Consider the following 57,671-nt stretch of genomic DNA (forward strand, 5'->3'; position numbering starts at 1 on the left):
CGGATCGCCCGTGAGCGTTTTCGCCGTAGAGCAGGAATAGAGCCGATAATTGGTCACCTGAAACAGGATCATCGCTTGTCCCGAAACTACCTGAAAGGGGTTCTCGGCGACGCGATCAACCTGTTCATGGCTGCCGCGGCATTCAATTTCAGGAAGTGGATTCGGAAGTTCGAACACTTTTTTGCCCTTTTTACGCTTTGGCTGTTTTTCGGCACCACAACCCGTCAGCCTTCTATGATGATCCTGTAACGAAAATATCGGATTTTTCAGGCTCGACTACCTAATCGCGGCTCCGATTCAGATCTTGATAACATCATGAATTCCACATCAAACGTCGAAGAACCTATTTTTTCCTATGAAATCAAAAACGCGAATTACGGCCCAAGCATCGTGGCCGGCAGGCGAAGCCGACTGGTTCACGAACAGTATCCCAAGACATCAAAGCGCTTTGCCGAACAGATCGACTACGTCGCCAGTTCGTTGTCCGATAAAAACATCAAGGAACTGGAGAAACTGGCCACGGCTTTGTTCGTGACCATGGAAAGCACAAGAGGAAATGGGATCGAAAAGCGGGCAGACCGTCTCCAAAAACTCAAACCCCATGTGCCGCGTCAGGAGGCCTTGCAGGCTGTGCAAACCGTGGATTCCATGTGTCAACACAGGCCGGGGAGCATTGTGTTCTATAGTGTGCTTCCGGTTGCTGGAACAGCGGTCTTCAGCTCGGAAGCTTTGCCAGGCCCATTTGGGGGGCAAAATGGGCGTTCTAGGGCAAGATAACAGCCTGTTTTGGAAGATATAGCTCGACAATTCAGCATATTGTCTCGGTCCGACCCCAATCTCAACAATCTCAAGTGCTCGTCAGACTGAGTAATTCTCATGCGTGACAAGACAATCAGTAACATCACTGAATATATAGGTATTTGCAATGACCTCATAAATAGCGGTTTCTTTGCATTCAGGGGCCAGTGCTGTTCATTATGGTCTCTTGAACCTGGAATCATGAGAAAGGTTAGAAGAACTTTTGCGGGAATTGGGGAAGGAGGATTGTTGTTTAGACTTTCCGTTGACCATGCGCTCGAGTTAGTAAGGAAAGCGAAGGTCAGCGGGCACTTTGCGGAGAACGAACCTGATTTAAGCATTCTCGCTTCACTACAGCATTATGGAGCAGCCACACCGCTGCTTGATTTCTCATATGACCCTCTAGTGGCCCTCTACTTTGCGTGTCTACCGCATGATGAAAGCGCCGTGGAGTCGGATGGAAAAGTCTTCTGTATTAACTATCCTCACCAGATGAGATCGCATTCTTCCCCGCTGCGCCCCATAAATGACCCGTCGCGTATAAATTTAGATTCAACCCTTGAAGATGCTAGTCGCTATATTTGGTACTGGAAAACACCTGAATATCTTTGCAGAAGGAGCGAGAGACAACAATCTGTATTCATTTTTGGTTGGGGACTATATTGGAAATACGACACAAATAAACTTATCGACGAACTGAATGTATTGGTTATTTCTGCCGAGACAAAAAAAAGTATTCTAAATGAACTTAATCTGAGTCATGGCATATCCGAACAGACTCTCTTTCCTGACGTATATGGTTTTTCACACTCAAACAGCCACGACAAGATGATCAAACATTACAGTTCAGAAGAATTGTATGACAAAGGCGAGGAACAATGGCGAGATGGCAGCCCCGAGTGGGCAGCAGAGTATTACAAAATGGCTTACACTAAGAATCCCAACTGGATAGAGGCAAGATGCAAATCTGCATTGTCGCTAAATTGTATTGGAGAACAAGACAAGGCTTTGACGCTTATCAATGCATCTATGGACACGCTTGGTAGAAACTGGAAGCTCCTTCTTTGCAGATCGATTATCGATTGTACGGGTGATAAAGACTGGAGGGTTGATATGAGAGAGGCAAAGGCAGTTGCCGACACTGAAAATGAACGTTCCGAATTTGAAGCTTATTTGTATGAATACGGAGCGTTGCTTTGCGTCAAGACTGGCATAACCAGTCGCTGAACCCGATTGGTGCCCTGTCGGGCCGGCTACTCCCAGCAGTCTATTGCCACGAATCTCTGCCTTCATTATGCCAGCGGCAGCAGGAGCATCAAAAATGAACGAGATACATCAAAAGACAAGACCTGACCCTTAGCCTAGACAAAATGAAGAAAGAATACTCTTCGCTGGAATGGTTGGAGGCTCATTCCTGAGTTCTCTCACTCTCCTGGCTCATTCCGACCTGTCCTTGGCCAGGCATCTCAACTCCTAACCGGTGATTTTCTGACCGAATTTTGCCCGGAAATAGTTGAGGATCTTGTCTCGGGCGGCGATGCTTTCCCTTCGGATTTTCATTGGTCAGAATGGGGTCAAATCTGCCCTTGACTCGTTCTGATAGCCAAGTGAATGAATCTACTTAGCTATCGGTTAAATCTCCCTTGGGTCATTTCGCTCGATGTATCTCATCATGGCAAACCGTACATATGGTAGTCAGGTTGTTTTCAGTGTTTTCCCCACCCACGGCATGCGGCTTTTTGTGATGCAACTCCAAATGTCTGGGATCGGAACGATTCCATTCGGCAATTGACCAGTTGCAGACTGCGCATCTGTATGCGTCTCTGCGAAGAACGTTTCTTTTGACCGAGTCGGGGATGCGGCGGTCGTGTTCAGGGCTTTGTCTGTTCGCCTCCAGGAGATAGACGCCGACCTCGAGATCGGGGCGGCCGGTGTTTCTCGTGACTATGGGCCAACCGTATTCCGTGCGAAGCTCCCTTACTCTCCTGGCCCATTCCGACCTGTCCTTGGCAAGATATTTCAGTTCCTCTCCGGTGATTTTTTGTCCGACGTTTGCTCTGAAGTATTTGAGAATCTTGTCTCTGACGGCAATGTTTTCCCTTCGGATTACATTGGCCAGATTCCAGCGATGCGCAGCTTCCCTGTCCTGCTCGACGGACAAGAGGATGTAATCCGAAGGCCCCATGGAAGCCGGGTCGATGTCCGGGAGAGGGAACTCGTTTTCCTCCGCCATTTGTTTTGCCGTTAGACCGCTGATGATGGACCATCCGAACTGTACTTTCAGTTCCCGAACCCTACGGGCATATTCCTGGATGCCTGAGACCACCAGGAGTTCATCTCCGTTGATCACGGTCCTGGGATATTTTTTGAAATAGTAGAGAATACGGCTTTGAGCGCTTCGGGCCGATGTTGAGGTGATCAGCGATTTACCCAATTCCCGCAATTGATGATAGCATGGGACAAGCGAAAGGACTTTCGCCCGCAAGCCGTCGGATTCAAGCTCCCGCTCGAAATCAGATAACAGCTCTTTCAGCTGCTTACAAAGTTCTGCCGAATTCATGTTTTGCATTCAATTTTCCAGAAATTGCCGGAGCTTCGCCTTAAGGGCATCGAGGTCTTTGATTTCGCACGACCACACAACAAGAACGTCCCACCCCTTTTGCTTCAAGCGCTCTGAATTTTCCTGATCTCTTCGAATGTTCTTTCCCAGCTTCACTCGCCAGAATTCCGTATTCGTCGTAGGCCGTTTGGCCCGAGGGCATTTCTGGTGGGAGTGCCAGAAACATCCGTGGACGAAAACCACTTTTTTGTACTTCGGTAACGTAATATCCGGCTTTCCCGGCAAATCCTTTCTGTGCAGTCTGAACCTGTATCCCAATCCATGGAGTAGGGAGCGGACGATCAGCTCAGGTTTAGTGTCTTTGCCGCGTATGCGCGACATGATTCCGCTTCGTTTTTCTTTTGTGAATACGTCCATTGTGTATTGTGTTTGTCGAGAAGAATTCTGACCACGTCCGCCACTCGTGCGGCCAAAAGCGGCGGAACTGCGTTTCCGATTTGCTTGGCGATCTCGATTTTCGATCCAGTGAACCGAAACTCGTCGGGAAAGCTCTGGAACCGGGCGGCTTCTCGATGGGTGATCGGTCTGTGTTGTTCCGGATGTAGGTAACGGCCCTTTTCCGGCTTGAAAAATTCCGTGCGGATCGTGAACGCAGGTCTGTCCCACCAGAGCCTGCCAAACAAATCCGTCCCCCCGCTCTTCTTTCTAATCCAGCACTTCGGGGTCAGTTCAGGTGCGATTCGTTGCAGGTCGAAGCGGTTCATCCCTTCCTGCGGGATGGCCCTGTACCTTTTGCGACTCAGTTCAGTGGGATTTCTCCCGAAATGAAGATCAATAGGTGGAGAAACATTTCTGATCTCCGTGCCCACAGGCGGCGGAAGATCACTTATGGCGTCCCGCACCGTCCGCCACTTGAGCGGTTTGGAGAGATAGTGCTCCCTGTCGAACGGAAGCGAGAGCTGTTTGCCGTTGGGCTTCGAATTGAAGTAGATTTTGCGGGGTGGAAACAGGACTCGAGGGTCGGCGAACTTACAGCCGATAATGAATGCTCTCGTGCGGTTTTGCGGGACCCCGTAATCGGCTGCGGTCAACTTGTCCTGCCAAACCTTGAATCCCAGCGATTCAGCTAGGCCGACGATTTCGCCGTGCTCAAAAGTATTGAGCAGTTGCGGAACGTTTTCCATGACGAAAATTTTTGCTCCGCTCCTCTTTACTACCTCCAGGAAGGGGCGCCACAATTCCTTTCGCGGATCCCCATCTCGATTTTTATTGAGAAGGCTGAATCCCTGGCAAGGCGGCCCGCCGATGACCACATCGGCCTCCGGCACTTCGTATTTCCCGTCCTCCAGGATGGCGACGATATCCCCGGCGACGCAATGCGGGCCGAAGTTTTCGTTGTAGGTGTCCACGCAAAACTGATTGAAGTCGTTCGCCCATACGGACTTGAACGGCTGCCCGAAAGCCTCGGAAAATCCCAGAGACATGCCGCCCGCCCCGGAAAAAAGATCGATAAGTCGATAACGCCTGAGATTATCGAGCAAATCGCCGGTGCATCGAGCGGCATATTGCTCTTCGTCTTCCAGAAGAATGTTTGATTCAAGCTCGATAAAATCGCTTATGGGATACACTGGTGGTTCCTAATGAAAATGCCGGTTCATCATCAACCAATGAGCCAAGCAAAACTATCCTTTAGATTTATAGTGTGGATTCTTGGTGTTTTCGATTCCATACGGCGGAGGAGGATGGAACGTCAAATATGATGATGCCCCAGAAGAGTGATTAGAGGACCTCTCTATTCCCGGGGTCGGACTGAGTCAACCCCTTGATTCAACATAGAAAATGCCTTAATATATTTGATATTTTCTCCTTAGAATATCCATTTTGCCTTTAAAATGCCGTTCTAATATTTCCTTAGCTGAACTGACGCCACCTCTAATGCCAAGAATCAATCGTTATATTCTGGGCATTTGTGAGTTGTTGCAAAAAACTGCCTCGACAGAAGACAGTAGGTAAAACAAGAAAAAAAGCAGGTTGGCAAACCTCATTCGAGGCCGAAAATAATGATCTGGCTGACTCTGGGCCACGTGACAGAGCTTTTCGGTGTGGACAAGTCCGGAATCAGTTGCCTTTGAATATTTTTTTGAAAGCGGCGAATTGTGGCGCGAAACCGTTGCAACTTTTGCAACGGTTCAAATGCAAAAGGGATCAATTATTTTTTGACTTCTCGAAAGTTCTGACGCCGTTTCCAGGTGGGTCAAGAACGATCACCTCGGATTCGAGTACTCTATGTCTACCGGGGAGTTGCCCGCAAATACCGTCCCGACTTCCTGATACGGCTCCGGAACGGCGAGATGCTGGTGCTGGAGACCAAGGGCCTGGAAACGAAGCAGGACCAGGTCAAACGCCGCTATCTCGACGAATGGATCCAGGCCGTTAATGAGCATGGCGGCTTTGGGCGCTGGAGGGCGGCCGTTGTCCGGAAGCCGGGAGAGGTGCATGATATTGTGGAACGTATGGCGAAGCGTGCCGGGGCGGAATAAGAAATGAGCCGTGACCACATGCTTCAGCGTAACGCCGCCCGACTAAAAGCCCAACTTCCCGAGGTGAACAAAGACGATCCACCTATGAAGCAATTGCGGGGAATCAACCTGATTTTTTAAAATCTTCCAGCCCAAGCCTACAATAAACCATGGCTCTAAAGGCAATACTGGAAGTCGCGCCCTCCTCGGGCCAACTCCTGGTCTATCAAACCGAGAACGGACAGGTGCGGTTGGATGTTCGATTGGAAGGAGAAACGGTCTGGCTGACCCAGCAGCACATGGCTAAGCTGTTTCAGACCTCTCAACAGATTATCAGCCAGCACATCCAGAATGTTTTTGAAGAGAAAGAACTCGAGCCAGGGGCAACTCACAAGAAATTCTTGTCGGTTCGCCGGGAAGGGAGCCGCAAGGTTCAACGGAGCCTGGATTATTAAAATCTGGATATGATCATCTCCGTCGGCTACCGGGTGAAAAGCGTCGGCCGCGGGTCCGTGTTCCTGAACACGGATCCAGCCAAGAGGAAAATCAGTCATTCCCTCGTGAACCTGCCACGGATTTCCAGAATATCTTGCTCCTCGGACTGATAAAGGCACTGTTTTTAGTACGAGGCATGGTTATTTTTACCGCGGAAATTGCTGCAGGATCTCGGCAATTGAGGACGAAAAATGTGAGGCCAGGAATGAGCTACGAGGTTCAACGAAATTGAGACGAACATGACCACCTGCGATAAATGCGATACCCGATGTGCCGACGCCGCGAAGGGGGCCAGCCCCCATTACGTGTTCATCGGCACGATGAAGGTCGGCAAGAGTAGCCTGTACGAACGGTTGACGGCATCCGCCTGCGCCGAGGTAGCAATACCCGGCATTGCGGTCTCCATACCCCGTGGACACCTCAAGGGGCGGGACGGGGTGGCTCTGGACACTCCGGGCATCCACTCCCTGTTCTCCACCAACGAGGATGAACGAGCTTCCAGAGACATTCTGCTGTCCCCGGAGATTCCCGGCGAAAACCTGCGCATCGTCCTGGTGGCCGACGCCAAGAACCTCAAGCGGACCATCGCCATCGTCCTGCAGTTCGCGGAATACGGGCTGCCCATGTTGCTGGTGGTGAACATGGTCGACGAGGCCGCGTCCCGGGGCATCGAAATCGACTACCACAAGCTCTCGGAAAAATTGGGCGTCCGCGTGATGACCACCATCGCCCGGGAGGGAATCGGGGTTCGTGAACTGGCCAGGAATCTGGACGACGTCCGGCCAGCGAAGCCCCTGGCGGGGTACTCCCCGCGGGTGGATCAGTTTCTCGCGGAGGTAGACAAATTAATTCCTTCCGGCACGTTTTCCTCCCGTGCCTTGGGAATTCTTCTGCTCACCGAGGACCCGGCCGTGGAGCGCTACATATTGGAGAAATACGGACCGGGAATGCTCGACCAGCTCCGCCGGCTGGCCGTGAAAACCCGCCAGGCGAGACCCATTGCCGTGGACATCGAACTGAGCAACCTCTATCAGTCCGAGGCTGCCAAGATCGCTGAACAGGTCCAGAAAGTCGAACCGCCCACCAAGAGCCCGCTCATCCTCTCCTTCGGCGACTGGTGCACCCAGTTGTCCACGGGCATTCCCATCGCCCTGGGAATTCTCGTGCTCCTGTACTATTTCATCGGCGCCTTTGGAGCCACCTTCCTGGTGGACACGATCCATGACGAACTGTTCGAGGCCCATCTGATCCCGCTGCTCACGGCCCTGATCGAATATATTCCCAGCGCTCTGGTCCGGGACATGCTCATCGACCCGGACTTCGGCATCTTCCCCACCGGGGTCTTTCTGGCCCTGGGGCTGGTCATGCCGGTGATCTTCTGCTTTTACATCGCCTTTGGGGCGCTTCAGGATTCCGGATATCTGGCCCGCCTCTCCCTCCTTCTGGACCGTGTCTTTCGCCTGATCGGCCTGAACGGCAAAGGCGTGATCCCTCTGGTCATGGGCTTTTCCTGCGTGACCATGTCCATCCTGACCACCCGTGTGCTCAGCACGACCAAGGAAAAGAACATCGCCTCGTTTCTGGTCTTTCTCTGTTTGCCCTGCGCCCCGCTGTTGGCGGTGATGATGGTCATCCTGGCCAGGATGCCCGTCTCCGCCTCGATCACGGTCTACGGACTGATCTTTTCCCAACTGCTCCTGGCAGGATGGCTGGCGAACAAGGTCATTCCCGGACAACGCTCCCAACTGATCCTGGAAATCCCGACCATGCGCCTGCCCAAACCCTGGCCGGTCATCAAGATGGCCTCAAGGAAAACCTATTTTTTCATCAAGGAGGCCCTGCCGGTCTTTGTCCTGGCCTCGATGTTCATTTTTCTCTTCCAGCGCGTGGGCGGCCTGAGCGCCCTGGAGGCCGCCCTGGGACCGGTGATCAACACGGTCATGGGCCTGCCGGAACAGAGCATCCAGGTGTTCATCAAGACCATGATCCGCCGGGAAAGCGGCGTGGCCGAACTGGAACATCTCAGCCCCCAGTTCACCAACCTGCAGATCGTGGTCAATCTCGTGCTGATGACCTTCCTGGCCCCATGCATCAACGCGACCATCGTCCTGTTCAAGGAACGCGGCGCACGAGCCGGAGCCTTGATCCTGACCACGGTCACGATCTACGCCATTCTCCTGGCTAGTCTGCTGAACCATATTTCCCGTCTGGCCGGAATCACCTTCACGTAATTCAGCAGGGCATGATGCAAACCAACTTCAAATTGGAGTCAAATCCCTACATCGACATCTCATTAGACGACGATTTTGGTTGCGCCCTGGCCTTTGCATCTGTTGAACGCGAATCGGAAGATCTCTCTGTTTGTCCTGGGACAGCACCTTCAATCCCTCACAAAGGATCATGAATCATGGAACATAAGCATGAAGAAATTCTGGAAGCCGTCCTCTGCGCCAGCGAAAACGGAAAGTATGCGCTGGACGACGTCAGAAAGCACTGCTGCGTGGATTTCTCTGATGAGGATATTGCCGAACTGGAACGCCAGGGCCTGCTGGTCTCCAGCGAGGGGAAAATCCTGTTTTCCCAAGAAGGCAAGGCCCACGCCGAGAAGATCATGCGTCGGCACCGCTTGGCCGAGGTACTGCTCAAGAGCATCCTGAAGCTCAAGAATTCGGAAATGGAAAAAATCGCCTGCGAGGTGGAGCACGCCCTGTTGCCCGAAGTGGAGGAATCCATCTGCACCTTGCTGGGTCACCCGGAGGTCTGTCCGGACGGCAAGCCCATACCCAAAGGCCCATGCTGTCATGCCGGACAGAGAACCATCAGCAACACGGTGGTCGGACTGAACGAACTGCAGCCCGGCGAAAAAGGCGCCATCACCTACATCAAGCCCGGCAGTCACTCCAACCTGCAACAGCTCATCTCCTTGGGCCTGAACCCCGGAGTCGTGGTTACGGTCCACCGCAGAACTCCGGCCTTCTGCATCAAGTACGAACAAACCGAGCTGGCCCTGGACGATGAAATCGCCAAGAACATCTTCGTCTGGAAAGTGCTGGGGGGAGAAAGCAACCGGAGTCCGACAAATTAAAGAAGTCGAGAGCCTCTAAATATTTTCGCCATTCTAGAACAAGATCGTCCGCACCCGTTGCTCCAGAGGGAGCCCAAGGCGTTGGGCCAGTTTCCGTGCGTCATGCCGGGCGGTTTCCAGTCCAAAGTGCATGCCGGGCAGAACCAGTCTTGTCCGGCCGCGCAATTCCAGCACATGGGCCAGGTACACCGGCCGCAGATCGCCCCCCAGGACCGTCGCCACCCCCACGGAAGTGAAACTGCTGAATAGGAATCCCCGGTATCGCTCCCGGAACAGGATCCGGCGGTACTGCTCCACGTAATCGCTTTGCACGTCCACATGCACGGCATGGCGGTAGGTGAAGCAGGCAACGGCGACAAGCAGCAAGACCAGCCCGAAAACCGCGCTGAGCAGCCCTCCGGGACGCAACGCCAGCCAGAGCAGCAACAATGCCAGGGCCATCAACCCCGCTAGACAGCCAAGGGAGCGAATCAATCTGGGGTCCGACTCAATGTCCATCACAACACCCCGCTGGGACCGGTTGTTCCACTCACGACAAACCCCAATTCGCCTGTATCGCACCAGAAAACTTCTGCCGCACCTCAACGTAAACAGTCTCCTGACTTTCTCGCCGGCCTCCGGCTCAGCACGTTGGGACCGTGCCGGCCTAAGATTTGCGCCGAATGCTGAAAGCTTTGTGAGAGATGCAATCCGCCCTGATAATAGCATCTGCTGTTGAACGTAAAGAGGTCATTGGAACACATCACGTTTGCGTTAACCAGACGCTGCAGGTAATGAAACGTGCCGTGCGATGGCGACAAATACCTACTTATCGGTTGGTGGCCTCAAATGGGGCGACGTCGCAAAAACGAAATCGTTTCGGACGTGCTCCACCGCCCATCTTGTCTGATAAAACCATATCCAAGGACCACTCATGCATTCCATTCATCAACTGCTGATCAAGAATCTTTTTCAGGCTCCAATCCAGGATCATCCGGAACAGGAAATCGTCTATGCCGAAACCCTGCGCTTCACCTACGCCCAATTCCGCGAGCGCGTGCGACGCTTGGCGGGAATGCTTCTGGCCAGGGGGGTGAAGCCCGGGGACACCGTGGCCGTTATGGACTACGACAGTCATCGCTACCTGGAGTGCTATTACGCCGTGCCCATGATCGGCGCCGTGCTGCATACCATCAACATCCGCCTCGCCCCGGAACAGATGGTCTACACCATCGGGCATGCCGAGGACGACGTCGTCCTGGTCAACGCCGATTTCCTGCCCCTGCTGGAGCAGATCAAGGGCCGGCTGGACACCGTGCGTGAGTATATCCTGCTCACGGACAACAACGAATCCCCTCAGACCGCCCTGCCCCTGTCCGGGGAATACGAGGCCCTGCTGGCCGCCGCCGAACCGGTGGTCGATTTCCCGGATTTCGACGAAAATACCCGCGCCACCACCTTTTACACCACCGGCACGACGGGTCTGCCCAAGGGTGTCTTCTTCAGCCACCGGCAACTGGTCCTGCACACCCTGGCCGGATTGGCCGCCCTGAGTTCCAACGCCGACCAGGGCCGCTTTCACCGCGAGGACGTGTACATGCCCATTACGCCCATGTTCCACGTTCACGCCTGGGGCATCCCTTATATGGCGACTCTGCTTGGAGTGAAGCAGGTTTATCCGGGAAGGTACGTTCCCGAGGCCCTGGCCCGGCTGATCAGCACGGAAAGGGTCACGTTCAGCCACTGCGTGCCGACTATTTTGCACATGCTGCTTTCAGACCCCAAGTGTGAACAATACGACCTGTCGGGTTGGAAGGTGGTTATCGGCGGAGCGGCCTTGCCGAAATCCGTCTGCAAGGCGGCCTTGGACCGGGGTGTGGACGTTTTCTCGGGCTACGGCATGTCTGAATCCTGTCCCATTCTGGCGTTGACCCATCTGTCCACTGATGAACTGCTTCAGGATCAGGAAAGCCAGGTCGCCCTGCGCACCCGCACCGGCCGTCCGCTGCCCCTGGTGCGGCTGCGACGCGTCGACGACGACGGGCGGGAAGCTCCTGACGACGACAAAACGCCCGGAGCCTTGCAAGTGCGTGCGCCGTGGCTGACCCAGTCCTACCTCAAAGATGAACGTAACTCGGAAAAGCTGTGGGCCGACGGCTGGATGAACACCGGAGACGTGGCCTGTCGCGACGCCTCGGGCAGCCTGCGCATCACGGACCGGACCAAGGACGTGATCAAGGTCGGCGGGGAATGGCTCAGCTCGCTGGAACTGGAGGACATCATCCTGCGCCACCCGGACGTGGCCGAAGCCGCGGTGATCGGCAAGCCGGACCTTCGCTGGGGAGAGACGCCACTGGCCCTGGTCGTGCCCAAGCAGGGGGTCACGCTTCCGGAAAAAGGAATAGCCCATCATGTCAAGTGCTTCGTGGATAAAGGCGTGCTGCCGAAGGAGGCCGTCCTGATCAAGGTTCGCCTGGTGGAATCCATCGTCAAGACCAGCGTGGGCAAGACCAACAAGGTCGCCCTGCGGGAGATGTATTGAAGACGGATTTGAGGTGCGATGCGAGAAAAAGACGGTAATATTAATGTAACTATTCAGCATTTTTCATAACAAACTCGAACTGTTCCGGCTTGTCTCGATTCTTTGGCATCGCCTGTCTGACTGAGCCGGGATTTGATCATCGAACCATTTGCCAAACGCCTGAAGCGCCAGTTGATGTGTATCCGAGCAATGGTTCGATGTTACGAAGCCGGCGAAGGAGTTGCGAGGCCGAAAAATAGAGACAAGCCGGAACGCATCTGAATATTAACATATTATTTTCAAAAGATCCTGGCCTCGAGGACTAAGATCCTTTAAAACGAGGAGGTTATGTTGCACCCATTGTTTTGGCGCGGCATCCGACGACATGCGGCATTCGGAATGATCGTCTTCCTTGCCGTGATGTTTTCCGATCCCGCCGGAGCGCAAGATCCAGCGCTGCCGGCATCGGATTCCGAACTGCCCGTGATTTGGACGGGCGATCTGGAAGGCATGCGCGAACGCCGGCTGATTCGCGTGGGCACCGCCTTTAGTCGGACCCATTATTTTTGGGATGGATTTGTGCAACGCGGCCTGGCGTACGACGCGCTGCTGCAGTTTGAACAGTTTTTGAACAAGGAATTGAAGACGCCAAAAGCCCTTCAGGTGCGCCTGCTGATCGTGCCGCTGCCGCGCAATGAGCTTTTGCCCGCGCTGACCCGAGGCCATCTGGATTTGGTTGTCGCCAATCTGACCATCACCCCTGAACGATCGGAGACCATGATCTTTTCCGACCCCGTCGCGCGCAACGTGAACGAGATCGTGGTCCTTGGCCCCGCTGCGCCCTCATTGGATACGCTTGACGATCTATCGGGAACGACCGCCCATCTGCGGCCTTCCAGCAGCTATTGGGCCAGCGTAGAGAGTTTCAACCACGAATTGAAGGAACTTGGGAAAAAGCCGGTCCGCCTGCGTGCGGTCGATGAACACCTGGAGGATGAGGACCTGCTGGAAATGGTCGCGGCGGGGATTCTGCCCTATGCGATTGTGGATACGCACAAGGCGGCTTTCTGGGCCGACGTGATCGACGGACTTACCGTCCGGGAAGACTTGACGTTCCGTGCAGGAGCCGAGCTCGGATGGGCCATGCGTACGGAAAGCCCGGAACTTGCAGCCCTGGTCAATGCGTTCGTTCCTCAAATCCGAGCAGGAAGTGCCGCCGGCAATATGCTCTTGAGGCGTTACTTGCGGCAAAATCCCTGGGTCAGGAATCCTTCCGCCACGGAGGATCAAAGACGCTTCGAGCATACCAGCCACCTGTTCCAGAAGTACGGAGAGCGTTACGGCTTCGACTGGCTGATGCTCGCCGCGCAGGGCTATCAGGAGTCACGCATCGATCAGAGCGCTCGCAGTCCCGCGGGGGCATTGGGGATCATGCAGCTTTTGCCCACGACCGCCGCGGATCCCGTGGTTGGGATCCCGGATATCAGCAACGCGAAAAACAACATCCACGCGGGCGCCAGGTACCTGCGGCATTTGAAGGATCGATATCTCAACGATCCTGAAATAGACGATTTGAACCGGACTTTGTTGGCATTCGCGGGGTACAACGCGGGGCCGGGGAATCTCGTCAAGATCCGAGGACGCGCCACGGCAATGGGCCTGGACCCGAATCGATGGTTCGGTAATGTCGAATTGGCTGCCGCAAAGGTGATAGGCCGGGAGACCGTGGTCTATGTCGGCAACATCGCCAAGTACCATTACGCATATCGACTGATCACAGAGGCCGCGGAAGAGTACGAGGAGTCGCGCCGGCTGTTCGATCCTTGAGGCAACCGCGCCCGCGGCGACTACTGCGAAAAACAGGGCACGCAGCCGTCGCCGGTGGCCGTGCTCATGATGGCCCGCAGTTTGCCGTAGATGAAGACGTGGCTTTCCTCCAACTCCATCAGCGTGGCCCGGCCGCGTTCGAGTCTGTTTTCGAAGAACAGGGTGACGATGGTCAGCAGTTTGGCATAGAAATCCTGGTAGGACTTCTCCAGATTCGCGGCATCGGGAAATTGAACCGTGATCTGGTCCAGCAGGTCGAAGACCTCCAGGGATGTCCTGGCTGCCTGGACGAGATATTCCGATTCATCGGCCAAAATCCCGCTCTTGATGGCCTGCTGGACCTGGATGACCTTGCGTTCGAATTGCAGCAGCATGGCCAACTGCTCCTGGTTCAGCTTTTCCTGCTCCCCGCTGTCCTGCCGGGTGCAGCCGGACAGGAGCAGGGCCAAAAGGAGCGCTTGCACAAGGATTGTAATCATGCCCGTCCTCGCAGTGAGAAATTTCAGCCTGCTTCCGTTCATTAAAGAAATGATGCCTTGTCGCATATATCCGGCTCCCTAATCGACGAAAAGATATTTGAATTCCCGAACCACCTCGCGTCCGCGTGGGCTGCGGCAGAAATCCAGAAACGGCGTTATCTTCGACTCGTTGTGTTTCAGGTAGACCAGGTTCAATTCCCGAACGATGGGATAACCGCCGGCGAGCACGTTACCCGCAATCGGATCATGGCCGTCCAGGGCGAGAATCTTGATGGGCATGCCCTTGTCCAGCAGATACAGCGATGTGCCCAGGGACATGTAGCCCACTGCCCCGGGAATCCCGCCAACCAGGGTTGCTCCGTCCATGTTGGAGGCGATTTCGTAGGCCTGTGCGGCGACCCGGCCGTTGGGGCCATCCTCCGGATTGTCCCGGTGATACACGCCGCTGTAGGCTTCAAAGAGCTCCAGGGTGCTGCGCCCCATTTCCTTGTTCACCAAAACCACATCGCGATTCCATGACGTCAGGTCATTCCAGTTCATGATCCGGCCCGTGAACAGGTCGACCACGGTCTGCTTGTCCACTTCCTGCAGGGGATTGCGGCTGTTGACGATGATCACCAGAACGTCCATGCCGATGGTCTCGTATTCCAGCCGTTCTTTTTCCTCTTCCGACAAGGCTCGGGAAACCATCCCGATATGGGCCGTACCTTCCAGAGCGGCCATTGCTCCGGTCAGACTTCCACCACCTTCGATCCGAATTGACTGTCCGCTACGTTCACGGAATTCCTCGGCCAACTGCTCCACCATGGGCTGGATCGTAGTCGCTCCGGAAATCCGGAGAACGTCGTTGTTCTGAGCCAAGGCAGGAATGCTGAGAAACACCGCCAGGGCCGTCAATGCCAGCACCTGGAACAGCAGAGCTCGAATACGGGCTTGTCCTCCCGCCATCATTCCTTTCGCATACGGCATTTGTCTCATACGTCCATGACTCCTCGCAGGCACAGGTTCAGTTCGTCTTCGTCAATGGGCCGGGCGACCACGGCCCGCAGGTTCGAGCGCAGGGCCTGTTCCAGTTCGGGGTGATAGGTGCGTTTGGAAATTCCGATGATCGGAGCCTGGGGATGAGTCCTGCCCATCCGGCGCAACAGCGAGTCGTCAACGCCGTCGGTTTCGAGATTGAGCAGAATCAGGCACTTTCCGCTGGACGCCAGCATACGTTCCAAATCCGTGACCTGGATGCAGTGCAGCATCCGCAGGCGGTGAACCGCCAGCAGAGCTTCGACCTGCCGAAGTTCATCCGCATCATCCAGCAGTACAACGGCAGTCTGGTCCATATTCACCCCCAACTTCTCAAATATTTAGTCATGTATTGCCTGATGATTCCAATCACGCTGTATACGCCAGATAAGCCCCGCCCAGAATCAGCAACGCCCCGCAAACTTTTTTCAGCACCGGTGCGCTCAGGGAACGCTCGTTCCAGCGCAGAAAGAACTGAATGAACCGAGGGGACATGCTGGCCAGCATCAGGAACAGGCAATGGCCGACGGCAAAGAGCAGGAGCAACACCAGGCCGTAATACAGGTCAGTGGCCGCCATGGCCATTGTCAAACCAAGAATGGGCGCCATGTACACGAAGGTGCACGGGCCCAGGCCGATGCCCAGGACCAGTCCCAGGGCCAAAGCGCCTCTTTTTCCCGGCGCCTTGGGAAGCAATCTGTTCGGTACGAGGCACCCCATGGGCACTAGCCCAGTCAGATTCAATCCAAAGAGAATGAACACTCCACTCAGAATATAGTAAGGCAAGGGACCAAGGTCCCCAAGCAACCTGCCGGCCGAAGCCGAAATAATTCCAACAATGACAATGCTGCCCAGGATACCCAGTCCAAAGAGCAGGGACAGTGAAATGGCCCGGCCCGAAGTTTCGACCTTTTGGCCGTTGATGTAGCCCACGATCAGAGGGATGCCCGCAAGATGGCAGGGACTAAGCACAATGCTCAATACGCCCCAGAAAAAGGCGGCCAGCAGGGCCGTGGGCGCCGCCCCCCGTACCGCCAGGGTCAGTGAGGATAGCAGGTTCTCGAAAGAGAGCCAGTCCCAGACCGATGCCGATCGCTCCGCGGGCTGAACGACCATTCCCAGTTCACGCCACTGTTCCAGAATATGGTGCTTGGCCAGGAAACCCTCGTTGCGGTGCAGTTCGGTCCCGTCCGCGGCATAGAAGATCTGGGTCGGCACGGTCAGCGCCTGGAAAACGGTCAGGGCTTCCGGAACCTTCTGGGTGTCATAGTAATAGGTTTGGAAAACGTGGCCGTACTCCGTTTGCAGTTCCAGGAGGGACGAAGCCATGCGCTGGCAGGGCGGACAGGATTCGATGCCGGTGTTCACCAGGACCGGCAGATCCTGATTGCCCACGACAATATCGCCGGGCGGCGGTTTGGGCTGTATCGTGATGCGCTGGTAATCGGAGAGGGCGGCATTGGCCACGGTGACGACGGGCCCGGGATGGACCGTCGCCAACGCCAGGAGGCAGATGCTGCCCATCAGAGCCAGTGCGCTCCAAGGGATTCGTCCCGACATTGCTCCTCCTTTGGAGGTTCGCGGTTTATCCGTCAAATGCCGGTCAGCACGCTGTAGTCGGTTCCGCTTGGACCGTATCAGGAATCAGGCGAAACTCGGCCCGCAACACTGCCTTCGTAATCTGCCCGAGATGCTTGTAAAACGGTGATTGGGCGAAGGAGACCACCCGATCGGCAAAAAGCGGTCCCCAGGCTCCCAGGTGAATGGGAAAGAAATCCGTCCGGCGATCCCGCCATTCACGGACAGCCGTGGCATCGTCCCGACAAAAAGCGGCATGTTCCTGAAACAGGAGATAGTACATGAACTCCAGTTCCGCGGTGACATGATCCGGAGGATTGCCGCCGTCCGGAGCGCTGTTCACGCCGGCCGCCAGGTAGCGAGCTGCGGCGTCATCAGAGCTTTCGTGGGAAAGCATCTTGTTCACATGGAAATAAACCGACCCGAAAGGCGGTGCCAGGACTTCAAAGGGGCCAAGAAACAGCTTGGCGTACTCCACCTTGAGCGCATCGCGGCCCTGTTCGTCGTTTGGCAGATTCTTCAGCATAGTCTGGGTCGATGCGTGGACCTCCGGGACCCAGGCCGGAGCATGAGCCGCCAGAGTATCCACGTTATGCGGCAAATGTTCGTCCGGGGGAAAATAGCACGAGGCCAAGGCCTTATAGGTTTCCATCCGGGCGATAATGTTCGAGTCAAGCATGAAGGGTCTCCGTGTCAGCATTTCCACTACAATTTGCTCTCAATTCCCGCGGCCAGGATCAGCATCGAAATCGCTATCGAAATCGTAATCGAAATCGGTCTTTAAAGGCTTGTTATGCATAACGACAACATTTTGATTTGATTTGATTTGATTCGAGTCGATTTCGATAGCGATTTCGATTTCGATTGAGGTTGTCACTCCTTGGAATCCAGCCTGAAAAAACGGTCCGCACCCGGACCCGATGCCCGGGCGCGGACCGTCCCAGGAGGAGCCTAATCGGGGGTAGCTTCAAGTTTCCAGTATTTGACCCCAATGGAATAGATGAGCAAGGCGAGAGACAATGCCAGGACGATAATCCCGATCTCGTAGATGCTCGGAACGTAGGAGACAAATTCCGGCCTGTTTTCAATAAACGCTCCGACAGGCCTGATCTGCGCCGAAAGCAGCATTACCAGACGGCCGGCAAACATGCCCGCGAGAACAAAGATCGAGACCAGTACCCGACCGATCGTCGAATCCCGTACTGCGGGAATGAGCAACATCACCAAAGGAATGATCAATCCCAGCCATAACTCGCCCTTGTACAATGCGGTCCCGGCAATATATCGGAAGCCGTCAAAAGCCTCGTGCAGCGAGGTATAGCCGATGACGGCCCGCAGAATGAAGACGAACAACGAGACGGCCAGCATTATTGCGAAAAACCTGCTGATGTTTTGGAAAATTGGTTCCTGTTCCTTGGGCATTCCCCCGATTAGCTGAAAATGGACCATGGAAGCCAGAAAGAGGACGGCCAGACCGCTGGTGATCGCCGAAGCCATGAAATAGAGAGCGGTAAAGTGGCCAAAAAAAGCCGGTCTGGCATCAGCCGTGCCGAATACGATGCTCAAGGCTGTGTAGGACATGAGCATCAACCCCAATGCCAGCAGTCCGGCTGTTTTGCCGCTGGCGGTATGCCACTGCCCTTTGTGGATTGTGTAGAACTTGAATGCCACAAAGGCGATGTAGATCGCGTAGAGATTGGCCATCCACCAGATCGGCGAGGCCAGATTGGGAGACAGGACTAGATGGATGGTATTCAGCAGCGTGGTCCACGGCCCAAGGTCAAGCGCCTTGCACATCACGCCCACCAGCAGCGTTGCTCCGGCGAGCAGGGCGCTGCGCTTGGCAATGGGATAATACATTTTCATGCCGAACACCGAGGGCAGAGACGACAGGAACGTCAGCCCGGCGGCCGTCAATGCAAAAAACAGATAACCGGACATCGGCAGGACCCAGAAGGTCACATCATTGGCGTTGTACACTCCCAGCCCCTGAGAAACCACCGTCAGGGCGCTGAAGAGTCCAAAGAGCAGGCCGACGCCCAGCAGACCAAACCATAACTTACTCATACTTCACCTCCTGGATTAGGCGAGCGCTTGTTTGACGTCGTCAGCCTGAACCATGCCCTTGCCGGGTTCATACGCGCATGGACAGAATTCCCGAATATAAAATACCTTGGGCCTGGTACCCAGCTCCGCCCGTAATTGCTCAGCCCGAAACATGCCCAGGAGCTGATTGACCTTGCTCCGAGGATCATCCAGGTCGCCGAAAATCCGCGCATTAGCCGGACAGGCTTCCACGCAGTAGGGGAGCTGGCCGTTTACCACCCGATGATGGCAGAAGGTGCATTTTTCCACCACGCCGGTGGGCCGAATCGAGGCATAAGTGGCATCCGGATCCGGGTTCTGAATCGGCCACCCCTTGGCGCCGACGCGTTGTACTGTTTCCGCGGGGGTTGAAGTACCGCCGGGAATTACCGCCGTATTATCACGCCATTCAGCATGCGGCCTGCGCCAGTTGTAGTGGATGACGCCATAAGGGCAGTTGACCATGCAGTACCGGCAACCAATGCATTTGCTGGGATCATGCATGGTAATCCCGCCCTCGGCCTTGTGCAGAGCCCTGGTCGGACAGCCCCGCACGCATGGTGCGTTTTCGCAGTGATTGCAAAGTGTTGGACGATAATGATACCGCACAAAGGGGAAACGACCCAGGGTCTCGGTCCTCTTCCCGGACCAGCGCACCCCCTCGGGCAGGTTGTTCTCATTCATACAGGCGATGATGCATCCTCCGCACCCCGTACACTGCTGCAAGTCTATAACCATAGCATATCGTGCCATTATATATACCTCCTAGGCCTTTTCGACTTTCAATCGGATGTGGCCGTAAAATGCCGTGGAACCGCTCAAACGGTCGTTATCGACCGGAATAATGTCGTTATTGTTTGCTCCCAAGGCCTCTTTGCCGAACACCTTGGCCGCGTAGCGTCCGTAGGCCCAGTGGCCCTGACCAAAGCACTTCGCTACTGTACCCGGCTGGGCGCCTTCCCACAGGGAGGCGGTGCAGACGATGCTGCCGACGGGCGTGGTCAGGCGGATCTTGTCTCCGGTCCTGATGCCCAGACGCTCGCCGTCAATGGGATTCAGTTTGGCTACGTCCTCATAGGACTTGTCACCGGGGTCCAGATCCTTGAGCTGCAGATACCAGGGACAATTGGAACTGCGGCCTTCCCGATTCAGGCGGGCCTTGTAATCAACGAACTTGAACGGATATTCCACCGGATCGCCCCACTCGTAGGGTTCCTCGTAATGTGGAATGAATGCCAAATCACCGCGTGCCAGATAGTTGCAGACCTCCATAACGTGATCCACGGTCGTATTGTGTTTTTCGGCGTGGCTTTCCAATGCATCTTTCAAGGTCTCGCTGTAGAACTCGAACTTGCCGGTCTTGGTGCCCATATTGCTCCAGCGAGCCCGGTAGGAATACGGATCGGAGTTCCAGACCCCGACCTCGACGAACTCCTCCCAACCGGAGAACTTGTCTCCGCCCTTGGACTGGGCCGGATCCCAGAAATGCTGCATACGGTGCTTGATGGCATACAGCTCAAATTCTTTATCGTTGGCGGGCGACTTGCCGGTTTCCGGGTCCACGATGGTCTGATAATAGCGCAACAGGTTGTCGAACCCACGTTGAGCAAGTTTTTCAGCAAGCAGCCAGGGAATCTCCGTCTCCATGCTCTTGGTGTCCCACAGCCGCTCGATGGCAGGCTGCATCAGGCTTACGGAGCGATAACCATTGCTGGAGTTGTCCAGCGTCCCCCAAGACTCGAACATGCAGTGGTTCACCGGCAGGACAATGTCGGCATAGAAACTCATTTCCGAGGCGTGGGTAGTCAGATGGGCAAAAAAATCGATTTTGGACATGGCCTGATCCCAACGACCGGTGCCTGGGCAGGAAAAGTTGAAGTTATTGAAGTAGCCCATGGCAACTTTGATTTCGTTGGGATCCTCATTGATGATGGCGTCGGCAACGTTGTTTGTATTCACACCGCCGCCGGACCTCCCGCTGGCCAGATTGGGCCACTCCAGACGACCACGCTGGTCGATCTTTTCCTTTTTCACGCCGACCTTTGCAATGTCGTCCATATAGTCGTCCAGAGAAGGAAACCCCTGATACGATCGGGAGTTGTAGCGTAGAACGCCGCCGATATTGTCACAGCCGCCCGTAAGTCCATTCAGGGCGTTGGCCGCCAGGACCCCGTAGGTCCCGCGGGGTTGCATGGCCGGACCGCCGCCGACCCATGAAATGCAGTTGGGGGCAGCCGCGGCAAAACCCAAGGCGACGCGCCGGATCTGATCCGCCGGAATGCCGCACAGCGGCTCAGCCCATTCTGGACTGGCGTCCTTCAAATACAGGTTCCACCATTTTGCCAGGCCGTGGGTATGTTCCTCCAGAAAGGTGTATTCATTAATCTCATGACCAGGTATGAACCTGTTCTCGCCGTCGAAAAAGTCACCGACAAACGGTTTGTGCCACATCCCCTCCACCAGGATGGTGTGAGCCATGGCCGAGGCCAGAGCACCGTCGTATCCCGGCTTGACCGGAAGCCATTCGTCACACTTGCTGCCCGTGCCGGAGAGTCGCGGCTCAACTGAAGCGATCCGAGCATTATCTAAAGCCCGCCCCCAGCTGTTCAGGTAAGAGGAGACGCCGCGATTGGCCACTAGAGGGTCAGCGCCCCAAATCAGCACATAGCGGGTGTTGGGAATGTCGTACTGCATGTAGGCCCACTGCCCCTCCTGGAAGTAGCGCATCTTTTCGGCTTCCGCGCAGATGGAGCTATGGGAGATGTTGTTGGGCGAGCCAATGATCTTAGGCAGACGGTCGTACAAAAGATCCCTCAGTTCGGTGTACCGACCGCGCATGAGCATAAACTTGTGGGTTTCATCTTTCTCACGCAGCTCCATGATCCGATCCGCCAGCATGTCCAAAGCCTCGTCCCAGGAGATGGGCACGAACCCCGGGTCTTCATTTCGGCCTTTTTTCGGATTGGTTCGTTTCATGGGCGACTTGACCCGGTCTGGATCATAGACCTGCTGCAAAGCCAGATGAGCCCTTGGACAGGAGTTGATGCCGTTGGTCTTGGAGTGAGGATTGCCACGAATTTTTACGGCCCTGCCATTGATTACGTAAACCTGTTTTGAGCACCAGGATGTACAGCCTACGCAGCAGCTGCTGACCCACTTGCCCTCGGCCAACGCGCCCTTGGCATGAGCTGTATCCGGAGCCAGGGCTCGGAGTGCGGGGCCGCCTGTAGCCAGCCCGGCGCAAGCCGCCGCAGCGCCTTTGACGAACGATCGCCGATTGATCACGCCTCCTTTGCCTTGCATTCCGTCAATGTCCAGTTCCTTCATGGCTCCTCCTTGAAGTTCATGAATTGGGAGATTTGATATTCTTTCACCAATTTAAAATCGCGAAAGGTTAGGTCCTTAATTGAACATAATCCTAGAATATCAATTCCCGTGCCATTAACATAAAAATACTTCAACATCTTGAAATTGTTAGTGCTTATATGGAATAAAATCATTAATTTCCCGGTTATTGCCGTTTCCCATCGCTCTGTCGTGTATTGAATCGAGACACGACACTCTTCGAATTATATTAATATAAAAAATTAAACCACTTAGTGTGCATCGATACTGTACACCTTGCCGTAGATGATCCAGTGCGCATCTGTCATGTATACTTGAACGAACCGTTTTTAAACTGATCAAGTACTTGAATAGCCGGATAAGGTGCATGGCGGTTGTCATAATGTTCCTGCAAGTCGGGCATGATAGTTGCTGTCACTAGTGTAGGTATTTTTGTTGAGAGCTCTCACCTGGGCTGACAATCAACGTGCCGATTCAAGCCGTCTGGGGACCAGTTGTCGATTCAATTCCAAGATTCACTGTCAACATTGGAAAAGAGGTGATGTCATGAGGAAAATCGTCATACTCGGCGCCGGAACCGGCGGCACGATGATGGCCAATCGGCTTTGCGAGAACCTGCGCACGGAAATCGACCAGAACAAGATCAGCGTGACCATCGTGGACGAGGACAGGACCCACGTTTACCAGCCCGGATTGCTCTTCATTCCCTTCAGCATGTACCGGTCCCGTGAGGACGTGCTTAAGCCCCGGGACGTCTTTCTGCCCTCGGAGGCGAAGTTCATCGTTTCCAAGATCGAAAAGGTGGATCCGGACGCGAAGAAGGTCGTCATGAAAAAAGGGACCATTGACTACGACCTTTTGATCATCGCCAGCGGATCGCGTTGCGATCCGACGGAAAACGAAGGACTGCTCGGGCCGAACTGGCAGAAGTCCATCTTCGACTTCTACACCCTGGATGGCGCCCTGAAGCTGCAGCAGGCCATGCGCTCCTTCAGGGGTGGCAGGATCGTGCTCAACGTGGCCGAGATGCCCGTCAAGTGCCCGGTTGCGCCCCCGGAATTCGTGATGCTCGCTGACTGGTACTTCCATGAGCGGGGACTGCGGGACAAGGTGGAAATCGTCTTCGCCACGCCGCTCAGCGGGCCATTCACCAAGCCTTTGGCCTCCCAGACCCTGAAGTACGTCTGTGAGGAAAAAAACATCAAGATCGTGCCGGATTTCGCCCTGAGCCATGTGGACAACGAGAACAAACGCATCGTTTCCCACGACAAGCGAGAGGAAGAATTCGACCTCCTGGTCTCCATCCCGACCATGAAGGGCGCGCAGTTCATCATCGACTCGGATATGGGCGACCCCCTGGGCTGGGTGCCCACGGACAACCACACCCTGCAAAGCAAGAATTTCAAGGACATCTTCGTCATCGGCGACGCCACCAACGTACCCACCTCCAAGGCCGGCTCCGTGGCGCACTTTGAAAGCGAAATCCTGATCGAGAACATTCTGCGCCATCTGGACGGCCTGGAGCCGCTGCCCAAGTACGACGGCCATTCCAACTGCTTCATCGAGTCCGGATTCGGCAAGGCCCTGCTCATCGACTTCAATTACACCCAGGAACCGCTGCCCGGAAAGTTTCCCCTGCCCGGGGCCGGGCCCTTCACCCTGCTCAAGGAAACCAAGATGAACCACTACGGCAAGATGATGTTTCGCTGGGCCTACTGGCATCTCCTGCTCAAGGGCAAGGATCTTCCGGTTTCCCCGTTCATGACCATGGCCGGCAAGGAAATGCCCAGCCCGGTCACGGCATAGGAGGTGGACCATGAGTCTGGAACAACATGTGGAAACGTTGAATTCCCTGGAACGCAAGATGGATGAAATCTCCACCATGGCCAGGGAGATGATGCGGCGCAATGAAATGGCCCAGGATTTGGCCAAGGATTTGAACATCGTCGGCAACGCCGCCATGTTCTCTCTTCAGGAGGAACTGGAACTGGAGAACGTCCAGGTGGACGGACGGGAACTGCGGCAGATGCTGATCCTGTTTCTGAAGAACATTCACAACATCAACTATGCCATGCGTCAGTTGGAAGCCGTGGCCGAGCTGGGCAAGGAATCCTACGACACCATCCGCGGCCTGCTGCTGGACTATATCGAACGGGCCACGGAGTGGGAGAAGAAAGGGTATTTCCAGTCCGCCGCCAAGTCCGTGGACATCATGGCCAGGATGCACGAGAGCATGCCCCGGGACACCCTGGACAGGCTGGAGCGATCAGCTCCGGAAATCATCGGCCTGCTCGCGGATCTTGCGGACCCGGAAACCATCAAGCAGACCCGGCAGATGCTCCGGATGCAGAAATATCTCGTGCCGGCCCTGGTGACGGCCTGGGTTGTGCCGGTGGGGCTGTTGGTGCTGATTCTGCTGAGAACTTGAGTGGGGCCGTCATGCCAAGGCTTGGGGTGGAAGAAAAAAAACCTTGAATGTGAACCGCCCGCTTCGCTCAAGGCACGGAAAACGCCAAGAAGGAATTTTGGTTTCCGCTGGAAAGATGCGGAAGCCAAAAGACTCACCGCCTATCGGCGATATTGATTCCACCCGAAAGGGTGGGGCAATGTTTTTGGAAAGCAGCTTTTTCCCTGCTTTCCAAAATCTTTACCTTGGCGGTCTTGGCGTCCTGAGCGAAGCGAGTGGTTCCCTTTCTCTGGTTCACATTCACAAATGAATCCGGTGACCATATCGGTTGCTCAATCCCTAAGCGGCGTACTCACTCGGCAAGCGTTTCCCGCAGCACTTCAATGGGATGCTGAATCGGGATGTCGTCCATGTGCTGGAACTGGAGGCGGCAGCTCAGGCATTCGGTGAGGATGGCTTCCGGCTCATGAGCCCGGATTCTGGCCATGAGCGGTGCGCCCAGATCCAGGCTGGGCTGGTGAAACTGCTTCTTGTAGCCCATGATCCCGGCCATGCCGCAGCAGTGCAGCGTTCCCGTCAGCGGAGTCACGGAAAGTTCGGGAACCTGTTGCAACAGATTAAGAAAGGGGTAGCCGATCTTTTGTTCCCGGAGATGGCAGGGCGGGTAGTAGACCGCCCGGCGCGGAACGGCGCGCGCCGTTTCCGGGAATCGGCCCTCGCCGGCCAACCTCGCCAGATACTCACCGAGGTCAAAGGCATGCTCACCAACGGCGATGCGTTGGAGCGGGTCAAGACCGGAAAACAATCCCTTGTCCTGAAGGATCGGCCCGTAGGTGGCCCGGTGCAGGACGACCATGTCCCCTTGCCGTGGCCCGGTAATGCCCATGCCCGCGGGAATGAGCAGCCGGTTCGCGTCCGCCCCGGCCTGCTGCTGATACGCCTGTGAATAATAGGCCCCTTCCCGCAGGAGATGCTTGAAAAAATACCCGCACGTCGGGCAGGAGCAGACCACGTCGAACCCGGCGGCCACATGCTCCGCCATCCATTGCAGGTTGCGAGAGACCAGCTTCAGGGCCATGGGCTGATCCCCCTCCAGAAGAGGGGGCATGCCACAGCATTCGCCCTCCGGTTCGCCCACGGCCGCAACCACCTCCACTCCGAAGGCCTCCAAAACCTCCACCGCGGCTCGGGCCACTTCCGGGAATAGATAGCGAGCCGTGCATCCCGGGTAGTAGATCGCCTTGCGGGCATCCGGAGCGGCCTTGTTTTTCCGGCTGGCTGAACGCGTGTCTAACCAGCGGTCGAAGTTTTCCCGGGGTACGGCCGGCATTCTTCGATCCGGATGCATCCCAAGAGTCCGCTTGATCAGTGACGAGGTCACCGGATTGGCCATCATCAGGTTGCCGAGGCGCGGAAACGCGCCGCACAGTTTGCCGATCCGCCCCACGTCCTGCAGGGCCCGCACGCTGAAGGGCAGTCCGTCCCGCTCGGCATAGGCAGCCTTGGCGGCCATGATCTCGCTTCGGATCTTGGGACAGGGACACAGCCCGCACAGGTTGCACAAATCGCACAGCTGGCGCAGCTCTTCCTCGCTCGCCTCCCCGCCTCCCTCCCGCTTGCGGTCATGCAGGCGGAACAGCTCCGGCAGAAACAGGCAGGCCTCCTCGATATAATACCGACAATCCTCACACGACCCGCAGGCCGCGACCACATTCCGGATCAGTTTTTCAGGCACATCGGATTTCATGGCAACAAATCTCCAACGATCTTGACTTTTTCATCTGATGCCGACACGCCGCATCATCCATCAACAAGTCCCAGATCGTCACGAAGCAAAAGTTCTAAGTTAACTAAATATTTTAATGTAATTGCGCAAATACTCCGGGCAGTGCCTGGTACCGGCTTCCGCTGGCAGGACGTCTAGCATACAAAGGCCCAGCCTGGACAGCTCCAGTCTTTCACAGCGTGCAGCTGTTCACATCCATGGTGCAAGCGATCTAACGGATCACCTTGATTTCAATCTCTTGACACCTAAACCCCCGCCGGCCTATGCACAAACATATGCTGGGCTCAGCAGAAGGAGTATGCATGGAATCAGAGCGTCATGTTCGTTTTTTTCGCAATGGCCGGAACCAGGCCATTCGTATCCCCAGAGAGTTTGAACTGGATGCGGATACGGCTATCATTCGCCGTGAGGATGATCGTCTGGTGATCGAACCGGTAAAGAGAAAAGGCTTGTTGGCTACGCTGGCCACATTGTCCGATATTGAAGAGGATTTCCCGGATACTGATTCCGGAACTCCACCCTTGGATGATGTAAACTTATGAAGCTGAAGCATCGTTTTCTCCTGGACACAAACATCCTTTCGGATCTCGTCCGACATCCCCAGGGCATTGTTGCGCAGCGCATTCGTGAACATGGCGAGCAGGCTGTTTTCACATCCATAATTGTTGCCTGTGAACTGCGCTTCGGCGCCGCCAAGCGCAACGCTCCAAGGCTGTCCGCGCAGGTTGAAGCAATTCTCGCCGCCATGGACGTTCTGCCTCTCGAGCCGCCGGCGGATGAACAATATGCCCGGTTGCGTTTGCATCTGGAGCAGAACGGGTCCCCCATCGGCCCCAATGACATGCTTATCGCGGCTCAAGCTCTTGCCGAGGACTCCATTCTCGTGTCCGCGAATACGAAAGAGTTTCGTCACGTTCCCGGCCTCGTGACGGTTGATTGGCTTGAAAGCGATCCTTCCTGACCCCTTACATTAATTCGGGCTGGGCTCTTTCCCATGCGGAACTTTTGCCTTCGAGTCGGAGGGGCGAGCCGCAGTTGCGTGAAGACGCATCATCAATGTGTTGGAAAAAGCCCGTGAAGCCTTCACGGCCATCGGTTCTCTGGGATGTGCAGCCCGGAGTCTTGACGGACATCAAAGCCATGGCTATTTTTCATTTCGTCTTTTAGCTATATAAATATTTAAGGAGCCATCCATGGAATCCACACTTGCCATGACCAAAGGGCTGGCAGACGGGAATAGAATGCGGATTGTGGCCGCGCTCATGGAGCATGATGAGCTGTGCGCCTGCCAGTTGACCGAGATGCTCGGCCTGGCCGGGGCCACGGTCTCCAGGCACTTGAGCATCCTGCTGGCTGCCCGCATGGTCCGGAACCGAAAGCAGGGCCGCTGGATTTACTATCGCCTGGCTGAGCAATTCCCAAAAATGTTGCAACTATGGTTGAAGGAATCCTTGGTCTCGTCGCCAGATATTCAAGCGGACAGAGAAAGCCTGAAGACCGTCCTGGCCTGCGATCCGGATGAACTGTGCCGTCGTCAGAGAAAAGGTGCGGAATGTTCCGCGTAGAGTTTCAATTCATTTTGAGGAGCGTGCAATGAGCGAATCCGTTGCCAAACAGATGTCCTTTCTGGACCGCTACCTGACCCTGTGGATTTTTCTGGCCATGATCGTGGGCGTGGGGGCCGGATATCTTTTCCCGGTCATTCCTGACTTTATCGGCCTTTTCCAGATCGGCAACACCAACATTCCCATTGCCATCGGCCTGATCGTAATGATGTACCCGCCCCTGGCCAAGGTTCAGTACGACAAGATGCACCTGGTTTTCCGCCATACCCGGGTGCTGGTGCTGTCCCTGGTCCAGAACTGGATCATCGGCCCGATTCTAATGTTCCTTTTGGCCGTGACCTTCCTCTCCGGCCATCATGAATACATGGTCGGCCTGATCCTCATCGGCCTGGCCCGGTGCATCGCCATGGTCATCGTCTGGAACGACCTGGCCAAGGGCGACCGGGAATACTGCGCCGGACTGGTGGCCTTCAACTCGGTCTTTCAGATCCTGCTCTTCTCGGTCTACGCCTACCTCTTTCTGACCGTGTTTCCCGGGTGGCTGGGCTTCGAGGGAACCCTCGTGGACATTACCATGAAGGAAATCGCCATCAGCGTGCTGATCTACCTGGGGCTTCCCTTTGCCGGCGGCATCTTCTCCAGGCTCTACGGAGTCCGGGCCAAGGGCGAGCAGTGGTACCAGGAAAAATTCGTACCCTTCATCAGCCCCTTCACCCTGATCGCCCTGCTCTTCACCATCGTTGTCATGTTTTCCCTCAAGGGCGAGTACATCGTGCAGCTGCCCTTTGACGTGGTCCGGGTGGCTGTTCCGCTGCTGATCTACTTCCTGGTCATGTTCGTAATATCCTTTTTTCTGTCTATGAAATTCAATGCCACCTACGAGCAGTCCACCTCGCTGAGCTTCACCGCGGCCTCCAACAACTTCGAGCTGGCCATCGCCGTGGCCATCGGCGTGTTCGGCATTCATTCCGGCGTGGCCTTTGCCGCGGTAATCGGGCCGCTGGTGGAGGTGCCCGTGCTCATCGGTCTCGTCCACGTGGCCCTGTGGTTCAAGCGCAAGTACTTCCCCTTCGCCGTGCATACGCCCACCGGAGTCTGCCATGTGACCTGCAAGCCGGTCGAGGTGGAGGCGAAGTCTTAGCACGAGAAATCCGCTCAAAGCGACATCCCGCTCCGGCACGCGTTACTGCCGGAGTGGGTACTGAAGGATTGAAAAATTGTATGTGGTAAACAAACCCAAGCCATTGGACGTGCACATTTGACGATCGATGATCATTTGGCTAATTTGCCAAATATCAAAAACAGGAACAGGACGCGTAATGCAAAAGAATGAATTTCGATCCAGAATCTTTAAGGCTCTGGGCCATCCCAGCCGGATTTTGCTGGTGGACGCCCTGTTTGCCGGGGAACGCTGCGTCTGTGAACTTCGCGAACTCGTCGGAGCGGACGTTTCCACCGTTTCCAAGCACTTGTCCGTGCTCAAGGAGGCCGGCATCGTGGGCTGCGAAAAACGCGGAGCCAATGTGTATTATTATCTGCGCATGGAGTGCGTGAAAGGATTTCTTAGCTGCGTGGACCGTTTCAATGCCCGCAGGATCGAGGAACATGCGTGCATATTGTGCGGCGACCGAAGGCAGGATTCAGAACACAATAATCGGCATATGGTTGCGAATCAAAAACATTGAACCAGAAGAGGAGATTTTATGAAAATCAAGGTATTAGGTCCAGGCTGCCCCAAGTGTGCGGAGGCGTTGCGCGTTGTCACGGATGCCGTGGCCGAGTCCGGCAAGCCCGTGGAAGTGGAAAAGGTCACGGACATGCAGGAATTCATGCGGTACGGCGTGTTCAGCACTCCGGCCATCGTGGTGGACGACACGGTCAAGGTCGTAGGCAAGTTGCCGACCAAGAAAGACGTTCTCGGCTGGATCAACGGATAATGAGCTTTCTTTTTCAGCCCGAGCGCTTTCAGCCACGAATGAAGACCGTCTGCTCGAAAGTCAGGCCACTGCTGTTTTGCCTCATGGCGTTGCTGGTGAGCATTACCATTCCAGCTTGGGCCGAGGAGGAGGCGCCGCCAGAAGCGCCGGTGCCAGGCATGGTCACCGTGGCCAGTTTCGGTGCCAAAAACTGCGTTCCATGCCGATTGATGGTGCCCATCCGTGAGGAGCTTCAGCGGGAATACGAAGGGCGGGCGGCAATCGTTTTCATCGATCTGCACCGCCACTTCACCTTGATTGACCATTACGCCATCCAGGTCATCCCCACGTTGATCTTCTACGATCAAAACGGCAACGAAGCGAAGCGGCACATCGGATTCATGGACAAAAAGTCCATCGAGGCTGAAATGGCCAAGCTCGGCGTTGAATAGGTTTTTTATGGACCAGTTTTTCATCACCTTGAACATGTGGATCACCAGCGGAACGGGCTTTGCCATGGCCGGAAGTTTTTTATGGGGCATGGTCAGCGTGTTCTTCAGCCCTTGCCATCTGGCCTCCATCCCGCTCATCGTCGGCTACGTGGCCGGACAGAACAAACTCATCGAGGGCCGTGCCGCCGCCGGATACGCCGGGCTTTTCTCGTTCGGCCTGTTTATAACAATTGCCCTGGTGGGCATTGTCACCGCTCTTTTGGGAAGAATGCTGGGCGACATCGGTCCCTGGTGGACCATCCTGGTCGGGTTGATCCTGATCTGGGTCGCCTTGGACATGCTCGGCGTGTCCAGGTGTTCGATGTCCACGGGACTGATGAGCAAGCTCAAGGTCAGCGGGCTTTCCGGAGCCCTGATTCTGGGGCTGGCCTATGGTGTACTCTCCGGCTCCTGCACCTTCGGCTTCATTGCCCCGATTCTGGCCATCATCACCATTCAGGAGCAGTTCGCCAACGGCATTCTGCTGATCGTGCTCTTCGGAATCGGCCATTGCATCCCCATTGTCATCGCCGGCAGCTCCACGGCGCTTGTCCGGCGCATCCTGGAAAGCCGATCCATGGCCACAGGCGGCCTGTGGTTCAAGCGAGGCGCGGGTACGCTCATCGGCCTGCTGGGGCTGTACTTCATCGCCCTGCCGTTCCTGGAAATCTAGAACCAACGATACGTCATGAATAAGGAATTGCAATGAGTTCAAAAACAATAATCGGCATAGTGGTTGTCCTGGTCGCCCTGCTCGGAACCATTGTGCTGATCCATCAGCACCAGGCGGACCAGCTCAACGATACGGCCGCCGTGGACCTCCAATCTTTGGGGGAACAGTCCGCCCACGAATCGAACATCGAACTGGACCAGAGTCTGCTGCCGGGCAACCCATCCCCCCTGCCGCGCCTAGTGGATCTGGGAGCGGACAATTGCCTGCCCTGCAAGATGATGGCCCCGATCCTCCAGGAATTGAAGGTCGAATACGCCCACCTCTTCGCCACGCATTTCATCGACGTTTGGAAGAATCCGGCAGCTGGCCGACAATTCAGCGTGCGCATGATTCCGACCCAGATTTTCTATGATGCCGAAGGCAAGGAACTCTTTCGCCACGAAGGCTTCATGTCCAAGCAGGACATCTTGCGGCAATGGCGACGGTTGGGGATCGAGGTGGAGGCGACAGGCTGAGGGGGTCATCCTTGAAACCCGCCTCTCGGGAGACGCTCCAGGGCTTTATTACTCCTGATCTGCTCCGTTATTTCAAATATGCACATCCGATGAACAAGGCGCACACATGAACTGGAAATCCGAATGGAAGCCACTGGCCGCCATCGTGGTCGTTTTTATGGCCATATTCTACCTGCCCGTGGGCGAGCCTCGTTTTGACAATGCCGTTCAGGAGGCGCTGCACCTGGCTCGCTGGTACGCTCAGGAGCACGTCCTGCTCTGCCTGATCCCGGCCTTTTTCATCGCCGGCGCCATCGGGGTGTTCGTCAGCCAGAGCTCCATCCTGCGCTACCTTGGCCCCCAGGCGAACAAGGCCTGCGCCTACGGCGTGGCATCCTGTTCCGGCTCCATTCTGGCCGTCTGCTCCTGCACCATCTTGCCCCTGTTCGCGGGCATCTACCGGATGGGCGCGGGCATCGGCCCGGCCACGGCATTTCTGTATTCCGGGCCGGCCATCAACATCCTGGCCATCGTGCTCACGGCCCAGGTTCTCGGCCCGGAACTGGGCATAGCCCGGGCTGTGGGCGCCATCTTTTTTGCCGTGGTCATCGGCCTGATCATGCACATGCTTTATCGCCGGGAAGAGGCGGACAAGACCGCAAATATGGTTCTGCCCGATGAAGAGCCCAAGCGCGGACTTGGCCAAAACGGACTCTATTTCCTGAGCATGATCGGCATTCTGGTCTTCGCCAACTGGGGTGCGCCCAGTGAAGGAGCCGGAATCTGGCAGACCATTTACGCGAACAAATGGTTGCTTACGGCCATATCCGGACTGGGTCTGGCCGTTATCCTGCCCGCGTGGTTCGGACTGCCCTGGTCCCGGATGTTCATGGTCGTGCTGCCCACTGCCGCTCTGGCCCTTGCATTTCCGGGCCTGCCGATTCTGGCTTTCACGGCCGGGTTTGTCGGCCTGTCCATGGTGATCAGCACCCGGGAGGACGAACTGGGTCAGTGGTTTTCCACATCCTGGATCTTTGCCAAGCAAATTCTGCCCCTGCTGTTCATTGGCGTACTGGCGGCCGGACTGCTGCTCGGGCGTCCGGGCGAAGAGGGGCTGATCCCCTCGGCCTGGGTCAGCGCGGCCGTGGGCGGCAATTCCCTTGGGGCGAACTTCTTCGCCTCTTTTGCCGGGGCGTTCATGTACTTCGCCACCCTGACCGAAGTGCCCATTCTTGAGGGGCTGCTGGGCAGCGGCATGGGCAAGGGGCCGGCCTTGGCCCTGCTTCTGGCCGGACCGGCCTTGAGCCTGCCAAACATTCTGGTCATCCGCAGCGTCATCGGCACGCAAAAAACCCTGGTCTTCGTCAGCCTAGTGATTGTCATGGCCACCATCAGCGGGATGATCTACGGTCATTTCTGGGGATAGTGACATATTCCTGTGACCCTGTCAGAACAAACAAGAAAGTTTGAACCGCAAAGACGCCAAGAACGCAAAGTTTAAGACCTTGCAGAAGTTGTCCAAAACCGGGCAACGGTTTTGGACAAGGCCCCCTTTTCATTTGCCGCTACCCGGCAAATGAAAAAACTTCCTGCCTTCCTTGCGACCTTTGCGCCTCGAGCGAAGCGGGCGGTTCAAATATCTTCTGTTTGGGTTGCGTTAGTTCGCCAACATCCAACAGGAAATCCAAGGAGGTTGTCATGTCCAAAAAGCGTGTTCTGTTTCTCTGCACGGGCAACTCCTGCCGCAGCCAGATGGCTGAAGGCTGGACCAGGCATCTGAAAAACGATTCCATTGAAGTCTATTCCGCGGGCATTGAAAAACACGGCCTCAACCCCCTGGCCGTGAAGGTCATGGCCGAAGCCGGGGTGGACATCAGTTCACAGGCCTCAAAAACCCTAGATGATCTTCCGGACCTGGAATTCGATTACGTGATCACCCTCTGCGGGCACGCCCAGGAGACATGCCCGTTCTTCCCGGCCAAAACCGCGAGGCTCCATGTGGGCTTCGACGATCCGCCCACGCTTGCCAAGACCGCTCGCAATGAAGAAGAGGCTCTGGACCACTACCGCCGGGTGCGCGATGAAATCCGCGACTATGTGCGGACCCTGCCCGAATCCCTCGGCGATATCCCGGAAGGGGCATAACCTGAGGTGGAGAAATCACTTCTCAAAATAATGCTTCTTCCTCAAGGATCTGATCCACGCTTCTGGCGCTTTCTTCGATATCTGGCGATATCCTTGCTCGGCCTCTCTCTGTTGTCCGTCGCGGCCGAAGCGCGATTGGACGTGCCTTTGGAGACAAAAATCGGCCAGATGCTGCTGGTTGGCTTTCGCGGTTTGGAAGTGGACGACGCATCTCCCATTGTCCAGGACATCCAATCAGGACGAATCGGCGGCGTGATCTTGTTTGATCATGACAAGGCCCTGAACAGCCCGGAGCGCAATATTGCTTCGCCCGAGCAGCTAAAAAGGCTGGTGGCCAACCTCCAGGCCATGGACCCGGACATGCCGCTTTTTGTGGTTATCGATCAGGAGGGCGGTCGGGCCAGTCGTCTCCAGGAAGAATTCGGCTTTTCCCCCACGGACTCCCAGCAATGGCTCGGAAACCGGAACGATCCGGCCCTTACGGCCCGGCAGACCGCGCAGACTCTGGCTGAACTGGGAATCAACGTGAATCTGGCGCCAGTAGTGGATGTGAACGTGAATCCGGACAGCCCTGTCATTGGCAGGTTGGAGCGCAGTTTTTCAGCCGATCCGAAGGTCGTTGCCGAACATGCCCTGGAAGTGCTGGTCATGCATCAGCTCGAGGGTGTTTTTTGCGCTCTCAAACATTTTCCCGGCCTTGGCAGCTCCACTGCGGATAAGCACCTTGGCTTCATCGACGTGACCGAAACCTGGTCCAATGTTGAACTCGAACCCTACCGGAAAATTCTTGGCTCATATGGCGCGGACATGGTCATGGCCGCCCATGTCTTTAACGCCGCACTCGACCCGGATTGGCCGGCGACCCTCTCCATCTCCACCATCCAGGGCCTGCTGCGCGACCAGATGGGCTATTCGGGGGTGGTTGTCGCCGACGACATGCAGATGCAGGCCATCACCGATAACTATCCCCTGGAAATAGTTCTGGAACGCACCATCCTGGCCGGGACGGACATTATCATGTTCGGCAACAACCTGACTTATGACGGGCATATCGCGGAACAGGCCTTGGACATCATCGTCAAGCTGGTCCGGGAAGGCCGCGTGCCCGAATCGCGAATCAACGAATCCTACAACAGGATCATGCATCTCAAAAACCGGCTGGTGGACCGGGGTGACCAGGACTGCAGGCTCTGCGACGCATATTGATCTAACGCGTACCAAGCCCGCAACCCAAACAGAAGATATTTGAACCGCCCGCTTCGCTCAAGTCGCAAAGGTCGCCAAGGAAGGAAGTTTTTTCATTTGTCGGGTAGCGGCAAATGAAAAGGGGGCCTGTCCAAAACCGTTACCCGGTTTTGAACAACTTCTGCAACGATCTTAAACTATACGTTCTTGGCGCACCGTGCCCATAGGATTATCCCCATGAAAAATAATTCGCGTAACTATTCACCAGCGGTCCGGCTTGTCTCGTTTTTCGCATCGCAACTCCTTCGTCGGCTTCGTAGCATCGAACCGTTGCGTTAACTGGGACAGCATTTAGGCGCCTCCCTGCTGAAAGCGCCGGCCGGACTCGTACACGACGAGCAGGGACATGGGGCACGAGTACGAGCAGCCAGGGCAGAGCCGGAGTGAGCCATTCATAGTCTCGGCCCGCGAGGAGCATGACCAGAAACGAAACTGCGAGTACGAACATGAAAAGCTATCAGTTAGGCCAGCGTCGATGCTCCTGGTCGATGCGACAAATTATCCATGTTCCTCTGCATCAGCGTGAAGCCTTCACGAATAAGGAAGTTTACGATTTGACCCCTCTGTGACAACGGCTTACTCTTCAACAATGAAACCTATACCACAATGTTGAGCTATTTGACGGCGACATCGGACATGCGATCTTGATCACGATCAACGCTTGCCGCAATCCGGATTTTGAAAAAGGGAGAATTCCATGAAAAAAAAATCCTCGATGATCTCACTCAAAAACCCTTTCCAACACGTATTGCCAAGGCTCGTCATTTTTTTTGTCTTCTTGGTGGGCACGTGGATAATCATGACATCCAGCGATTATATCCATAAATCCGTATCCGCAATGCAAGCCCCCGCCAGGGAAGCCAATGATGCCTTGAATTTCAATCCGCCGATGGCAGGTGACCCCGACTCCGTAATGGCTGCGGGTTTTTCAATTGATGACGATCTTACCGGCAACAGCGGCCAGACTACCGATCTTTTGCCGGGCATCACCGGGGAACACACGGGACGGACGGCAAATCTCGATCAGGCCGATGCCAATTCCAACATGATGATTCCGGCAAGAAGCAATTCGTCTGAATCGCGAAATCAGACTGAAAAAAGGGACAAGGAACAAGATCTTGCGGAAATGAACAGATTCGAGGCAGGAGCGTTTGAGGATCCGGAGAACTGCGAAATGTGTCACCAGGAGATTTTCGATGCCTGGTCACAAAGCAAGCATCGATATGCCTGGGAGAACATATTTTATCAGCCGGACTACATTCAAGCCAGCCGGGAAAGTGAGGGATTCACGGACATCTTCTGCGGTGAATGCCATGCGCCTATCGGTGTCCGAACCGGACAACTCCCGCCGCCGGACGGAAGTCAGATGGACGAGACTTCCAGAAAAGGCGTTTCCTGCGACTACTGCCATACGGTCAAAAAAGTGGTTCGACCGTTCAACGTCCAAACCATCTCTGATCCGGGAGACGTGAAGCGCGGCCCCAAGGGAGACGGCTGGGCGTCGTATCATGAAATAGAATTTTCCAAAATCCACACCGACCCTGCATTCTGCGGGGCCTGTCACAACGTGGTGCACCCGACATCCGGCGCACCTGTGATTGACACATACGACGATTGGAAAGCTGGGCCCTACGCTCAAGAGGGAATACGTTGCCAGGACTGCCATATGACGCCGGGACCGGGCGTGGAGAAAAATCCCGGCAGATCCAGCTTCATGGGCGAAGACCGGGACCATGTGGCTACCCATTTCTTCCAGGGAGGCAGCGTCTTTTTTCATGAAAAAATGGGCAACCAGCAGGAAGCGGCCCTCTCGCGGCAAATGCTCGAGGCGGCGGCTGAGCTGGAAACGGAAGTGTTCCGTACGAATAACGGCGTGGAAATTATCGCCCGGGTGAAAAACGTGGGAGCCGGTCACAAGATTCCCACGGGAGTAACCTACATCCGCAAGATGTGGCTGGAAGTGACCGCAAAGAATGGATCGGGAGAAGAAATTTTTCGATCCGGCCACGTAACCGAAAGCAATCGCATCGATCCTGGCGCCAAGTTTTATCGCAAGATTTTCAAGGACGCCGAGGGCAATCTGACGCCAAAGAGTTGGGTGGCGGAAGAAATCGGCTATGACCATCGTATCCCGGCAAAAGGGCATGACGAACAACTGTTCCGAGTCCCGGCAGTACATGACGACGACGAAATCCATGTACTCATCCGCCTGATGTATCGGTCCATGAGCCAGGAAGTGGCCGAAGGGTTGGGGATTGAGGGGATCGAAGTCCCTGCCCTGGAAATGACCCGCGCCGAATTGACGATCCCTTGACCTCACAGCGTGGTCCGGAGCCGGCGCCCTCTCCGGACCACGCTTGATCAAACGGTTGTCTTGCCGCCAGTCTTCACTCATCCCAGAGCTGATCCTCCGCACCCGGACCCAAATATGCGACCAATCTGACCCTCCAGTTCGGTGATGCGGTTGCCAGTCCGCCTGTCACGGCTTAGATATTTGATTACAGATCAAACCTGGAGGTTGATATGAAAGAGAATGTGGGAAGTTTGGATCAAGCGGTTCGAGGCGTGTTGGGGTCTGTCTTGCTGGCAAAGGGATTTAGCCGTCTGGGGGGAAGCAAAGGTCGTTCACTCGGCCTGCTGTCCATGCTGGCCGGAGTAAGCCTGATTGAAAGCGCGATCACCAGGGTTTGCCCGCTGAGCGGATATCTCGGAATCGACACTCGCTCGACGCAGGAAAAACTTCGGGACAATAGTTGTATCGGCATTCCACGCTGATTGGCGAACGCCTGATCCGGCTACTTGAGATCGGAAGGTGCTGAACAGCTTATATCACTTGCCGATGCACGTCGCCCTGCCTGTCCACGAAAGCAATAGGGATCGCGATATATGTGGGGATCGAGCCCAAGACTGGAGGCCACGGCTTGGCACCCTCCGCAGGAGGGCAGCAGCTCACATCCTCGGCAGCCTGCGCTTCCGGCCCTGTAACGTTGTCCGGCTTGAGAATCGTAGCACCGTGAAAGCCCCTGCTCGAAAACATTTCCCAGAAAAGAAGGAAACTTGCGACAAGCGTGGACCTCCCCGTCGGAGAGCAAAGTGACGAAATTGAAGGCGGCTCCGCACCCGAAGCCCGTACACCCGCCAAATGACTTCAGTCCTTCTTCCTCGCGGATGATGTTGATCAGGTTGTCTTTGAGGCCCAAAACAGCATTGTCTGAGCACTCCTGGAGGAATGTCCGCAAAAAATGTTCATATTCTTCTGGCGTGGGCATGAGCAGTGCAGCTCCCTCTCCCACCGCCGACAATCTGTTGAATGTGAACAAATCCGTCACCCCTGACAACAGTTTGCCCAGTTGCAGCACCTGATCCATGTTGTCCCTGGTCAGAGTGAGCATGACCTGGGAGGGAATGCCCAGGTCCTTGAGCAGGGGCATAAATTTCATCACCCGGTCGAAATACCCTGCTTGACGAATGTGATCGTTATGTTCTCGTAATCCTTCCAGGCTGACCTGATAGTGGGTGGGACGCTGGACAGCCAGGAGATTCTCCAGACGTTGCCTGGTCGTGGGGTTGCCCAAAATGCTGACCGGAAAGCCTCGGTTGGCGGTTTCCAGGTATAATGCATCAAAATCCGGATACATCAACGGATTACCGCCGGTGAAGGTCACCTTGGCCCGGACGTTGCGGTCCCGGCAGAATCCTTCCAGCTCATCCAAGACGAATATGGCCTGGTCCAGAGTCATGACGTCGCGGGCGGAGCGATCGTAGCAGTGGCGACAGTGCAGGTCGCAGGCCTGGGTGATGTGCCATTGCAGGGTAAAGACCCGGGCGGTCATGAAACGCTGAAGATGTTTTTCCTTTGCCTCAAAAATGGCAGGATTCCGGCGCAGGCGGGACTTCGGAGCTAAAACGAGCCCTTTGCTGATGGCCTTGTCCACGGCTTGGTGCAGGCTGGACAGAGGAACTCGGTATTCCAGCGCGGCCTTCCCAACATGCAGACCGTCACTGACGATTTTCAACCCTGTCAGTGTGGCGTCGTCAGCCGACTGAACTCTGGTTTTCCCTCTCTTCGGATCAAACCAGACCAGTATCACGTCGCATCCCGGGACGATTGCGGGGTCCTGACCGTGTTTCGATGCAAGCACGCCCGGCAGGCCGATCCATTGCGACTCGAGAATCCTCAGGGAAGGGTTGAGTTGCCTCTTCTCTACATCAAGCGAAGCCAGATCCCGCATCCGGGCGCACCGGTGCAGGGCAAATTCGAGTTCAGCCAGTGCTCCCAGATAATCCGGAAGGTTCAAAGTCCCTGCCAGGGAGACGACAATCTCAGAAAAGCGATCCCAGGCTGCTTCCCCCTCCAGGTGAGAGTCCACGTTTGATGTCAGGAGGGGCCACGTCGCGGAGTCAACCAGCCGGCGACAGGCGGGAAATATATCTTGCAGGGTTGTTTCTCGGTCAGTCATGGGAATGGGTCCTGCTTTTGTCCGTCCGCGCCGGAGCTTGCAGTTCGGATGTCCGGCGCGAACGAACGGATCAATAATCGGGAACAACCTGTTCCCGGCGCAGCCTTATCAGCTGCCTCTGCCTTCTCAGGCTCCGCTGCCCGCGGGTTCGTCCGCCGGTTCGTCCGCCGGTTCGTCATCCGGCAGTTCATCGTCCGGAAGTTCTCCATTCGGCTCATCTCCCGGAGTATCCCCGCCGCTGCCACTGGTTTCCGCCTTTGTTCCATTGGTGGAACAGCCGGAACCGCTTCCAAATGCCGGTCCGGGAGCGGCCATCGCGCCTCCGGTCAGCAAGGCGGCCAGACACAGTCCGGCCAGGTAGGTTTTCACGTCCTGTTTTTCCACGACAACCTCCTTGGTTTCAAGATGCTTCAGCATTGCCGGTGCAGGCGCAGAGAAACCAAACGGTGCACCAACAACTTAGCCACGTGATCATCTTTGGCGTCCTCCTTTGTTCATGGGACAAATGGGTCGGCAGCGAGCTTCACAGCTTCCACTGGCAAGCAATCCGAAAGTAATCAAATAATGGTTTTTAACTATTCAGCATATTCTTAAAGTACAGAAGATTGGTCCGGCTTGCCTTGATTTTGCGGTCTCGCATGTTTGACTGAGCCAGGATTCGTTCATCAAAACCATTGCCAAGCTCTTGAAGCTCCAAATGCTGTTTCTTCACGCAATGGTTTGATGTTACGAAGCCGGCGAAGGAGTCCGAGAGGCCGCAAAATCAAGGCAAGCCGAACCTCAGCTGAGTAGTTGCCATGGTTTTACAGCTACGCTTCACCGTCCACTGTGCCAGCGGACGGTGCGAGCTTTTTTTGATGAGATGGGACATGCATTTCCCTGGCAGGCAAGAGGGAAGATGATGCTTGCCGCGGATTGGATGGAGGTCCGGCCAGTTCAGTATCTGGCCGATCGCGGACCCGCGAAAAACCAGATGACCAGTCCGAGAAACGGCAGGAGAAGGATCAGCACGACCCAGAAGACCTTTGCTCCGGTGCTCGCTCTGCTTTGGACGGTCTGCACAATGGCCCAAATACCGGCTATCAACAGAATTAATCCAAAAATTCCACCTATCTCGATTCCCATAACATTCCTCCTTGCTATCCATCAGCAGGTTGGCAACACGTTCTTAAATTCCCAATTCGAAAATCTTCCAGCACCCCCGTAACATGCTTCAAGTGCTGGAAACTGCTCAAAGATTGAAGCAATCATGGCCTGGATGCACTCCTTCACGCGCATGACGTTTTTAAAACGTAATCATTGAAGTCATGCCCGGCAAAGCCGGAATCCTGTTGCAAAGCAACTCGCAGGCTGGAGCGGCTTGTATGAGCAGTTACAAGGCCGCCCAATTCGAGGTACTGAAGGACATGCGACCGGGATAGCCGCTTAAACAGCGGGAGACTTGATCAGAAGGCTTTTTTAGATCCTGATTTTCCGGACCCGGGCGACGAAAAACTCATACGCATAAAAGTCCGAATATTGGCGATGCATTTCAGGCTCCTTCGCAAGCTGGTCAAGTACGGTCAGAGGGTGGCCGGATCCGACGTATTTTTTGCGCAGTTCCTCGATGCGTTGCTCCATCGGCGTGTAGAAGCCGGCCCACCAGGCTTCATCCGGCAGATTGAAGCGGCCGAGCAGCTCGTATCCATGCATTTCCAATGCCGTAACGATATCGCCCGCGGCGCCCATTGCCGGATAATCCAGATCAAAGCTGGCCTTGATCTCTGGCGGCGGGTTCTCCTTGCGCCAGACCGCGTCGGTGAAGGCGAGGCGGCCGCCGGGGCGGAGCAGTCCATGGCACACTTTGAGAGCGTTCTCGATTCCGATGTTGTAGAGCGCGCCTTCGGACCAGATCAGGTCGAAGCTTTCCGGCGGAAGGTCCGGCTGGGCCATGTCATTGATCAGGGCACGAATACGTGATCCCAGCCCATGCTCTTCGATCCTCGCCCGCAACCGTTCAATGAACGGCGCATGGTTGTCCAGGGCGACGATATCGCCGGAGGTGAGTTCCGCGAGATGCAGCGTTTGCCCGCCGACACCGCATCCCAGATCCAGGATCACCGGAGATGGAGGAAGATCTCCACAAAGACTGAGCGCTCTTGCGGCGCAAGCGTGGTTGCCCGGTCCCTGCCGGGGCAGGGCTTCATAGACTTCGAAAAAAATCTCCCAGAACCGGGCACTGAACATGTCCATCGTCGTTCCTCGGTTGCTATGTTCTCTCAATGGTTGCTGCGTGCCGCAGGAAGGGTGAAGTGGAACGTCGTGCCCCCATTCTCGGCCTTGCTTTCCACCCATATGTCACAGCCATGTTTTGTTATGAATTCCTTACACAGGATAAGCCCCAGACCGGTGGGTCTTTCTCCCTCGGTACCGAGTCTCATAATATTCTGATTCAGCATAAACAGCTTGGATACCATATTCTCGTCCATGCCCATTCCATCGTCTTTAACCGCGACCTTGACCACGGCTCCCTGCCGTTCGGCTGAGATCCAAACATTCCCCCCCCTACGAGTAAACTTCAAGGCATTCGACAAGAGATTGCGAACGACCGTGCTGATCATCGGCGGATCAACATGCACAAGAATATCATCAGCAATCTCATTATGAAGCATTATTTCCTTTTGATCGGCTATGGAATGGAGAAACCCAACATTTTGTCTGACGATGTCACCTAACCGGCACGGCATGGGCTCATAGGCCACCAGTCCTCGTTGCATCTGTGCCCAATTCAGGAGATTCTCCAGAAGGTCTGCTAAACGCAGAGCGCTCTTATGCAATATGGCCGTCGCGGTCTGAATATCTTCCATCGTCCAGTTGATGCCGTCATCGAGGAGCTGTTTAGTCAACGCTGTAAATGCGGATATGGGAGACTTCAAATCGTGGGCGATGATGGAAAAAAACGTATCTTTTTCCGCAATCGCTCGCTGCAACTGTTCATTGATCTTGGCGAGTTCCTGTTCAGCCAGCTTGCGATCCGAGATGTCGCGCACAGCGGCAACCCTTAGGATTTCTCCCCGGGTTTCGAAATTTCGCGCTTCAAGCTCGGCGTGAAAAAACTCTCCACTCTTTTTAACTGCCCGGATACTGTACGGCTGGGCATACTCCTTGACGATGTTGGAGTGGACAATGTCTTGGTCTTCCTCATGAATGAGAAGCTCCAGGATATTCACCCCCAGAAGTTCTTCTCGATTATAGCCGAACAACTTGGTCATTGCGGGATTCAAGTCTCTCGCGACTCCGTTCTTGTGAATGACGATCCCTTCCAGGGTCACATCGGAGAGGAGTCGATTGCGTTCTTCACTTTCCCGAAGAGCCTCCTCAGCCCGGACCTGCGCACTGATGTCGGTAAGAATGAGAAGCAGGTGCTGGCGAGCATTTTGTTCCGGCTGAACATGGATTTCCTTTTCCATTCTCCCAACGCAGCGCACGGCTGGACTGCCGCCTTTGCCATAGAGCCTGAAATCAAGGTGCTTCCCTTGGGGATTTTTAAAAAAGGCCTTGAACCGACCATAAAAAGCGGATCGATCCGCGGAATCAATAAAATCAACCAAGGCTTTGCCGGACAAGTAAGAGGGCTCACGTCCGACCATCGCAGCAAAAGTCTCATTGGTCTGGGCGATGATCCCGGTCTCATCGATGGTCAGATACCCGACCGGTGCATCATTGAAGAGTCTGGCGTAGCGATCACGAGCCAGCTCAAGCTGCTTCTGGGTTTCGCGTAATTCTTCGTTTTGGATTTCCAATTCGATCTGATGGACCTGGTAATCATGGATCAGGGCCTTGATCTCCGGCAGAGAAAGATTTTCAACCGTCCTGGATGTCTTTTCCAAACGCGCTTCAGCCTGCATGCGCAAACTGCGCGAGCTTTCATCAAAATTATCCAACATGTCCTTCTCCCTCGATGAGTTTCGTTTGTTCCCCCTCGAGTCTTTTTCGCTCCGTAATCTCAAAGGCGCTTTGCAGTCGCACCATTCGACCGTCCACCCATTCAATGGCCCTGTCAAAGCAGCTGTACCACTTGCCCGTTTTCATATTGTGATATTCCCAGACATGAATGCCGGTTGGATGTCCGTCGGCATCAAGGAGCTTTTCGTTGTTGCAAAAATCACATGGGCCCGACTGATCCTCTTGCAGGACGTTCCAGCAATTCATGCCCACGACATCCCCGAAATCTCCGCGCCCGTATTTGTTGATGAACAGAATTTCATGGGTTTGCATATCCGCGACATAAATCAGGGCATTGATGCTGTCCAAAACCGTCATCAACCGTTGATGCGCGGCCTGAGCCCGTTCTTCAGCCAGCTTGCGATCCGTGATGTCCGCAAAGATGCAGGCAAACTGATTTGGAGCAGGTCTGAAGGCCGAGACCAGGAAATGCTTGTCCAATTCCCTGGTGAAATTTTCAAATGTAATCGGCTCCCCCGTGATGGCGACATGTGCATAGGACTCGATCCAATGCTTTTCCGTATCCGGAAGTACATCAAGGACAGACTTGCCGACAATCTGGTCGCTCTTGAATCCGGTCATCTTCTCAAAGGCGGGATTGACCGCAAGAAATCGATAATCAATGGGATTACCAAGTGAATCACAGATGATCTCGTGCACCGCGAAGCCATTGAGCATCTTCTTGAACAACGTTTGATAATCCTGCTCTGCTTTACGCTTCTCCGTGATGTCTTCAAATGTTGCATAGACTTGAAAAGGCGTTGTTTCGCCAGGCTGAAAAAGCGGAATCGCGGTAATGGCCAGCCAGATGTGCGTGTTCTTGCCCGGGTGAAACACGCCGCGGATCACGGGCCCCAGCTTCTGCCCCGTGCGCAGGGCGATCATGGCCGGATGATCCGTCCCTGGGACCTCGGCACCGTCCTCGTGAATCATTTTCCAGCGCGGATCCATGGATGTCTTGCCCAGCATCTGTTCCAGAGACAGGCCCAGAATCTGCTCGGCCGCGGGATTGGTTGAGATAATGGCGCCATCAGCGGAATGATAGACCACTCCCTGGGACATGGTCTCAAAGAGCTGTCGATGCTTTGTTTCGCTGGCCCGCAGCGCGTCTTCCGCCTCCTTGATTTTGGTGATGTCCACAAACGAGACCAGGGTTCCGGAAAAAACCTTCGGCCCCACGGCATAGGGAATGACCCGCATCAGGTGCCACTGGCCATTCCCGGCTCGGACCTCCAGCTCCTCCAGGTTGCCGTGCCGATGCACCTCCTCGATGATCCGGATCGGATCGACATTCTCCAGGTTATGGGAAATGTGTGTTAAAGGACGTCCAACATCCCCATCCAAGAGCTTAAAAATCTCTGTTATTTTCGGAGAAAAGCGCCGAATCTCCATATTCTCGTCCAGCAGAAGCTGTCCGATCTGGCTGGCACTCAACAAATTGTCGACATCGTTATGCAGTTCGCTCAGTTCCATGATCTTGGACTGGTACTCGGAATTCACCGAGTACAGCTCTTCGTTGGTGGACTGCAGCTCTTCATTGGTGGATTGCAATTCCTCATTACTGGCCAGCAGCTCTTCGTTGGTTGCCTGAAGTTCCTCATTGGCCGTCTCCAACTCCTCCACCGTGGCCTGCAGGTTTTCCCGATTGAATTGCAGTTCCTGCTCCAGATCGTTGATGCGCTGCTCGGCCTCGTGAGAAAGATCATAGGTCTGTACGCTCTGCGTCGAATCAGAGGTCGCCGGCTTTCTGACCTCATTCAGAAAAACGGCCACCAGCGGCTCCTGTCCTTTCTTTTGCGGCAACGGCTTGATCCGCAAATCCACCATCTTGAAGCCATCCTGATGGCGCAGCCTGATGTTTGAAAAACGCAGCGACTCCTGTTTGCGAAAAACCTTTTGGATGCCCGTGGACAAGGGAATGGCCAGATCCTTGGCCGCCATCTTGGAAATATCCGTGGAGAGCTTGCCCGAAGGCAGTTTGAAGTAGCCTTCGGTATTGCCGATAATATGCAATACTTCCATCTGCTCATTTACAATCACGGCCAGGTGTATGAAATCTTCGCTCAACGCGTCGATGAAACGTTCCAGAACACGATCCTCGCCGCTCCGCGGATCCCGGCGAGCTCCGGTAAAAGGTCTTCCGGATTCTCGATAATTAAGGTTCGGAACCTGCGGCAGTTCACTGGAATCCTTGCCGTGCTTGATTCGTCCCTTGGTACGATAAACTTTGCATTTGTGGTCCAGATTTTCAAAATAATCGCCCATATCGCCGATCGTCTCGCTGGTGCCCAAAACCAATATCCCACGCAGGTTCAGAGAAAAATTGAAAAACTCAAAAACTTTGCGCTGCAAGACCGGTTGCAGATAAATAAGCAAGTTGCGGCAGGAGATCAGATCTATGTTTGTAAATGGTGGATCCTTGATCAGATTGTGTTGGGCAAAGACGACCATTTCCCGAATGTTCCGTGAAATCTGATAGCTGTCCTTTTTTTTGTAGAAATACTTGGCCATCAGCTCTTCTGGAATATCCGCGGCAATGCTTTCCGGGTAGACGCCGTTTGCCGCGAATTGGACCGCGTTGCGATCTATGTCCGTGGCAAATATCTTCAGATCGCGGTTGATTCCGGATTCCAGCATGTATTCCTTGGCCAGAATGGCCATGGAATACGCCTCCTCTCCCGTGGAACACCCGGCAATCCAGAACCTGCTTTCGCGATTGGCGGCCCTGTCGAGGACGTCAGGCAAACACTCTCGCCGAACATAGTCGAAAACTTCCCGGTCCCGAAAAAAACGGGTCACTCCGATTAAAAATTCCCGAAAAAGCGTGGCGGCCTCAGCAGGATAGTTTTGCATATAAGCCACATATTCCCGGATCTCATCGATCCGGTTGATGGACATGCGCCGTTCAATCCGCCGGGTTACCGTGCTGGGCTTGTAATACGTGAAATCTACCTTGAACTTCTCACGCAAGATGGCAAAGATCCGCGTCAGGGCATCCTCATCGCTGATCACGGTTTCGGAACGTTCCGCTTTGATCACAAATGGATGTTTGGCATAAGACAGTAATCGTTTGGGCATCTCGTCCGGCGGCAAAACAAAGTCCACCAGCCCGGTGGAAACAGCCGCTCTGGGCATGCTGTCAAACTTGGCCGAATCTTCACTTTGCACCATGACCATGCCGCCGAATTCTTTGATCACCCGGACTCCACGCATCCCGTCACTGCCTGATCCGGATAAAATTACGGCAACTGCCTTTTCCCCCTGATCCTCGGCCAGAGAGCGTAGAAAAATGTCGATAGGCAGGTTGATGATTCCTCGAACATGCTCCTGATCATTCAAGAGCAACTTTCCGTGAAAAATGGTCAAATTTTTCTTGGGCGGGATCAAATAAATGTTATTGGGCAGGACCAACATCCCGTCCTCGGCGCGATTCACCTTCATCTCGGTTTTTTTGGAAAGGATTTCCACCATCAGACTCTTATAATCAGGCGAAAGGTGCTGGATGACCACAAAGGCCAGCCCGCTGTCCGAGGCCATGCCTGAAAAAAAAGACTCAATGGCTTCCAATCCGCCGGCAGATGCACCCACGGCAACGTACAGTGATGGCCTGGAGTGAGTTGAAGATGTAGCATCATTGAATGGCACATCTTGTTTAAACATACTGGAGGAGGTTGATTTAGGCATAACGGACCTTTCGCTGGAGGAAATTGATGTGTGACTTTTTAATAGGCAGGAACGTAGCTCTTCAACATTCTGATTCGTAGTATTTGAATTTGCTGATTTTGCGGCTTCGCATACTTGTTGAGCCAGGACACGATGATTCCGCGCCTATATTGTGCTGAGAGGTTCAAGCATGTCGGAGACTGAACTCAGGATGTTGCAAAGCCGGAGAATGATTTGCAATGGACATTATCAATGGCAAACCGGAACAAAACGGGAAAGCAGCGAGGAAAGCAATCCGGATCTAATACGAAGAGATTAAGGATACCTTGAACGATCCGCCGGGCACTGCTATCAATGGTAATGCTCCAAAATTACTTCAAAGGTCAAGTTGTTGGCATATGCAAACCATACCTTTTGTTAGCAGGCTCTGCGAATGGCTTGCTCTTGTCCTGGATTCAACCGGCAAAAAAAACACCTCGGCTTCGATATTCTGAAACCAACTCCATTTATTCCTGCCTTGCCCGGCAACCCTGAGGACTGAGTCTGCGGGGTATGTTCAGTATTTCCTGATTTTGCACTGCGCAGAATGCCTTGAATCCTTGGAATAGTTTTACTCGTGTGAATCAAGTCTGCATATTGAGAGAATCGGTAGTCAATAACATGGCAAATGCGGCATGATTTGGGCAGATCGCAGACCTAGCCATTCCCCTCGTGTGTCCTCATGAGCGCGCCGAAAGCAAAAAATCACAACTAATAAAAACTTCTAAAAATTTTATAAATATTTATAATACTATGAATTTTTAAGAATAGTGAGAGAAGTAGTTGAAGTTCTCCAAAGTTTACTATAATATAATGACATGAATACGAACGATGATTTTGTTCTCGTAAAATCAAATGCTCTTAAAACCAACGCTCTTGTTGACGCCATGTCTGATCTGGGGCTTCAAGAATTGCGTTTTCTGGCTTTCGCGGCGTCACGATTGCCCCACGACCTCAAGGCCGAAAAAGGCAAGCCGTACGACATGGAGATTGATGTCCCGGCTCTTGTCGAAAACTTCGGAATAAACCCTCAAGATGCGTACCGGGAAATCAAGATCCTGGCAGACCGCCTTACTCGCAAAATCATCGAGTTTGATGACGAATCGGGCGCGGAAATCGCTGTCGGCCTGCTTTCAAACCGCAAATATGACCACGGGAAGGGTCGTCTCTGGTTCCGTTTTGATGAGAATCTGCTGCCGCATTTGATGGGCCTTACCGAACGATTCACGAAGCACCGCATCAAGGACGTCTATCAGTTTCAAAAGCCCTCCACTTGGCGCGTCTATGAACTGCTGAGACAATACAAGGAGATCGGGAAGCAGGAATTCGAGATCGAGGAACTGCACTGGAAACTCGGTTTGGCCGACAAATATCCTCGCTTGGTGGATTTGCGAAAATGGATCCTCGATCCCGCGATTTTGGAGATCAACGCCGCTTCGGACATCCTGGTCGACTACTCGCAGAAGAAACGAGGCCGCCGGATCGTTGCTCTGATCTTCCACATCCTGGAGAACAAAGGTTCGGGCGCAACAACGCGAAAATCTCATGGAACATCCCGAAAGCCTTCAGTGTCCGCACAATCACCCCAGGACTCCGCGCTAGTTCGGATGTTACGCGAAGAATACCGAGTATCTCCAAAACAATCGCGACAACTGGCGGAACTCGGATCTCACGACAACGGATTCATTCTCGATCTGCTCCCGAAATTGCGTTTGCGATGGGAGCAGGCAACGGAAAAGAAAACCACTCTCGGCACGTATATTTCGAAAGCACTACGCGAGGAGTTATTGCACAAGAATTCATTGATTGGGAATTGATGCCTCAGCATTCGGCAAATCTTGGGAACATTCAGATGCGTTCCCGCTGGCTAATAAAATTGCTGAAGATTGAAAGCGACACAGCTGGATATTTCGCTGTTATTATGAGGCGTGAACGCATCTAACTGAACGTACAACAACGTGATTTTTCGGGTAACAATCAGGTGATCATCTCCACGGTTGAAAGGTAAAAGACTTTTACAAAAGGGAGAGAGCAATGACGGATCAGGAATACGTCCGGGCCGCAAAGACGAAAATGGAGCACAACCATTTTTGGAATGAAGATCTGGGAGATTCCGAGCAACAACCGGAATCGCAAGCCATCGAGGCAATTCGAGAGCATGCCCGGTCATTTGAAAAAATCAGAAAAAAATTTATTAAAGAATTAGCAAATAAAGATAAAATACGAAATCAATATCTGCGGTACCTGTTACATTCCGCAAAAGAAACCGAGAAGTCATACCCGTCGCAAATGACCCGGTAACCGATTACCCACCTTATTTCGAACTCAATTCAAGGGCATGTTGTTATGACAAAATAAATGCCAACGCAGCATCATCAGCGATCGTATCATCTATTTCCTATTAACCACAGCGAATTATGTGCCGGGGCAACTTGTGCTTTTTTTCGCAAGAGACCGCGTCAACCTGCATGATCCGGGAAGGTATCGACAGTCCATCTTTGCGCTACAGCAGTTCCCGATTGCTTCCCTCATTCTGCAGACGCCTCTTCGAAGCGTCCGCCATCGTTCCCATGCAACGCCCACATCCTGGCTGCTCAAGTTTAACATCAACGTAACTATTCAGCATAAAGTACCCAGGATTGGTCCGGCTTGCCTTGATTTGCGGTCTCGCATGTTTGACTGAGCCAGGATTCGTTCATCAAACATTGCCAAGCACTTGAAGCTCCAAATGCTGTTTATTCACGCAATGGTTTGATGCTACGAAACCGGCGAAGGAGTCTGCGAGGCCGCTAAATCAAGGAAAGCCGGACCTCAGCTGAGTAGTTGCACATCAACCGGCTTTTTCCGCTCCAAACACTCCCGGACTCCTGGCATGGATTTGGGCCAGGATACGAAAAGTCCCCGCTCCGTCAGCATACCAGGACGCTGCCGGCAATCCTCCCACCACTCCCGATCCTTGTGCATTTTCAAGAGTTTCGCGGCCTGGTGAGCTCCCCAATGGTTTTTGTTCGTAATCGTGACATGGGTTTGGCTGTCGTGCATCACGATAATCCCTGATCCGAGACAAAGCGCCGCCAGGGCATCAATCAACGCGGGGGCGCCATGATCCCCATCGATCAGAATCAGGTCAGGCGTCGGCAGATCCAGGTGCTGAATCGGCTCGGTATAGAGGCTCCAGCGCGTTTTCGGCATCTCGTTCAATATAGCGATCAACTGCCAACGCGGCTTGATTTCCACGACATGCAGATGAAAGCCGGCTCCATCCTTCTGGGACTGGATAAACGCCGCGGTGCTGGCGCCCCGGAAGCTGCCGATCTCCACAACGTTGAGCAACCCCGGCATCATAGCCAGACCATAGAGAATCTGGATATGCGGAAAATCCATGTTCCAATGGATCTTTTCATCCGGTTCCATTACGAATTGATACGGGCCGAAATCAAAACCCATGAACAATACAACTCCTCTCAACCGAACAACGGCATCAGTTTTCTACACCCTCTTCCGCTCGCAAACGGATGTCCTCCCGAATTTGACAAAACGGGCGGTTCAATATGGATGCCATGCAGGCAGCATCCGCAACGCGATAATTGAATGGAATCACGAAGAAACACGGGCAGATTTCTCCACAACAAGAATCATTTCTTAATAATTAAGAATTCTGGTCCAAGCCTGAACGGTTTTCGCAGGTTGTCGCCATGGCTTACAGTCGTTTCAATTACGGCATTCCAAGGCTTTCAGGCCTATCAACACCTTCTCAAAGGAAGATGAACAACCGCTTCCGAACAATGGGGCCATTAAGATTTCCGGCATTACTTTTGGCACAAGACCGGCATGAACAAATTCTGGAACATTTTTTGATATTCGGACCCATCTCGTTCCTGGAGGGAAGCCATGAAAATTTTTGTTTGGACATTCCTGTTGTTCTTTCTTGCACTGCCCGCACACGCCGAAGTGGTGGCAAAGACCGTGGAATATACCATCGACGGCGAACAATTCGAGGGCGTGATCATCTACACTGAAGCCGCGGATGCTCTCAAACCGGGCATCCTCATGGTTCCGAACTGGATGGGGCCCACGGAGCAGTCGCGGGAAAAAGCCGCGCGGGTGGCCGGGGATTCGTATGTCGTGTTCATGATCGACATGTACGGTACAGACATCCGACCACAGGACACCGGCCAGGCCAGAACCGCCGCCGCACGGATACGGGAGGACAGATCCCTCATGCGCCTGCGGGTCAATGCCGCTCTTGAGGTGTTCAAGGAGCAGGGCGACGTCGTACCTCTGGACACCTCCCGCATTGCCGCCATCGGGTTCTGCTTCGGAGGCGAGGTCGCTCTGGAGCTGGCGCGTAGCGGCACGGAGCTGAGCGGAGTGGTTTCCTTTCACGGCACTCTGGGCACAGCCGATCCGGCTGATGCCCAAAATATCAGGACAAAAATCCTGGCGCTGCACGGCGCGGACGATCCGCTGGTGCCCGACGACCAGGTTCAAGAATTCATCAATGAAATGCGTGAAGCCGATGTGGACTGGCAGATGATCCACTACGGCGGAGCCGTGCATTCCTTCACCGATCCGTATGCTCAAATGCCCGGCACGGCCGAGTACCATCCGGTGGTGGCTCGGCGGGCATTTGCTGCCATGGAAACATTTTTCAAGGAAATATTTCAATGATGCTGCTCGATTCAAATCAATCCATACAACGCGACTTCCCGGAGAAAACACGGCAAACAGCAGCCCAGTGTCGGCATTACGCCATGTGCAAGATCGATTTTCTGGGCACGGGGATCTGCGCGTCAGGGATGGAGAAACATTTTGTCAGCTATTTTCCCCAGGGCCGGATGGACATCTATGACGCTCTTGCCAGAGACCTCGTACCCATCACGCAAGGTCTGGTGGACATTGCCGATTCCTGCGACTTGTGCGGTATTTGCGACCGACAATGCCATTTCGTGACCGGAATGCGGCCGGTTCAGGTGATGAAGGCTTTGAAAAAACATGTCCGGGACTGGCTGGCTCTAGGCAACAGCCCTGTGCCTGCCCAGTCCGATCCGGACCTGGACGCACTGCGAACCATCGTCGGCCAAGAGTGGGTCTCCAATGATCCGGCCATCCTGGTGACCTACGCCAATGATCCCTTCCCCTTGGCCGGAATGCGCATGCCACGCTTTGTAGCCCTGCCGAGAAACCAGAGCGAGGTCACAGCCCTGGTCCGCTTCGCCAATGAACGGGAGATACCCTATGTTGTCCGGGGCAACGGCGGCAGCGTCTTCGGATTCGTGTTCAGCGACGGGCTGGTGATGGACATGCACCGCATGAAGGGCATCGAGATCGATGCCGAAAACTGGACCGCCCTGGTGGAGCCCGGCGTGACCTCCTTCGAACTGCAGCAGGAAGCGGTGAAACACGGTTTTCGCGTCAACACGGCGGAGCCGGCGGCCACTGTCTGCGGCAATATCGTCTGCACCGGCCTCTTCTCGACCTGGGCCAACGCCTACGGTGTGAATGCGGACACCTTCGTGGACATGGAATTCGTGGACAACAACGGTAAGCTTTTTCGACTCAACGATCCGGCCTCCCCAAATGCCTTCTGCTACGAGCACAGGCTGACGCCTTCGCCCGGCATCTGCACCCGCGCCCATGTTCGCCTGCATCCGGTGACCGACGACGAGGAAGGACTGCTCGTGCCTTTCGCGGACTTCAAGGAGGCCGTGGATTTTGCCCGGGACCTGAGCCGACGCCGGATCGGACTGGCTATCGGCGTGCTGGGCGGCCATTACCTGTCCACCTTCATGTCTCCTTCGGCTGAACTCGCGGACCGGGTCCGGCACAGCCTGACCGAGGCCATCGGCCTTAAGTACGCCGTATTCGTCATCGGCGACGGCTTTGCCTGCCGGACTGTACGCGAAATGCGAGATTCAGTGATCGACGCCGAACTGTTCCGCATGTTCATGCTCGGACTGCCCAACATGGCTGATGATGAATGGGTAGAACTGATTGCCGGGATGGACGGCGACCACGCACCCTACGAGATCCTGTTGCGCTCGGAAATGCGCCCAGTTCTGGACGCAGTGCTTCGGCCAGCACCGGAAACCGCGGCCAGGGCCGTGGACGAGGATCTCCAATCATTCTACGCCAAGCTCTATACCCGCCCCGAAATGACGGACATGGTCTGGCTGAACATGTTCCGGATTCTCAGTTCCCGCATGTCCCGGCACAAGCACATGTTCGCCTTCCTGGTCTACGTGCCCATGGACCGGGCCGACGTGATTGAAGAAATCTGCGCGGAACTGAAGCGCATCGCCGACAGCCACGGCATCGACAACGACTACGGATTCCTGACGCCTCTGGATCTGGGCAAGCGCGGCATTCTTGAATACGACTACTACATCGATCACCAGGACCCGGAAGAGGCGGAAAAGATCCGCGCGGCCATGGTCGAATTCGAACCCTATCTGGACAATCTGAGCGTCGGGACCAAGGGAGTGAAGTGGTTGAAGTACATTTTCTCCCAGGGCTGCGCGCGCAAGGACGCCTTTCTCTACACATGACCCGGACCGGGAACTCATGACCACTGAGCCACGCACCATCCTGGTCACCGGGGGGACCGGCCTTCTGGGCAGTCACATTGCCGTCCGACTGCTGGCCGACGGGCACCGCATCCTGTTGCTGGCCCGCGGCCGCCCCCGCCAAAGCGCACGGGTCCGCGTGGATAATCTGCTGGATTGGTTCGGCGTTCCTCAAAGCCTGCGCTCCAAACTGAAGGTTCTGGATGGAAATCTGGACCATCCGGGGCTGGATTTGCATGGCCGGGACCGTCAGATGGTGACTGAGGAAGCGGAGGAAACCATACACTGCGCCTCGGATACCTCCTTTTCAACACGCAAGCGGCAACATGTGGAACGAACCAACATCCGTGGCCTGGAACACCTTCTGGACGTGCTACAAGGTGGCGCATGCCGCGGATTTCATCTGATCAGCACCGCATATACGGCCGGCAAGCGCAGCGGCTCCTGCCCGGAGGACTTCGCGCCGGCCGTGGCTTTTCATAATGTCTACGAAGAGACGAAACACCGTGCGGAACATCTGGCCAAGTTGCGTTGCGCCCAAAACCGGATCGTACTGACGGTGCATCGTCCGTCCATTGTCTACGGCGACTCCGTCACCGGCCGGACGTTTCTGTTCAATGCCCTGTACTATCCGGTGCGAACCCTGCACTTTTTCAGCAAGCTGTACGGCCGGGATATCCGCGAACAGGACGGCGCCAAGGCTCGGGCCATGGGCGTTACGATGGACCCGGATGAAACCCTGCATCTGCCCCTGCGGATAGCCGGGTCCGAGAGTCACGGCATCAACCTGATCCCCGTGGATCATTTCATCCGGGCGTTCATGGCCATTCGCGCGGATGCACCCCAGGGCGGGGTCTTTCATATCGTTAATCCGGACAACATCACGATCGGCCGGCTTGTGGATTACACCCGCCGGTTTTTCAGACTCAAAGGGTTACGTACGGCTGTTCCGGATGATTTTATCGACAGCCCCAGGAACGGCCTGGAACTGCTCTTTGAAAACCATATCCAGGCCTACGGCTCATACATGCAGGACAACCGGATTTTTGAAAATGCCAAGTCAGAGGCCATCTTGCACAGACACGGCATCACCTGCCCGGCATTCACCTACGACGTCTTCGCAACGTGTATGCGTTACGCAGTCGATGTGGATTGGGGGCGGAGTCCTGAGCCCCATGCCGCAATCCGGACTGATGGAAAACGCCAACCATTCTCCCCCGAGACTCAGCCCGATGAAGCACGAAATGAAGTCGCCGCGGGATATCGGAATGCATGAAAAGGTCTCCTACGGCTACGAAAGGATTCCGGCCTCGGAAAAACGTCGCCGCGTGCTCGGCCATTTCGAGACAATAGCCCATCGCTATGATCTTGCGGACGCCTTGCTCAGCTTCGGGCTGCATTTTTTCTGGAGACGCAGGGCACTACGCAGGCTGAACCTTCGGCCGGGCGAACGCGTGATGGACCTGTGCGGCGGCACCGGCGACTTCGCTGTCATGGCATCGAAGGCCGTGGGGCCATCCGGGCGGGTGACCGTCTGCGACTTCAGCCGGACCATGATGGACAAGGGCCGCTGCAAAGCCGCACAGGCCGGACAGGACGCCGCCATCCAGTGGGTGCAGGGGGACGCCGAGAACATGGCGTTTGCCGAGGACAGCTTTGACGCAGTCATCGTGGGTTATGGCATCCGTAATTTCGTCTTTCTGGAGCGAGGACTGGGCGAGATCCGGCGGGTGCTGAAGCCGGGGGGCAGGTTTTTGGCAATGGAGTTTTCCATCCCGCAATCTTTTTGGCTGCGAACCCTGTACCACTACTACTCCTTCCGGATCATGCCCCGGGCAGGCAGGCTGATCACCGGAACAGCCGAGCCCTTCCACTATCTGGCCGAATCCATCCGCGTCTTTCCGTCACCGGCGCGGGTTCAAGACCTCCTGACCGAGAACCACTTCGTCCATGCAACCCATGAGTTGATGAGCAATGGCTTGGCCGTGCTGTATTCCGGGCAAAAAGAGATCATCCGGCTGGAGGGTACTTTTGAAAAATGAACCGCCGCTTGACCTCAAGACGCGGAGGACGCCAAGTAAAGTTTTCGGGTTGATTTGAACATCTGTACATAACCCTTGATTACATTCTTGACGCAAACCTCTCCAATCCGCTATCGGTCTTAAATCATTCCCTATGTTTCAACCAGAAGGAGGTCGCCATGCGGTTAAAGATGATTGGATGTGCCTGTCTCGTGTTGGTTGCGTGTTTGATGTCCGGAATTGCGATGGCAGAGACGCAGTTCGGCGTTGCTGTTTACCCCGAAGCAACACAGCATGCCGGAACAACGAAATTCCTCAAGGAAGGACTCGGTGTGGACGGCGTCGCTTACCAAACCAAGGATCCGGCGTCCGCGGTGATTGAGTTCTACAAGTCCCAGGATGGAATTCGTGAAATCTTCGTCAGCGACGAATCCGCCATGTTCAGAAAAGGAGACGAAGTCGACGTGACCGTTCAAAGCCCGTGGATGGACATGGATACCGGAAAGCTGATGCAGGATTGTCTGATTTCCATCGTCAAGAGATAACTCACGCTGAACAAACTCGCCCACCGCCCGATCACACTTAAGCTGAATGCCGTTTTTCGCCGCGGGGAAGGTTCCCTTTTCCGCGGCGGTCCATCCAGGCCAGCATTGCCGGGGTGAACAGCAGCGTGAGCGGGGTGGCGATGATCAGGCCGCCGACGATGGCGGTGGACAAAGCGATCCAGTATTGGGTGGCCGGAGCTCCGAAGTAGATGTCCCGCTCCAGGAAGTCGATAGTCAGGCCGAGAACCATTGGCAAAAGTCCAAGAATCGTCGTCACCGCGGTCAACACCACCGGTCGCATCCGCTGCGCGCCCGTGCGCAGAGCCGCCTCCAGCCCCTCCAGGCCGCGACGGCGCTCCCTGTTGTAATGGTCGATCAGAACGATGTTGTTGTTAACCACGATCCCGGCCAAAGCCAGGATGCCGATCCCGCTCATCACGATGTTGAAGGGCTCGCCCCGGACCAGCAGGCCAAGCAAAACTCCCGCAGTGGAGAAGACAATGGCGGACATGACCAGCGCCGCCTGCAACAGGCTGTTGAACTGCGTCACCAGAATCAGAAACATCAAGAAAATGGAAACCAAAAAGGCCGCCCGAAGAAAATTGGCCGACTCAGCCTGATCCTCGGCCTGGCCCCGCAAGATGAAATCCACGCCTTCGGGGAGTTCCGCTCCCTGCAGAGCCTGGTCGAGACGGCGGATCTGCTCGTTGACCTGATATCCCGAGGCCGCGTCCGCTTCGATCCGGTATGCGGGACGACCGTTGATCCGGTTGATAACTCCCGTGGCCGGCGCCGGTTCCATGCGCACAAAGTTGGTAATCGGAACCATCCCGCTGACCGTCGGTACCCTCAGCCTGGCCAACTCTTCCATATTCCGGCGTTCAAGAGGAAAGCGCATCCGAATATCCACCTCCTCATCGCTGTGCGCCGGCCGGTACACGCCCAGCACGACTCCGGCGGTGAGCATCTGCACCGATTGCCCCAGCAGAAGAACATTTGCCCCGTAACGCGCGGCTTCCTCACGATCCACAATCAATCGCAGTTCCACGCCCGGCACGGGTAGATCGTCCTGTATTTCGGCAAATCCCCCCAGTTCCTCCATAAGCGTTCGGGCTTGGCTCACAGCTTGAAACAACAAGGGACGCTGCTCCCCGCTGAGTTCAACCACTATGGGCAAGCCTCTGGCAGGCCCCTGCCCCTCGTCACGCACCAGGACACGCAAGCCGGGCAGGTCGCGCGTGCGCTGCCGGACCGCGGCGGAAATCTCAGCGGCTTTTGGCCGCTGACGCCAGTCCAACAGCTCGAGTCGAATCACGCCGATGGTATCCGCCGGAAGATTCTGCTGCAGGCGCAACTGCTGGTCCGCGATGGCCTGGGTGTTCA

Annotated in this window: 53 protein-coding genes (1 of these 53 running past the window's edge); 32 read left to right on the top strand and 21 right to left on the bottom strand. The window is 55.0% G+C overall.

What is annotated here, in order from left to right; all coding sequences use genetic code 11:
- The 3 genes from BLP93_RS16715 to BLP93_RS13220 all read left to right on the top strand — a co-directional run.
- On the top strand, positions 1–249 hold a 249-nt coding region (locus BLP93_RS16715; RefSeq protein ID WP_244148756.1), incomplete at its 5' end, for a transposase.
- 66 nt (positions 250–315) lie between these two features.
- Positions 316–777: a hypothetical protein gene (locus BLP93_RS13215; protein WP_092122643.1), complete on the top strand. Its 462-nt coding sequence runs from the start codon at positions 316–318 to the stop codon at positions 775–777.
- Positions 778–876: 99 nt separating this feature from the next.
- Positions 877–2,025, top strand: a complete 1,149-nt coding sequence (locus BLP93_RS13220) for an FRG domain-containing protein (protein ID WP_092122646.1) — start codon at positions 877–879, stop codon at positions 2,023–2,025.
- Between the two features lie 421 nt (positions 2,026–2,446).
- Here the strand turns inward: BLP93_RS13220 and BLP93_RS13225 are convergent, their stop codons facing one another.
- From BLP93_RS13225 to BLP93_RS13235, 3 genes are read right to left on the bottom strand one after another with little or no spacing between them, the layout of a single operon-like run.
- Entirely contained in the window at positions 2,447–3,367 is a 921-nt protein-coding gene (locus tag BLP93_RS13225; protein ID WP_092122648.1) for an HNH endonuclease, read from the bottom strand.
- On the bottom strand, positions 3,368–3,775 hold the full coding sequence (locus tag BLP93_RS13230; protein WP_092122651.1) for a DNA mismatch endonuclease Vsr: 408 nt from the start codon (positions 3,773–3,775) through the stop codon (positions 3,368–3,370).
- The gene (locus BLP93_RS13235) at positions 3,700–4,986 is read right to left on the bottom strand and encodes a DNA cytosine methyltransferase (protein WP_208596651.1); all 1,287 of its coding nucleotides are present in this window, start codon (positions 4,984–4,986) and stop codon (positions 3,700–3,702) included. The genes BLP93_RS13230 and BLP93_RS13235 overlap by 76 nt, the downstream gene beginning before the upstream one ends.
- Before the next feature lie 621 nt (positions 4,987–5,607).
- Between BLP93_RS13235 and BLP93_RS13240 the strand changes: the two genes are divergently transcribed.
- The 4 genes from BLP93_RS13240 to BLP93_RS13255 all read left to right on the top strand — a co-directional run bounded on the left by BLP93_RS13240 (position 5,608) and on the right by BLP93_RS13255 (position 9,457).
- Entirely contained in the window at positions 5,608–5,898 is a 291-nt protein-coding gene (locus tag BLP93_RS13240) for a DUF1064 domain-containing protein (protein ID WP_208596652.1), read from the top strand.
- A gap of 149 nt (positions 5,899–6,047) precedes the next feature.
- Positions 6,048–6,332: a virulence RhuM family protein gene (locus tag BLP93_RS16720; RefSeq protein WP_139163002.1), complete on the top strand. Its 285-nt coding sequence runs from the start codon at positions 6,048–6,050 to the stop codon at positions 6,330–6,332.
- A 279-nt stretch (positions 6,333–6,611) separates the two neighbouring features.
- The gene (locus BLP93_RS13250; RefSeq protein ID WP_092122657.1) at positions 6,612–8,603 is read left to right on the top strand and encodes a ferrous iron transporter B; all 1,992 of its coding nucleotides are present in this window, start codon (positions 6,612–6,614) and stop codon (positions 8,601–8,603) included.
- Positions 8,604–8,779: 176 nt separating this feature from the next.
- Entirely contained in the window at positions 8,780–9,457 is a 678-nt protein-coding gene (locus BLP93_RS13255; RefSeq protein ID WP_092122660.1) for a metal-dependent transcriptional regulator, read from the top strand.
- Positions 9,458–9,490: 33 nt separating this feature from the next.
- Here BLP93_RS13255 and BLP93_RS13260 read toward each other — a convergent pair whose 3' ends face one another.
- Positions 9,491–9,955, bottom strand: a complete 465-nt coding sequence (locus tag BLP93_RS13260) for a hypothetical protein (RefSeq protein ID WP_139163003.1) — start codon at positions 9,953–9,955, stop codon at positions 9,491–9,493.
- A gap of 415 nt (positions 9,956–10,370) precedes the next feature.
- On the opposite strand from BLP93_RS13260, the gene BLP93_RS13265 reads away from it, so the two are divergent.
- Both BLP93_RS13265 and BLP93_RS13270 read left to right on the top strand, forming a co-directional pair.
- Entirely contained in the window at positions 10,371–11,978 is a 1,608-nt protein-coding gene (locus BLP93_RS13265; RefSeq protein WP_092122666.1) for a long-chain fatty acid--CoA ligase, read from the top strand.
- Between the two features lie 327 nt (positions 11,979–12,305).
- Positions 12,306–13,784 carry an MltF family protein gene (locus BLP93_RS13270; RefSeq protein ID WP_092122670.1) on the top strand — a complete coding sequence of 493 codons (1,479 nt, stop codon included), beginning with the start codon at positions 12,306–12,308 and terminating at the stop codon, positions 13,782–13,784.
- Positions 13,785–13,804: 20 nt separating this feature from the next.
- On the opposite strand, the gene BLP93_RS13275 is transcribed toward BLP93_RS13270, so the two are convergent.
- From BLP93_RS13275 to BLP93_RS13310, 8 genes are all read right to left on the bottom strand, one after another.
- Complete coding sequence (locus tag BLP93_RS13275) at positions 13,805–14,263, bottom strand: hypothetical protein (protein ID WP_139163004.1); 459 nt, start codon at positions 14,261–14,263, stop codon at positions 13,805–13,807.
- A gap of 78 nt (positions 14,264–14,341) precedes the next feature.
- The gene (locus BLP93_RS13280; protein ID WP_092122676.1) at positions 14,342–15,241 is read right to left on the bottom strand and encodes a substrate-binding domain-containing protein; all 900 of its coding nucleotides are present in this window, start codon (positions 15,239–15,241) and stop codon (positions 14,342–14,344) included.
- Positions 15,238–15,597 carry a hypothetical protein gene (locus BLP93_RS13285; protein WP_092122679.1) on the bottom strand — a complete coding sequence of 120 codons (360 nt, stop codon included), beginning with the start codon at positions 15,595–15,597 and terminating at the stop codon, positions 15,238–15,240. The genes BLP93_RS13280 and BLP93_RS13285 overlap by 4 nt, the downstream gene beginning before the upstream one ends.
- A gap of 52 nt (positions 15,598–15,649) precedes the next feature.
- The gene (locus BLP93_RS13290; protein ID WP_092122682.1) at positions 15,650–16,840 is read right to left on the bottom strand and encodes a thioredoxin/cytochrome c biogenesis CcdA family protein; all 1,191 of its coding nucleotides are present in this window, start codon (positions 16,838–16,840) and stop codon (positions 15,650–15,652) included.
- Between the two features lie 43 nt (positions 16,841–16,883).
- Entirely contained in the window at positions 16,884–17,537 is a 654-nt protein-coding gene (locus tag BLP93_RS13295) for a TorD/DmsD family molecular chaperone (protein ID WP_161946335.1), read from the bottom strand.
- Between the two features lie 272 nt (positions 17,538–17,809).
- Entirely contained in the window at positions 17,810–18,925 is a 1,116-nt protein-coding gene (gene nrfD / locus BLP93_RS13300) for an NrfD/PsrC family molybdoenzyme membrane anchor subunit (RefSeq protein ID WP_092122688.1), read from the bottom strand.
- Positions 18,926–18,940: 15 nt separating this feature from the next.
- The gene (locus BLP93_RS13305; protein ID WP_092122691.1) at positions 18,941–19,696 is read right to left on the bottom strand and encodes a 4Fe-4S dicluster domain-containing protein; all 756 of its coding nucleotides are present in this window, start codon (positions 19,694–19,696) and stop codon (positions 18,941–18,943) included.
- A 12-nt stretch (positions 19,697–19,708) separates the two neighbouring features.
- Positions 19,709–22,270, bottom strand: a complete 2,562-nt coding sequence (locus BLP93_RS13310; RefSeq protein ID WP_208596653.1) for a molybdopterin-dependent oxidoreductase — start codon at positions 22,268–22,270, stop codon at positions 19,709–19,711.
- Between the two features lie 564 nt (positions 22,271–22,834).
- Here BLP93_RS13310 and sqr point away from each other — a divergent pair.
- Both sqr and BLP93_RS13320 read left to right on the top strand, forming a co-directional pair.
- Entirely contained in the window at positions 22,835–24,094 is a 1,260-nt protein-coding gene (gene sqr, locus BLP93_RS13315; protein ID WP_092122694.1) for a type III sulfide quinone reductase, selenoprotein subtype, read from the top strand.
- Positions 24,095–24,104: 10 nt separating this feature from the next.
- A complete protein-coding gene (locus BLP93_RS13320; protein WP_092122698.1) occupies positions 24,105–24,716 on the top strand; it encodes a hypothetical protein in 612 nt (203 codons plus the stop codon).
- A 331-nt stretch (positions 24,717–25,047) separates the two neighbouring features.
- On the opposite strand, the gene BLP93_RS13325 is transcribed toward BLP93_RS13320, so the two are convergent.
- Complete coding sequence (locus BLP93_RS13325) at positions 25,048–26,442, bottom strand: heterodisulfide reductase-related iron-sulfur binding cluster (protein ID WP_092122705.1); 1,395 nt, start codon at positions 26,440–26,442, stop codon at positions 25,048–25,050.
- Between the two features lie 341 nt (positions 26,443–26,783).
- Between BLP93_RS13325 and BLP93_RS13330 the strand changes: the two genes are divergently transcribed.
- The 14 genes from BLP93_RS13330 (at position 26,784) to BLP93_RS13395 (ending at position 37,785) form a co-directional block, all read left to right on the top strand.
- The gene (locus BLP93_RS13330; RefSeq protein ID WP_092122708.1) at positions 26,784–27,023 is read left to right on the top strand and encodes an antitoxin; all 240 of its coding nucleotides are present in this window, start codon (positions 26,784–26,786) and stop codon (positions 27,021–27,023) included.
- On the top strand, positions 27,020–27,442 hold the full coding sequence (locus BLP93_RS13335; RefSeq protein WP_092122711.1) for a type II toxin-antitoxin system VapC family toxin: 423 nt from the start codon (positions 27,020–27,022) through the stop codon (positions 27,440–27,442). Before BLP93_RS13330 ends, BLP93_RS13335 begins: the two co-directional genes overlap by 4 nt.
- A 232-nt stretch (positions 27,443–27,674) precedes the next feature.
- A complete protein-coding gene (locus BLP93_RS13340; protein ID WP_092122714.1) occupies positions 27,675–28,046 on the top strand; it encodes an ArsR/SmtB family transcription factor in 372 nt (123 codons plus the stop codon).
- Between the two features lie 28 nt (positions 28,047–28,074).
- Complete coding sequence (gene arsB, locus BLP93_RS13345; protein WP_092122717.1) at positions 28,075–29,187, top strand: ACR3 family arsenite efflux transporter; 1,113 nt, start codon at positions 28,075–28,077, stop codon at positions 29,185–29,187.
- Positions 29,188–29,365: 178 nt separating this feature from the next.
- Positions 29,366–29,731 (top strand): ArsR/SmtB family transcription factor, encoded by a 366-nt coding sequence (locus BLP93_RS13350; RefSeq protein WP_092122720.1) that lies wholly within the window; start codon positions 29,366–29,368, stop codon positions 29,729–29,731.
- Positions 29,732–29,749: 18 nt separating this feature from the next.
- Positions 29,750–29,983 carry a thioredoxin family protein gene (locus BLP93_RS13355; RefSeq protein ID WP_092122723.1) on the top strand — a complete coding sequence of 78 codons (234 nt, stop codon included), beginning with the start codon at positions 29,750–29,752 and terminating at the stop codon, positions 29,981–29,983.
- Positions 29,983–30,414 carry a thioredoxin family protein gene (locus tag BLP93_RS13360; protein ID WP_244148758.1) on the top strand — a complete coding sequence of 144 codons (432 nt, stop codon included), beginning with the start codon at positions 29,983–29,985 and terminating at the stop codon, positions 30,412–30,414. Before BLP93_RS13355 ends, BLP93_RS13360 begins: the two co-directional genes overlap by 1 nt.
- A gap of 7 nt (positions 30,415–30,421) precedes the next feature.
- Positions 30,422–31,126, top strand: coding sequence for a cytochrome c biogenesis CcdA family protein (locus BLP93_RS13365; RefSeq protein WP_092122726.1), 705 nt, complete (start codon positions 30,422–30,424; stop codon positions 31,124–31,126).
- Positions 31,127–31,158: 32 nt separating this feature from the next.
- Positions 31,159–31,641 (top strand): thioredoxin family protein, encoded by a 483-nt coding sequence (locus tag BLP93_RS13370; RefSeq protein WP_092122729.1) that lies wholly within the window; start codon positions 31,159–31,161, stop codon positions 31,639–31,641.
- A 106-nt stretch (positions 31,642–31,747) separates the two neighbouring features.
- Positions 31,748–33,046: a permease gene (locus tag BLP93_RS13375; RefSeq protein ID WP_092122732.1), complete on the top strand. Its 1,299-nt coding sequence runs from the start codon at positions 31,748–31,750 to the stop codon at positions 33,044–33,046.
- A 272-nt stretch (positions 33,047–33,318) separates the two neighbouring features.
- A complete protein-coding gene (locus BLP93_RS13380) occupies positions 33,319–33,765 on the top strand; it encodes an arsenate reductase ArsC (protein ID WP_092122735.1) in 447 nt (148 codons plus the stop codon).
- A 30-nt stretch (positions 33,766–33,795) separates the two neighbouring features.
- A complete protein-coding gene (locus BLP93_RS13385; protein ID WP_092122738.1) occupies positions 33,796–34,971 on the top strand; it encodes a glycoside hydrolase family 3 protein in 1,176 nt (391 codons plus the stop codon).
- An 838-nt stretch (positions 34,972–35,809) separates the two neighbouring features.
- On the top strand, positions 35,810–37,324 hold the full coding sequence (locus tag BLP93_RS13390) for a multiheme c-type cytochrome (RefSeq protein ID WP_161946336.1): 1,515 nt from the start codon (positions 35,810–35,812) through the stop codon (positions 37,322–37,324).
- Between the two features lie 209 nt (positions 37,325–37,533).
- Positions 37,534–37,785: a YgaP family membrane protein gene (locus tag BLP93_RS13395; RefSeq protein WP_092122744.1), complete on the top strand. Its 252-nt coding sequence runs from the start codon at positions 37,534–37,536 to the stop codon at positions 37,783–37,785.
- Positions 37,786–37,805: 20 nt separating this feature from the next.
- On the opposite strand, the gene sbtM is transcribed toward BLP93_RS13395, so the two are convergent.
- The 6 genes from sbtM to BLP93_RS13425 form a co-directional block, all read right to left on the bottom strand.
- Complete coding sequence (gene sbtM / locus BLP93_RS13400) at positions 37,806–39,470, bottom strand: thio(seleno)oxazole modification radical SAM maturase SbtM (RefSeq protein ID WP_092122747.1); 1,665 nt, start codon at positions 39,468–39,470, stop codon at positions 37,806–37,808.
- 126 nt (positions 39,471–39,596) lie between these two features.
- A complete protein-coding gene (gene sbtA / locus BLP93_RS13405; protein ID WP_153304289.1) occupies positions 39,597–39,854 on the bottom strand; it encodes an SbtA family thio(seleno)oxazole RiPP natural product precursor in 258 nt (85 codons plus the stop codon).
- Between the two features lie 552 nt (positions 39,855–40,406).
- On the bottom strand, positions 40,407–40,595 hold the full coding sequence (locus BLP93_RS13410) for a PLDc N-terminal domain-containing protein (protein WP_092122753.1): 189 nt from the start codon (positions 40,593–40,595) through the stop codon (positions 40,407–40,409).
- A gap of 333 nt (positions 40,596–40,928) precedes the next feature.
- Complete coding sequence (locus BLP93_RS13415; RefSeq protein ID WP_092122757.1) at positions 40,929–41,702, bottom strand: SAM-dependent methyltransferase; 774 nt, start codon at positions 41,700–41,702, stop codon at positions 40,929–40,931.
- A 26-nt stretch (positions 41,703–41,728) separates the two neighbouring features.
- The gene (locus BLP93_RS13420) at positions 41,729–43,396 is read right to left on the bottom strand and encodes a sensor histidine kinase (RefSeq protein WP_092122760.1); all 1,668 of its coding nucleotides are present in this window, start codon (positions 43,394–43,396) and stop codon (positions 41,729–41,731) included.
- Positions 43,386–47,042, bottom strand: a complete 3,657-nt coding sequence (locus tag BLP93_RS13425) for a chemotaxis protein CheB (protein WP_244148759.1) — start codon at positions 47,040–47,042, stop codon at positions 43,386–43,388. The genes BLP93_RS13420 and BLP93_RS13425 overlap by 11 nt, the downstream gene beginning before the upstream one ends.
- Before the next feature lie 932 nt (positions 47,043–47,974).
- Between BLP93_RS13425 and BLP93_RS13430 the strand changes: the two genes are divergently transcribed.
- Complete coding sequence (locus BLP93_RS13430; protein ID WP_092122766.1) at positions 47,975–48,973, top strand: replication initiation protein; 999 nt, start codon at positions 47,975–47,977, stop codon at positions 48,971–48,973.
- 217 nt (positions 48,974–49,190) lie between these two features.
- Positions 49,191–49,457, top strand: coding sequence for a hypothetical protein (locus BLP93_RS13435; RefSeq protein WP_092122768.1), 267 nt, complete (start codon positions 49,191–49,193; stop codon positions 49,455–49,457).
- Between the two features lie 510 nt (positions 49,458–49,967).
- Here the strand turns inward: BLP93_RS13435 and BLP93_RS13440 are convergent.
- Entirely contained in the window at positions 49,968–50,603 is a 636-nt protein-coding gene (locus BLP93_RS13440) for a class I SAM-dependent methyltransferase (protein WP_092122771.1), read from the bottom strand.
- A 444-nt stretch (positions 50,604–51,047) separates the two neighbouring features.
- On the opposite strand from BLP93_RS13440, the gene BLP93_RS13445 reads away from it, so the two are divergent.
- From BLP93_RS13445 to BLP93_RS13465, 5 genes are all read left to right on the top strand, one after another.
- The gene (locus BLP93_RS13445) at positions 51,048–51,827 is read left to right on the top strand and encodes a dienelactone hydrolase family protein (RefSeq protein ID WP_092122774.1); all 780 of its coding nucleotides are present in this window, start codon (positions 51,048–51,050) and stop codon (positions 51,825–51,827) included.
- Entirely contained in the window at positions 51,824–53,704 is a 1,881-nt protein-coding gene (locus tag BLP93_RS13450; RefSeq protein ID WP_092122777.1) for an FAD-binding oxidoreductase, read from the top strand. Before BLP93_RS13445 ends, BLP93_RS13450 begins: the two co-directional genes overlap by 4 nt.
- 16 nt (positions 53,705–53,720) lie before the next feature.
- Positions 53,721–54,998: an SDR family oxidoreductase gene (locus BLP93_RS13455; protein WP_092122780.1), complete on the top strand. Its 1,278-nt coding sequence runs from the start codon at positions 53,721–53,723 to the stop codon at positions 54,996–54,998.
- Positions 54,991–55,764 (top strand): ubiquinone/menaquinone biosynthesis methyltransferase, encoded by a 774-nt coding sequence (locus BLP93_RS17045; RefSeq protein WP_161946338.1) that lies wholly within the window; start codon positions 54,991–54,993, stop codon positions 55,762–55,764. Before BLP93_RS13455 ends, BLP93_RS17045 begins: the two co-directional genes overlap by 8 nt.
- Before the next feature lie 224 nt (positions 55,765–55,988).
- Entirely contained in the window at positions 55,989–56,288 is a 300-nt protein-coding gene (locus BLP93_RS13465) for a hypothetical protein (protein WP_139163007.1), read from the top strand.
- 37 nt (positions 56,289–56,325) lie between these two features.
- Here BLP93_RS13465 and BLP93_RS13470 read toward each other — a convergent pair whose 3' ends face one another.
- Positions 56,326–57,671: the 3' end of an efflux RND transporter permease subunit gene (locus BLP93_RS13470; RefSeq protein WP_092122786.1), read on the bottom strand. 1,798 nt of this gene lie beyond the right edge of the window; the window shows 1,346 of its 3,144 coding nt (coding positions 1,799–3,144); the start codon falls outside the window, past its right edge — the gene reads right to left on this strand; the stop codon is at positions 56,326–56,328.

It is taken from the genome of Desulfonatronum thiosulfatophilum, assembly GCF_900104215.1.
In the GTDB taxonomy this organism is placed as follows: domain Bacteria; phylum Desulfobacterota; class Desulfovibrionia; order Desulfovibrionales; family Desulfonatronaceae; genus Desulfonatronum; species Desulfonatronum thiosulfatophilum.

What these genes read in the sequence shown, in the direction of transcription:
- nrfD (WP_092122688.1), bottom strand. Translation starts at nt 18,925, where the DNA reads ATGAGTAAGTTATGGTTTGGTCTGCTGGGCGTCGGCCTGCTCTTTGGA.
- BLP93_RS13320 (WP_092122698.1), top strand. Translation starts at nt 24,105, where the DNA reads ATGAGTCTGGAACAACATGTGGAAACGTTGAATTCCCTGGAACGCAAG.
- BLP93_RS13355 (WP_092122723.1), top strand. Translation starts at nt 29,750, where the DNA reads ATGAAAATCAAGGTATTAGGTCCAGGCTGCCCCAAGTGTGCGGAGGCG.
- BLP93_RS13305 (WP_092122691.1), bottom strand. Translation starts at nt 19,696, where the DNA reads ATGGCACGATATGCTATGGTTATAGACTTGCAGCAGTGTACGGGGTGC.
- BLP93_RS13395 (WP_092122744.1), top strand. Translation starts at nt 37,534, where the DNA reads ATGAAAGAGAATGTGGGAAGTTTGGATCAAGCGGTTCGAGGCGTGTTG.
- BLP93_RS13260 (WP_139163003.1), bottom strand. Translation starts at nt 9,955, where the DNA reads ATGGACATTGAGTCGGACCCCAGATTGATTCGCTCCCTTGGCTGTCTA.
- BLP93_RS13220 (WP_092122646.1), top strand. Translation starts at nt 877, where the DNA reads ATGCGTGACAAGACAATCAGTAACATCACTGAATATATAGGTATTTGC.
- BLP93_RS16720 (WP_139163002.1), top strand. Translation starts at nt 6,048, where the DNA reads ATGGCTCTAAAGGCAATACTGGAAGTCGCGCCCTCCTCGGGCCAACTC.
- BLP93_RS13215 (WP_092122643.1), top strand. Translation starts at nt 316, where the DNA reads ATGAATTCCACATCAAACGTCGAAGAACCTATTTTTTCCTATGAAATC.
- BLP93_RS13325 (WP_092122705.1), bottom strand. Translation starts at nt 26,442, where the DNA reads ATGAAATCCGATGTGCCTGAAAAACTGATCCGGAATGTGGTCGCGGCC.
- BLP93_RS13450 (WP_092122777.1), top strand. Translation starts at nt 51,824, where the DNA reads ATGATGCTGCTCGATTCAAATCAATCCATACAACGCGACTTCCCGGAG.
- BLP93_RS17045 (WP_161946338.1), top strand. Translation starts at nt 54,991, where the DNA reads ATGCATGAAAAGGTCTCCTACGGCTACGAAAGGATTCCGGCCTCGGAA.
- BLP93_RS13440 (WP_092122771.1), bottom strand. Translation starts at nt 50,603, where the DNA reads ATGGGTTTTGATTTCGGCCCGTATCAATTCGTAATGGAACCGGATGAA.
- BLP93_RS13250 (WP_092122657.1), top strand. Translation starts at nt 6,612, where the DNA reads ATGACCACCTGCGATAAATGCGATACCCGATGTGCCGACGCCGCGAAG.
- sqr (WP_092122694.1), top strand. Translation starts at nt 22,835, where the DNA reads ATGAGGAAAATCGTCATACTCGGCGCCGGAACCGGCGGCACGATGATG.
- BLP93_RS13230 (WP_092122651.1), bottom strand. Translation starts at nt 3,775, where the DNA reads ATGGACGTATTCACAAAAGAAAAACGAAGCGGAATCATGTCGCGCATA.
- BLP93_RS13265 (WP_092122666.1), top strand. Translation starts at nt 10,371, where the DNA reads ATGCATTCCATTCATCAACTGCTGATCAAGAATCTTTTTCAGGCTCCA.
- BLP93_RS13310 (WP_208596653.1), bottom strand. Translation starts at nt 22,270, where the DNA reads ATGAAGGAACTGGACATTGACGGAATGCAAGGCAAAGGAGGCGTGATC.
- BLP93_RS13455 (WP_092122780.1), top strand. Translation starts at nt 53,721, where the DNA reads ATGACCACTGAGCCACGCACCATCCTGGTCACCGGGGGGACCGGCCTT.
- BLP93_RS13285 (WP_092122679.1), bottom strand. Translation starts at nt 15,597, where the DNA reads ATGGACCAGACTGCCGTTGTACTGCTGGATGATGCGGATGAACTTCGG.
- BLP93_RS13445 (WP_092122774.1), top strand. Translation starts at nt 51,048, where the DNA reads ATGAAAATTTTTGTTTGGACATTCCTGTTGTTCTTTCTTGCACTGCCC.
- BLP93_RS13390 (WP_161946336.1), top strand. Translation starts at nt 35,810, where the DNA reads ATGACATCCAGCGATTATATCCATAAATCCGTATCCGCAATGCAAGCC.
- BLP93_RS13295 (WP_161946335.1), bottom strand. Translation starts at nt 17,537, where the DNA reads ATGCTTGACTCGAACATTATCGCCCGGATGGAAACCTATAAGGCCTTG.
- BLP93_RS13370 (WP_092122729.1), top strand. Translation starts at nt 31,159, where the DNA reads ATGAGTTCAAAAACAATAATCGGCATAGTGGTTGTCCTGGTCGCCCTG.
- BLP93_RS13420 (WP_092122760.1), bottom strand. Translation starts at nt 43,396, where the DNA reads ATGTTGGATAATTTTGATGAAAGCTCGCGCAGTTTGCGCATGCAGGCT.
- BLP93_RS13430 (WP_092122766.1), top strand. Translation starts at nt 47,975, where the DNA reads ATGAATACGAACGATGATTTTGTTCTCGTAAAATCAAATGCTCTTAAA.
- BLP93_RS13340 (WP_092122714.1), top strand. Translation starts at nt 27,675, where the DNA reads ATGGAATCCACACTTGCCATGACCAAAGGGCTGGCAGACGGGAATAGA.
- BLP93_RS13350 (WP_092122720.1), top strand. Translation starts at nt 29,366, where the DNA reads ATGCAAAAGAATGAATTTCGATCCAGAATCTTTAAGGCTCTGGGCCAT.
- BLP93_RS13330 (WP_092122708.1), top strand. Translation starts at nt 26,784, where the DNA reads ATGGAATCAGAGCGTCATGTTCGTTTTTTTCGCAATGGCCGGAACCAG.
- BLP93_RS13290 (WP_092122682.1), bottom strand. Translation starts at nt 16,840, where the DNA reads ATGTCGGGACGAATCCCTTGGAGCGCACTGGCTCTGATGGGCAGCATC.
- BLP93_RS13275 (WP_139163004.1), bottom strand. Translation starts at nt 14,263, where the DNA reads ATGATTACAATCCTTGTGCAAGCGCTCCTTTTGGCCCTGCTCCTGTCC.
- BLP93_RS13270 (WP_092122670.1), top strand. Translation starts at nt 12,306, where the DNA reads ATGTTGCACCCATTGTTTTGGCGCGGCATCCGACGACATGCGGCATTC.
- sbtM (WP_092122747.1), bottom strand. Translation starts at nt 39,470, where the DNA reads ATGACTGACCGAGAAACAACCCTGCAAGATATATTTCCCGCCTGTCGC.
- BLP93_RS13375 (WP_092122732.1), top strand. Translation starts at nt 31,748, where the DNA reads ATGAACTGGAAATCCGAATGGAAGCCACTGGCCGCCATCGTGGTCGTT.
- BLP93_RS13415 (WP_092122757.1), bottom strand. Translation starts at nt 41,702, where the DNA reads ATGGACATGTTCAGTGCCCGGTTCTGGGAGATTTTTTTCGAAGTCTAT.
- BLP93_RS13225 (WP_092122648.1), bottom strand. Translation starts at nt 3,367, where the DNA reads ATGCAAAACATGAATTCGGCAGAACTTTGTAAGCAGCTGAAAGAGCTG.
- BLP93_RS13385 (WP_092122738.1), top strand. Translation starts at nt 33,796, where the DNA reads ATGCTTCTTCCTCAAGGATCTGATCCACGCTTCTGGCGCTTTCTTCGA.
- BLP93_RS13360 (WP_244148758.1), top strand. Translation starts at nt 29,983, where the DNA reads ATGAGCTTTCTTTTTCAGCCCGAGCGCTTTCAGCCACGAATGAAGACC.
- BLP93_RS13410 (WP_092122753.1), bottom strand. Translation starts at nt 40,595, where the DNA reads ATGGGAATCGAGATAGGTGGAATTTTTGGATTAATTCTGTTGATAGCC.
- BLP93_RS13280 (WP_092122676.1), bottom strand. Translation starts at nt 15,241, where the DNA reads ATGAGACAAATGCCGTATGCGAAAGGAATGATGGCGGGAGGACAAGCC.
- BLP93_RS13365 (WP_092122726.1), top strand. Translation starts at nt 30,422, where the DNA reads ATGGACCAGTTTTTCATCACCTTGAACATGTGGATCACCAGCGGAACG.
- BLP93_RS13335 (WP_092122711.1), top strand. Translation starts at nt 27,020, where the DNA reads ATGAAGCTGAAGCATCGTTTTCTCCTGGACACAAACATCCTTTCGGAT.
- arsB (WP_092122717.1), top strand. Translation starts at nt 28,075, where the DNA reads ATGAGCGAATCCGTTGCCAAACAGATGTCCTTTCTGGACCGCTACCTG.
- BLP93_RS13435 (WP_092122768.1), top strand. Translation starts at nt 49,191, where the DNA reads ATGACGGATCAGGAATACGTCCGGGCCGCAAAGACGAAAATGGAGCAC.
- BLP93_RS13255 (WP_092122660.1), top strand. Translation starts at nt 8,780, where the DNA reads ATGGAACATAAGCATGAAGAAATTCTGGAAGCCGTCCTCTGCGCCAGC.
- BLP93_RS13380 (WP_092122735.1), top strand. Translation starts at nt 33,319, where the DNA reads ATGTCCAAAAAGCGTGTTCTGTTTCTCTGCACGGGCAACTCCTGCCGC.
- BLP93_RS13465 (WP_139163007.1), top strand. Translation starts at nt 55,989, where the DNA reads ATGGCAGAGACGCAGTTCGGCGTTGCTGTTTACCCCGAAGCAACACAG.